This window comes from Pseudooceanicola aquaeponti, assembly GCF_050897975.1.
Classification (GTDB): Bacteria; Pseudomonadota; Alphaproteobacteria; order Rhodobacterales; family Rhodobacteraceae; genus Pseudooceanicola.
This window is the reverse complement of sequence record NZ_JBPAXY010000002.1, coordinates 392,784-446,890: the sequence shown is the minus strand read 5'-3', so window position 1 is coordinate 446,890 and position 54,107 is coordinate 392,784. Positions and strand designations below refer to the sequence as shown.

The following is a 54,107-nucleotide window of genomic DNA, read 5'->3' as shown; positions in this document are numbered from 1 at the left end:
CAGCCATATCCGCATCGGCTATCGCGGTGACAACGGGCATCCCTACGCCTCGATCGGGCAGGAAATGGTGCGGCGCGGCATCTACAAGGCGCATCAGGTCTCGGCCCGGGTGATCGGCAACTGGGTGAAGCGGAACCCGGTGCGCGGGGCCGAGCTGCTGCGCCACAACCCCAGCTATGTCTTCTTCCGCGAGATCCGCGATGTCTCGCCCGAGGCGGGGCCCAAGGGGGCGATGAACCGCTCGCTGACCGCCATGCGTTCCTTGGCGATCGACCCGGCCTATGTGCCGCTCGGCGCGCCGGTCTGGGTCGAAAAGGCGGGCTTTCGCGGGCTGCGGCGGCTGATGGTGGCCCAGGACACCGGATCGGCGATCAAGGGGCCGCAGCGCGCCGATGTCTTCGTCGGCTCTGGCCCCGGCGCGGGCAAGCTGGCGGGGCGGATCAAGGATGACGGGCGGCTGGTGGTGCTGCTGCCGATCCAGCGCGCCTATGCCCTGCTGGTGGAGGACGAGACATGAGCCGCCGCCGCAAGCTGCGCCCCGACGAGAAAGAGCTGTGGGACAAGGTCGCCGGCTCGACCGAGCGGATGCACCCGGAAAAGCGCGTGCTGGCGCGGCCGGAAAAGAAGCTTGCCAAGGCCCCCGTGCCCGAGGCGCAGCCGAAGGGCCGCACCGAGGCCGAGCGGGCCTTGCAGCCCTTCCGCCTGGGCGAGAAAGCGCGCGGCCGGTCCGGCGGCCATGACGTGCTGCCGCCCCTGCACGACCGGCTGCATCAGGCGCCCCTGCGCATGGACAAGAAGACCCACGGCCGCATGACCCGCGGCAAGCTGGCCCCCGAGGCGCGGATCGACCTGCACGGGATGACCGTGGACCGGGCGCATCAGGCGCTGATGGCCTTCATGCTGCGCGCGGTGCAGAACGAACACCGTCTGGTGCTGGTGATCACCGGCAAGGGCCGCCGCCCGGAAGAGGACGGGCCGATCCCGGTCCGCCACGGCATCCTGAAACACCAGCTGCCGCACTGGCTGTCGACCCCGCCCCTGGCGCAGATCGTGCTACAGGTCACCGCCGCGCACCGCAGCCACGGCGGCACCGGCGCCTTCTACGTCTATCTGCGCCGCAACCGCTGAGGCAGGGCGCAGGGGACGAAAAACGGCGGGCCCTTTCGGAACCCGCCGTGTTCTTTGTCGCGTTCAATGCCCGCCATGGGCGCCCGCGCCCGGCTGCATGTCCGGCGGGCGGCGCACGAAGAAGCCCGCGACGATCAGCAGCAGCGAGATGGCGGCGGCCACGGTAAAGGCTGCGTGCAGACCGGCGGCGGTGGCGGTGACCATCTCGGCCCCCGAGGCCAGCTCATCGCCGATGCGCAGCGACATGACCGAGACGAAGATGGCGATCCCCGCCGCGCCTGCCACCTGCTGCACGGTGCCGATCACCGCCGAACCGTGGGAATAGAGATGGGCGGGCAGCGACCCCAGGCTGGAGGTGAACAGAGGGGTGAACAGCAGCGCCAGACCGATGCTGAGCAGCAGGTGCGCCACCAGCACCACCCCCATGGAGGAGGCGGGCGTCAGCAGCGTCATGGCCCAAAGGCCCGCGCTGACCGTCACCCCGCCGGGGATCACCAGCTTGCGCGCGCCGACGCGATCGAACAGCCGCCCGACCCAGGGCGACATCAGCCCCATCATCAGCCCGCCGGGCAGCAGCAGCAGCCCCGAATGCAGCGTGTTCAGCCCCATCACCGCCTGCATGAACAGCGGCAGCAGCACGATCATCCCGAACAGCGCCATCATCGCCAGGCCCATCATGATCACCGAAACGGTGAAGACCCGCACGCCCAGGGTGCGCAGCTCCAGCAGGGCGCGGTCCTTCGGCCCCAGCACCAGCTGGCGCCAGATGAACAGCACCAGGCAGACCCCGCCCACGGCCAGCGGCAGCCACAGCGGGATCGGCCCGCCCTCGCCGTGACCCTCGCCGATGGCCGAGAAGCCATAGACCAGCCCGCCGAAACCAAGTGCCGACAGCGGCACCGACAGCAGGTCCAGAGATTTCTCGCGGGCCTCGTTCACGTTCACCAGCTTCAGATAGCCCAGGCTCAGCGCGCCCAGGGCAATGGGCATCATCAGGATGAACAGCCAGCGCCAGTGGAAGAATTCCAGGATCAGCCCCGACAGGGTCGGCCCGATGGCCGGCGCGACCGAGATCACCACCGAGATATTGCCCATGGTCTTGCCCCGGCTTTCGGCGGGCACCAGGGCCATCACGGTGGTCATCAGCAGCGGCATCATGATTGCCGTGCCGATAGCCTGCACGATGCGCCCGGCGATCAGCGGGCCCAGGCTGGGCGAAATGGCGCAGATCAGCGTGCCGAGGGTGAAAAAGCTCATCGCTAGCAGAAAGACGCTGCGCGTCGGCAGCCGTTGCAGCAGGTAGCCGGTGATCGGGATCACCACCGCCATGGTCAGCAGAAAGGCCGTGGTCAGCCATTGCGCCGCATTGGCGGTGACGTCGAGGTCTGTCATCAGCCGCGGCAGGGCCACCGACATCAGCGTCTCGTTCAGGATCACCGTAAAGGTCGAGATCATCAGCAGGGCGATGACCAGCCGGTTGCGGGCCGGATCCAGGTCTTCCGGGTCGACGACAGCCTGGCTCTCGGGTGGTTGCATTTTGGGAATCCTTATCGGGCCCCCTGGGGAGAGGGGGCGAAACATGCGCGCAACATGCTTTCCGCACCTGCGAAGTCAAGCCATGACATGCTGCGATGACACGGGAATGACCCCGGCGCATGGCTTGGTCGGCCCGAAACCGCCGGAAGGTCCGGGGCCGACTGCGTTGCTCTGGCCTGCCCTGCCCGCCGGGCGCGTTGCGGCAAATGCGGCGCGGGCCGAGTTAGCCCTGTTCAGTGGTGCGGGTTTAGTTTAGAATGACTCTAAATAGTATCGCATCTTCGGAGTTGCCCATGTCCCAGCCCGCGCAGCCGTCCGCCCATGCGGACGATCCGCATTTCATGACCCGGTCCAACTGGCTGCGCGCCGCCGTGCTGGGCGCCAATGACGGCATCGTGTCGGTCAGTTCCATCATCGTTGGCGTCGCCGCCGCCACGCCAGAGCCGCGCGCCATCGCCATTGCCGGTGTGGCGGGCCTGGCCGCCGGGGCCATGTCCATGGCGGCGGGGGAATATGTCTCTGTCTCCTCCCAGGCCGACACCGAACGGGCCGACATGGCGCGCGAGGCCGAGGCCTTGGCGGCCGATCCCCAGGGCGAGATGCAGGAGCTGGCCGAGATCTATGCCGCCCGGGGGCTCAGCCCCGAAACCGCCGCCCAGGTGGCGCGCGAGTTGCACGCCCACGACGCCCTGGCGGCCCATATGCGCGATGAGATCGGCGTGACCGAGGTCAGCGCCGCCAATCCGTTGCAGGCGGCCCTGGCCTCTGGCGTGACCTTCTCGGTCGCGGCGATCTGGCCGGTGCTGGCGGCGATCCTGACCCCCGCGCCGCTGGTCATTCCGGTGGTGCTGGGGGTCACGCTGCTGCTGCTGGCGGTGCTGGGCGCGCTTGGCGCCCAGGCGGGCGGCGCGCCCTGGGGCCGGGCGGCGCTGCGGGTGATGCTGTGGGGGGCCTTTGCCATGGCGGTGACGGCGGCGGTCGGGCGGCTGTTCGGCGTCGCGGTCTAGGGCCGCGGGCCAAGGCAAAGGGGGCCCGGACAGATGTCCCGGCCCCCTTTTTACTGCGCGGCGTCCGGTGCCGGTCGCCTCAGGCTTCCATCGCCTTGATCATGTCCACGCGGGTGGCGTGACGGCCGCCCTCGAACTCGGCGCCCAGGAAGGCCTCGACAATGTCGATGGCCAGCGACTCGCCCACGACCCGGGCGCCGATGGACAGCATGTTGGCGTCGTTATGCTGGCGGATCATCCGGGCGGAGAAGCTTTCGGCGCAGACGCCGCAGCGGATGCCGGGCACCTTGTTGGCGGCCATCATGATCCCCTGCCCGGTGCCGCACAGGATGATGCCGAAACGGCAATCGCCCGAGGCCACCAGCCGCGCCGCCTCGGCCCCGCGTTCGGGATAGGGGGTGCTTTCGGGGGTGGTCGGGCCGACATCCACGGCCTCCCAGCCCTGCGTCGCGATATGGGCGGCGATGGTCTGGCGCAGGGCGATGGCGGCGTGGTCGCTGGACAGGGCGATACGTTTGTTGGCGGTCATGGCGGGATCCCGGGCTGAGCTGACGTTGCGCGGCCCGTATCCCCGCAAGGCGGCCTCAGGTCAACAGATCGCGGGGTCGCAGACCGGCAAACGCCCCCGCAGGGGGCTGCGGGGGCGTCTTTGGCGCGGCTATCGAGGGGGGTCAGAGCACGTAGCGGCTGAGATCGGCGCTGGCGGCCAGCTGGCCCACGTTCTCTTCGACGAAGGCCGCATCCACCGTCACCGCCTCGCCCGCCTTGTCGGGGGCGTGGAAGCTCAGCTCTTCGAAGACCCGTTCGATCACCGTGTAAAGCCGCCGCGCGCCGATATTCTCGACCGAGCGGTTCACCTCGGCCGCGATGCGGGCGATGGCGGCGATGCCGTCTTCGGTAAAGGTTACCTTTACCTCTTCGGTGCCCAGCATCTCGGCATATTGCCGGGTCAGGGCGTTGTCGGTCTCGGTCAGGATGCGGGTGAAATCGCCCTCGGTCAGCGCCTGAAGTTCCACCCGGATGGGCAGGCGGCCCTGTAGCTCGGGCAGCAGGTCCGAGGGCTTGGCGATGTGGAAGGCGCCCGAGGCGATGAACAGGATATGGTCGGTCTTCACCGGGCCATGCTTGGTGCTGACGGTGGTGCCCTCGATCAGCGGCAGCAGGTCGCGCTGCACGCCTTCGCGGGACACATCGCCGCCGCGCGCGTCGGAGCGGGCGCAGACCTTGTCGATCTCGTCCAGAAAGACGATGCCGTTCTCCTCGACCGATTGCAGGGCGCTGCGGGTCACCGTCTCATCGTCCAGCAGCTTGTCGGCCTCTTCGCCGATCAGCAACTCATAGCTTTCGGCGACGGTCAGGCGCTTGGTCACCTTGCGGCCGCCAAAGGCCTTCCCGAAGATGTCGCCCAGGTTCATCATGCCCATCTGGCCCGCCCCCGGCTGGCCGGGAATGTCCATCATGCCCAGGGGGTTGGAATTGTCCGCCACCTCCAGCGTGATGACGGTATCGTCCAGCAGCCCGTCGCGCAGCTTCTTGCGGAACATCTCGCGGGTGCCCTCGCGGGCGTCGCTGCCGGCGATGGCCTCGATCACCCGGTCCTCGGCGGCCTGATGGGCCTTGGCCTTCACCTCGTCGCGCATGTAGTCGCGGGTCTGGGCGATGGCCGCGTCGACCAGATCGCGCACGATCTGCTCCACGTCGCGGCCCACGTAGCCCACTTCGGTGAACTTGGTCGCCTCGACCTTGATGAAGGGCGCGCGGGCCAGCTTGGCCAGGCGGCGGCTGATCTCGGTCTTGCCCACGCCCGTGGGGCCGATCATCAGGATGTTCTTCGGATAGACCTCTTCGCGCAGGTCATCGGGCAGCTGCTTGCGCCGCCAACGGTTGCGCAGCGCCACGGCCACGGCGCGCTTGGCGTCCTTCTGGCCGATGATGAACCGGTCGAGTTCAGAGACGATTTCGCGGGGGGTCAGATCGGTCATGGTGTCTCTCTTCTGGTGTTCGGGCAGACATACGCATTCAGGGGGGCGGTTTGAAGGGGTTGCGGTTTGTATATACGGTTCGTATATTCAATTTGTGTGGTGACCCGGCGCGTGTTGCCCCGAGCAAGGAGGCTGAATGCTGAAACCTACTGTTACGGGGCGGAAAGATGGACTTCGAGTACGACGACACCAAGCGCCAGAAGGTGCTGGAGAAACAAGGAATTGACCTGCTGGACGCTGCACGGATCCTGAACGGCGATTGCCTGGTCGCCGCCTCTGACCGCCGTGGCGAAACCCGCTGGCTGGCCATAGGTCTGCTGGAGGGGCGCGAGATCGCCCTGGCCTTTACCAAGCGCGGCGATGCGGTCCGCCTCATCTCAGCCCGGAGGGCAAGAGAAAATGAAAGAACAGCATATCACGCGCGTTTCCCTGGATGAGCTGCGCAAGGCCAAGGGAAAGACCGACTGGAACCGCCTGGACGAGGAAGACCGGCGTGGGGTCGCGCCTGCCCATGATCCCGACATCGACGATGACGACTGGGATCTGGAGGATGCAACGGCCCTGTCAGGTATCTTCGCGGGCGTCGACCTGCCGGAACCCGAGCCGAAAAAGGCCATCTCGCTGCGTGTCGACAGCGACGTGCTGAGCTTCTTCAAGTCTCAGGGCAAGGGCTATCAGACGCGCATGAACGCCGTGCTTCGGGCCTATATGGACGCGAAAAAGGCCGGCTAAGCGGCCCTTTACGCGGCATAGGGCGGCAGTCGATCCTTGCCGGGGAAGTCCGGCAGGGCGCGCATGATGCGGGTGCGGGCCTCTATCCAGTAGCTGCCCAGAAGGGTCAGGAAGACCCCGGTGCCAAGGAAGACGACGATCCAGCCGCGCCCCTGCCCCGAACGGTCGGTGACATACAGCAGCAGGAAGATCAGATAGCCGATCCCGGCGGTCAGGAAGCTGCGCCGGTCCAGCACCACCGCCAGAAGGGTGATCGGCACCAGCGCCAGGGCCATCAGCACATAGCCCAGCCCCGGGCCCATGGCGATGAAGGTCTGGGCCACGGTGTTGACCAGCGCGGGCGCCGCCACCAGGTGCAGCCAGAAGCCCGACGACGACATCCGGCCCAGCCGGTGCGGGTCGCGCGTGTCGAACCAGATCCCGCCCGCCAGCGCCGCCAGGCCCAGAACCAGCGTGCCCCAGGCCACGGTCGAGCCTTCCAGCAGGTCGAAGGGGTTCTCGGCTCCCGCGATGTCGCCGGTGGCCCCCGCGATGGAGAGCACCGCAAAGGCCCCGGTCAGCCCCAGCAGGAACATGGTGAAGGGCACGCGGAAGACGCGGAACCAGGCGATCAGCCCGGCGGCGGTCACCGCGCAGACGATCAGATGCTGGGCCAGGCTGGTGCGGGCGTCGCCGAACAGGTCGTACATGGACGAGAACGGGCTATCCAAGGACATCAGCGATCCGACGATGGCCGCCAGCGCCGTGGCAAAGGCCGTCACCAGCAGGATCGAGGGCAGCATCATCCGCCGCCGCAGGGTGAAATAGCGCCCGAGGAAATAGAAGGCGACGATCGCGAGGGCCATCACCACCGGCACCGACAGGGCCAGGGCCAGGCCGAAGCCGCCGGTGATCAGGATGCCCAGGCCCACGGTGACGAAGATCTCGGAAAAGCCGCGGAACAGCTCGAAGGGTTCATCCTCCGCCTGGCGCAGCCCGGCGCGGGTCTGGGCCAGCGCCGTCAGCGTCGCCGCCTGCGCCTCGGTCAGGTGACCGGCGGCGATGGCGGCGCGCAGATCCTCGCGGGTGATCTCAGCCGTCAATGCATTCCACCGTCAGGTTGCCATTGGTGTAGACGCAGATGTCGGCGGCAATCGCCATGGCCTTGCGGGCGATCTGCTCGGCGTCGCCCTCGTGGTCGTAAAGGCCGCGCGCCGCCGCCAGGGCAAAGTTGCCGCCCGAGCCGATGGCGGCGATGTCATGTTCAGGCTCCAGCACGTCACCCGCGCCGGTGATCACGAACAGGTCCTTGCCGTCGGTGACGATCAGCATCGCCTCCAGCTTTTGCAGGTACTTGTCGGTGCGCCAGTCCTTGGCCAGGTCGACGCTGGCCCGGGCCAGCTGGCCGGGGGTCGCCTCCAGCTTGGCCTCCAGCCGTTCCAGCAGGGTGAAGGCATCGGCGGTGGACCCGGCAAAGCCCGCCACCACGTCATAGCCACCGGGCGACAGGCGGCGCACCTTGCGGGCGGTGCCCTTGATCACGGTCTGGCCCAGCGAGACCTGCCCGTCGCCCGCGACCACCACGCGCCCGCCCTTGCGGACGCCAATGATGGTGGTGCCGTGCCAGCCGGGGAATTCGCTTTCTGCCATGTCTGCCTCCTTTGGTCTGTCAGGCTATATGAGGGCGCCCGCGCCCCGGGGCAACCCGCAGGCCGCCCTTGCCCGGCCCGCAGGCGCAGCCTAGCCTGCGCCCATGGATCCGTCCCGTGACTTTCGCCTTTACCTGTCCAGACGCCTGCGCGCCGAGGTCGCGGCGGGCGATCATGCCTTTCTGGGCCAGGTGACCCGGGTGCTGGAACGGCATGGCTACCGGGTGCTGCCCTCGGCCAATGATCGCGCGGCCAAGGCGGCGGCGCCGGACCTGCCCGGCTGGGCGATGTTTCACATGGAACATCCCACCCACGACCGCGCCCTGGTCTTTCGCAAGGCCTATCACGGCCCCTTCTGGGCCATCGAACGTCAGGCGCAGCGCTGGCGCTGGCCGGTGGCGCAGGCGCGCTTTCCCCTGCACCGGATCGACCCCGAGACCGCCGCCCGCTTCTACGCCCGCTGGCAGCGCCGCCTGTTCGGGCAGGCACCCCAGGCCGCCCGGCGCGACGGCTTCGTCTATATCCCCCTTCAGGGCCGCTTGCTGGAGCATCGCAATTTCCAGGACTGCGCCCCCATCGAGATGCTGGAACGGGTGCTGGAGGGAGAGCCGAAGCGCCCCCTGCTGGCCACGCTGCACCCCAAGGAACGCTATAGCGAGGCCGAGCGCGCCGCGCTGGACAGCCTGACACAGCGCTTTCCCCGGCTGCAATTGACCACGCGGCCCATGGCCGACCTGCTGGCCCATTGTGATTACGTGGTGACGGAGAACAGCTCTGCCGCCTTCTTTGGTTTCTTCTTCGGCAAGCCCGCGATCACCTTTGCGCGGATCGACTTTCACCACATCTGCCTGGGCGCCGACGGCTTCGACCGGATCGCGGACCATGCCCCCGCGTTTGACCGCTATATCTGGTGGTTCTGGCAAAGGCAGAGCATAAATGCAGGCCGCCCCGATGCGGAACGCCAGATCGCCGACCGGCTGCGCCGCTGCGGTGTGCCGCTGGATGACCCGGCCACTGACACCGGTCCCGACCCGACCCCGCAATGAAAAAGGCGCCCCGAAAGAGGCGCCTTTTCCAGACTGAGATCGCAGGGGCCCGAGGGGACCCCGGGCGCGATCAGATGGTCTCGTCGATCCAGCTTTGCAGCGCGGCCTTGGGCGCGGCGCCGGTGCGGTTCGACACGATCTCGCCGTCCTTGAAGATGAACAGCGCGGGAATGCCGCGCACGCCCATGGACATGACCGAGTTGGGGTTGGCGTCGGCGTCGATCTTCACGACCTTCAGCTTGCCGTCCATCTCGGCCGAGATCTCTTCCAGGGCCGGGGCGATCTGGCGGCAGGGGCCGCACCATTCGGCCCAGATGTCGACCAGGACGGGGGTGTCGGATTTCAGGACTTCGGCTTCGAACGTGTCGTCGGTGGCGTGAACGGTAGCCATGGATTTTGTCTCCTACGAGGGAATGTTGATGCGAACCTAGGTATCCGGGCAGGGCCGGTCAAGAAGGCTCGCTGCGGCGCAGGGCCGCCATGACGAGATCGTGGGGCAGTTCGTGCAACGTGGCGCTGCGGGTCCACAGAAGGGCGGTGCGGATGCGGCGGCCCGGGTAGATCTGGGCCAGGGCGGCGGCATAGGCGCCCATCTGGCGCAACAGGCCCTCGGGGGCGTCCTCGGGGCGGGCGGGGATGGTGACATTGGTCTTGAAGTCCAGCGCCCAGACCTCTTCGGCGCCGACGATCAGCCGGTCGATGATGCCATGGATGCGGCGCCCGTCCAGTTCGGCCAGGGTGGCGGAAATGGGCACCTCGGCCAGGGCGTCGGGGCCGAAGAACCGTGCCGTGGCGGGCCGGTCCAGCACGCGGCGGGCCTCGTCCAGCAACAGGGCGCCCTCGGCGGGTTCGGCGCGGTCGGGGCCGCTGCCCAGCAGGGCCTCGGCCTGGGCGGCCCAGCCCTCGGGCGGATGGTCGGGCAGATGTTCCAGCAGCAGGTGCACCTGCCGCCCGCGACGTTTGGCCGCCTCTTCGTCCAGACCGTCCTCGCCCGGCAGGGCCTTGGCCCCACCCAGGTTCTCCGAGGGGCTGAGCGTCTGTTCCGGCCCCGGCGCGGGGGGCGCGGGCAGGCGCGCCCAGTCGGGCAGCATGGGGCGCGCAGGGGGCGTGGGCGGCGTGTCGTCCAAGCGCAGCCCGGCCCAGTCGCCGTTTTCCAGCCGCAGCCCCTCGCCGCCGGGGAAGCTATGCTCGCCTGCGCCCATCTCGGCCATCTGGTCCTCGATCCGGGCGTACCAGTCGCTGCGATCGCGGGCGATCTTGCCAGCGCCACAGACGATCAGCCATTTCTCGGCCCGGGTCATGGCGACGTACAGCAGCCGGTCGCGCTCCTCTTCGGCGCGGGCGCGCCGCGCTTCGCGGGCCGCGCGCATGGGGCTGGGTTCCTCGGTGGCCTTCACCTTCCACAGGGGCATGTCCAGCGTCGGCAGCACCTGGGCACGGTCCTGTTCGGGCGAGTTCAGGCTGTCGGGCAGGATCACCACCGGGCTTTCCAGACCCTTGGCCCCATGCACCGTCATCACCCGGATCTGGTCGGCGGCGCTGTCGGCCTGCCGCTTGATCTGCAATTCGTCCGCCTCCATCCAGACCAGAAAGCCGGTCAGGCTGGGGATCTCGGTCTGTTCATAGACCAGGGCCTGGCCCAGCAGGGCGTCCAGGCCATCCTCGGCCTCTTCCCCCAGCCGACCGAGCAACTTGCGCCGCCCCTCGTGGCGGGTCAGCAGCCGTTCGATCAGGTCGAAGGGGCGCAGGAAATCCGCCTGGTCGCGCAGGTCGTGCAGCACGGACAATTCGGCGGCGTAGGTTTCGGGGTTCTGCCGCAGCACCTGCCACAGGGTCCGCCGCCCCCGGCCCTGGGCCAGGTCGAAAAGGCGCTGTTCATCCCAGCCGAAAAGGGGCGATTTCAGCACCGCCGCCAGGCTCAGATCGTCCTGCTCCAGGGCAAGGAAGTTCAGCAGCGCGGTGATGTCGCGCACCGCCAGTTCCGCGGCCACCTTCAGCCGGTCGGCGCCGGCCATCGGCAGGCCAAGCGCCTTGCAGGCGGCGATCAGATGCGGAAAGACGCGCGAGCGGCTTCGCACCAGGATCATGATATCGCCGGGCCGGATCGGCCGCGCGACATACTGCCCCGTATGCCCCACCTCTTCCGGCACCGGCACCCGGTCGTGCAACATCCGCTGGATCTCTTCCGCGATCTGCCGGGCCAGCAGGACGTGGTGATTGTTCTGTCCCGGCTTGTCCACCGGATCCCACCAATCCTCCTTGTCCTCGACCTCGGGCTTTTCCACCAGCGGCCACAGATCCACCCGCCCCGGCATGGCCTCTTTGAAGGCCTTGTGCCGCTGATCGGGGGTGAAGCCTGCGGCCTCGCGCCCGTCGAAAACGCGGTCGACAAGGCTCAGGATCGCCCCGGCGGAGCGGAAGGAATATTCCAGCTCCAGCACCTGCAAGGGCTGGCCCGTCTCGGCCAGCTGGGCGCCGAAATCGGCGCGCATCCGGTCGAACCCCGAGGGGTCGGCGCCCTGGAAGGAATAGATCGACTGCTTCTTGTCGCCGACCACGAAGATGGTCCGTTCCACCCCGTCGCGGGCGCCCGCGCCAGAGGTGAACTCGCGCGCCAGGGCCGCGATCACCTGCCATTGCACCGGGCTGGTGTCCTGCGCCTCATCCACCAGGATATGGTCGATGCCGCCGTCCAGGCGCCACAGAACCCATTGAGAGACAACGGTATTCGTCAGCAACTCGCGGGTGCGCAGGATCAGGTCGTCGAAATCCAGCCAGCCGCGCGCCTCTTTGGCGCGGGCGTAGCGGGGCAGGAATTCCCGGGCGAAATCCTGAAGCGCCCGGGCCTTGTCGCGGGCCAGCAGGGCCACCCGCAGCTCGCGCGCCTCGGCCACCCGGGCCTGCCAGTCTTCGATTTCCGGCATCAGGTGAGCGTGGGATTTCTTCACCCCCGCAGAGGGGAAGCGCGAGGAGGGCGAGAAGGGTTCCTTGGCCGTGGCGCCGGTCAGGAAAACATCCTCCAGCACCGACAGGGCCGACAGCGAGGGCGCGGTCAGCACCGACAGCTTGTGCAACGCTGTCTCGTCGCCCTTGGTGGTGCCGCCGCGCAGCGCCTCGACCAGATGGCCCAGCCGTTCCATGTCGGCGCGGGTAAAGGCCTGGTCCAGCAGATCCTCGGGCGTCAGCCCGGGCGGCAGGCCCAGCACCTCGTCCAGGGCGTCGCCATCCGGTGCCGTATCGAAAAGGTCGCGGTGCTGGGCGATCTCGGCGGTCAGGCCGCGAAAGGTCTCATCCGTGGTCAGCAGGGCGGCGCGGTGCAGCACCTGGGCCGCGTCGCTTTCGGCGATCTCTTCGACCACGGCGTCGCGCAGGATCAGGGCGTTGCGGTCGTCGACCTCCTGGAACTGCGGCGACACCCCGGCCTCCAGCGGGAAGCGACGCAGCAGCGCGGCGCAGAAGCTGTGGATCGTCTGGATCTTCAGCCCGCCCGGCGTCTCGATGGCCGAGGCAAAGAGGGTGCGCGCCCGCGCCAGCCGGGCGCCGTCGATCACATCCTCGACGCCCAGGCGCTGCAAGGCGGCGCGCAGCGCCGCATCCTCCAGCATGGCCCATTCGCCCAGGCGCTGGAACAGGCGGTTCTGCATCTCTGACGCGGCGGCCTTGGTATAGGTCAGGCACAGGATGTTCTGCGGCGACACGCCGCCCAGCAACAGCCGCGCCACCCTGTCGGTCAGCACCCGGGTCTTGCCCGAGCCGGCATTGGCCGCCAACCAGGTGGAGCGGCCCGGTTCCGCCGCGCGGATCTGCCGGTCGGAGGCGGGATCGCGTTTCATGGCCTGCCTTCCTTCATCACCAGGGGGCGCCGGTCGGGGTCATCGGTGTCTTCCCATTCGCCAAAGCGTGCCAGCTGGTCGTAATCGCTGCCCGTGCGCATTTCCTGCATGGCGCGCCGCGCGGTATAGCCCTTGGCGGGATCGGCCCAGGCGCGGGCCAGTTCGGTGAACTTCTCCCAGACCAGGGCGGGGCTTTCCTCGTCCAGCGGTGCGGCGACCTCCTTGGGGTTGGTGCCCAGGCCAATGTAGGTGGCGCGGGCCACGTCGCGCGGGCCCAGATCGGCGAAGCCTTCGCGCTCGGCAATGGCGGATTCCAGCAAGAGCTGCTTGTCGAAGGCCTTTTGCTGCGCGGGCGTCGGCGGCTCGCCGGTCTTGTAGTCGAAGAGATGCACCCGCCCCTGGGCGTCGACATCGACGCGGTCGGCCTTGGCGGCAAGGGTGATGTCCAGCTCGGGGATCTTCGCCCTCCCCTCCGCCTCCGTATAGACCCGGGCAGCCTCGGCCTGGCGCGCGGCCTCGCCGGCGATGAACCATTCGGCGTTGCGATCCAGCCGGGCCAGCCACAGGGCGCGGGCCTCGCCCCAGGGAACATCGGCGGTCAGCACATCGGCCACGGTGGACAGAAGGGCGGCGCGGGTCAGCGGGATCTCTCCGCCGTTGACCCCCTGCACGAAGGCCTCGATGGCGCTGTGCGAGACGATGCCGCGCATCATCGCGTCGGGGTCGCGCATCAGCGGCCCAAGGCGGCGCAGGCGAAGGATGCGCTTGGCATAGATCGCGTAGGGGTCGCGGATCAGGTGGCGGATGTCGGTCACCCAATAGGTGCGGGGCCGCGCGGCCAGGGGCGGCGCGGGCGAGGGGCGCGGCGCCTTGGGCGCGGCGATCGGCGTCTCGACCTGGCGCACCAGATCCAGCCAGTGGGCGCCGCGTGCCTCCATCGCGGCCAGGGCGGCGGGGCCCTGCTGCTCGGGCAGGCCGTTCAGCAGGTTGGTCAGCCGGTTCAGCCAGCGCGAGGGCACGGTTTCGGCGTCCTGGTTGCGGGTGGCGCGGGTCAGCCAGACCTCGGGCGCGGCCACGGCCTGTTGGAAATCATGGGCCGAAAGGCCGATCTTCCGCTCCGGCAGCAGCAGGCCCGCCGCCTTGCGCATCTGCCGGTTCAGCCAGGGATCGGGCTGCGTCGCCTCGGGCCAGCTGCCCTCGTTCAGCCCGCCCAGGATCACCAGATCGGCGCCCTGCACGCGGGCCTCCAGGGTGCCCCAGATCAGGATATGGGGGTGCGGCTCATCGGGGTTGCGCACCTCTTCGGTGGACAGGATGGCGCCCGCCAGATCGCCGTAATCGCGGGCCGAAAGGGCCTCGCCATGGGGGGCGTCCTCGGCCAGGCGGTCCATCACGCCGCGCGCCTTCTCGCCCGCGTCGCGCAGCCACAGGGTGCCGCTGCCCGCCGCATCGGTGCCCCGCGCGATGGCCTCGGCCAGGGCGATGTGATCGGCCACCCGGGCCTCCAGCGGCTTGGGTTCGGGATGGGCGGCGGCAAAGGCGGTGGCGCAGATCCAGTCGGCCCAAGGCGCGGCCAGGGCCTCGTCCCGGGGGGCGGCGAAGGCCTGGATGTCGTCGGGCGTGGGATGGGGGCGGGCCTGGTCGCGCAGGTGCAGTTCCAGCGCGCGGGTCAGTTCCAGATGGGCGCCGCGCCCCTCGCCACTATGGGTCAGCGGATGTTTCAGCAAAGCCAGCAGGGCCACCGCCGTGGGCGGGGTGTGCAGCAGATCGGCCACCTGCCGCAGCAGCCGCCCCGGGGCCGTGGTCTGAAGCGGCGTGCCGCCGCTGTCGTCCGGCGTGATCCCCCAGCGGGTCAGCGCCGCCGAGACCTGGCGGGTCAGCCCCCGGTCGGGGGTGATCAGCGCGGCGGTGCGCCCCTCTTCGGCGGCCATACGCAGGCGCAGGGCAATGGCCATGGCCTCGGCCCGGGGGCCGGGCGCCTTGACCAGGGTGATCCCCTCGGTGGGCGGAAGAAGCGGGCCCAGGTCCGGCCCCTCCTCCAGCCACTGGTGGGTCACCGGGGCGGGGCGCAGGGCCAGGGACAGCAGGCGGTTGCGCCCCGGATCGGCGGCGGCCTGGGGCGCGCCCTCCTGCGCCCAGGGGGGCACCTCCTCGGGCTCCAGCCCCAGGCCCAGCATCAGCTTGCGAAAGCGGTATTGCGGGTGATCCTCGCCGGTCAGCGGGTCGTCCAGTTCCGACCAGATCCGGTGCGGCAGGTCGAAGTCATAGCCGGGCAGCACCACGGCGCCCTGGGGCAGCCGCGCCACCGCCTGCATCAGCAGGTGCGTCGCCCCGCGCGACCCGGTCGAGCCCGCCAGGATCACCGGGTGCTGCGGCGGGTTTTCCTGCCATTCGGCGATCAGCGTCTCGACCACCCGGCGTTGGCGTTCCTCGGGGTCGGGCAGATCGTCGGCGCGGGGGATCTGGCCGACGATTTCCAGAAAGCGTTGCGCCCGCGCCCAGTGGCCCGACAGGTCCGACACGTCCAGCGCGGCGATGTCCTCCAGCGTGACGCGTTCGCCCTGCATCTCGTCCAGCAGCCGCGCCAGGCTGTCGGCCAGATCGTAAAGCGCGGCGCGCGGCGCCAGGTCCGGCTCTGCCTCCAACAGGGCCGAGATCAGCCGGATCAGCTCCAGACGTCGGCGGATGGACGAGACGGCGGGCGGGATGGCGGCGCGGCAATCCAGGCTGGTCAGCAACTCGATCCGGGGCAGCAGCCGGGCCGGGCCGCTGTCGTAGAGGCGGCGCAGGCGGCGCGCCATGCGGCGGGTGTTGACCACGATCTGCACCCGGGCGCGGGCCTCGGGCGGGGCGTCGCCCAGCCGGTTCTCCAGCCCGCGCAGCAGCAGGGCGGGGAAATCTGCCCCCGGCGGCAGGCCGAAGAGGCGCGGCCCGGGGGTGTCGAAGAGGCGCGGGTCAGTCATCGGCCAGCATCGCTTCGGCCAGGGGGAGGCAATCGGGGCGGCCCACGTCGCACCACAGGCCCGGATAGGACAGCAGGTAAAGCCGTTCGCGCGCCAGGGCGCGGCGCCACAGCTCCCACATCGAGAAGGCGGGGCCTGGGATGCCGTCCATCAGCCGGGGGTCAACGATCTGCGCGCCGGTATAGATGGCGCCCGGGCCGGGGGTGGCGCGGCCGGTGTCGTCGGCCAGGAAATCGCCCTGGCCCAGATGGCCGCGCGCCTGGTCGCGGGGCACGCAGAGCAGCAGGGCATCCATCCGCGCCGGATCCCAGGCCCGCGCCAGCAGCGGCAGGGCGGCGGGGCCTTTCCACACCGCGTCGGTGTTCAGGGTGAAGACCGGGCCGTCGCCCAGCACCGGCAGGGCCTGGCGCAGCCCGCCGCCGGTGTCGAGGATCTGGGGCGCCTCGGACAGGACGGTGACGTCGGTCCCGGCGAAATGGGCCTGAACCTGGTCGGCCAGGTAGTGGGCATTGGCGACGGTCTTCAGCCGCAGATCGCCCGCCTGGGCGCGGGCATGATCCACCAGCGCCCGGCCCGCCACCGGGATCAGCGGCTTGGGCCGGTCGTCGGTCAGCGGGCGCATCCGCGTCCCCAGACCAGCGGCGAATAGCATCAGGGCTGCGGGACGGTTGCGCATTTGTCTTTCAGGGTTTGCAGGATCTCGGGGGTGGGTTCGGGCAGGTCCGTCAGGATGCGCTCGCGCAGGGCCTCCAGCCCCGGGCGATCCAGGCAGCGGGTCAGCAGGCCCCAGACCCGGGGGATGAAATCGACATAGCGCGGGCGGCCGTAATGCATCGACAGCCGGGCGAAGACGCCCAGGATGCGCAGGTTGCGTTGCACGCCCAGCAGGTCATAGGCCAGGCGGAAGGCGGCCGGATCGCGCCCCGTGGCCTCGGCAAAGCGGGGCACCATCACCTCTTCCAGCGCCGGATCGACGTCGCGCCGGGCGTCTTGCAGCATCGAGACCAGGTCATAGGCCGGGTGGCCCAGCGTGGCATCCTGGAAATCCAGCAGGCCAACGCGGGCGACGCCCGCGCGCTTGGGCAGCCACAGCAGGTTCTCGGCGTGGTAGTCGCGCAGGATCACCACCGGATCCTCGGCGCCCAGACGGGCCAGCATCGGTTGCAGGGTGGTGATGAAGAAGGGCAGGTTGCGCGCCCCCTGCCCCGTGGCGCCCGCCTGATACCAGGTATAGGCCAGCACGCTTTTCTGGGTCATCGCGCCCGCGTCATAGGTTTCCAGCCCGGCGGGCGGCGGGGCGGCCTGTAGGACGCGCAGCGCCTCGGCGGCGGAATCGTACAATTCGGGCGCGCGGGCGGGATCCTCGGCGATGACCCGGGCGTAAAGGGCGTCGCCCAGATCCTCCAGCAGCAGCAGGCCCGCCGTGGCGTCCTCTTTCAGCAGCGCGGGCGCCGACAGGCCCAGGCCCGCGAGGTGCCGCGCCAGGGTGCAGAAGGGGCGGATGTCTTCGCCGCTGCCCGGGGGGGCGTCCATCAGCACGGCGGTGGCGCCATCGGCGCGGTGCAGCCGCTGATAGCTGCGCAGCGAGGCGTCGCCGGCCAGCGGGCGCAGCTCGGCCTCCGCCCAGTCGGTGCCAGACAGGAAGGCGCGTTTCTCGGCGTCGCGGCTCATGGGCGGGTCTCTTTCAGGATCTCGGTCAGAAGGGGCTGCCAGCGGGGGGGCGCGGTGATCTGCATCCGCCGCGCCTCGTCACCCTCGCCGGGCAGCGCGGTCAGCTCGATCGCCAGGGTGTCGTCGGGGGTCAGATCGGCCAGGCGATCGGGCCATTCCACCAGGCAGATGGCGGTCTCGAAGGCCTCGTCGAGGCCCAGTTCCACCACCTCCAGAGGGTCGGACAGGCGGTAGAGGTCGGCGTGCCACAGGGGGCCGCGCGTGGTGTCGTATTCCTGGACCAGGGTGAAGGTGGGCGAGGGCACATCCTCTGGCACGGCCAGGATCGACTGGATCAGGGCGCGGGCGAAATGGGTCTTGCCCGCGCCGATGCCCCCCGACAACAGGATCACGTCGCCCGGCACCAGATGCGCGCCCAGGCGGCGGGCCAGGGCGGCGGTGGCCTCGGCCGAGGTCAGGTGGATCTCTTGGGATAGAAGCTCGCTCATCCCTGCCGACATTACCCGGCAGGCCGCCCCCCGCAAGCGGGTTTCGCCGCAGGCCCGGCGGCGGGGCGCCTAGGCCCGGTTCAGGCGCAGCTCTGCCGGGGCGCGGGGGCCTCCGTCGCCGCGCGGCGTGGCGCTGCCGAAGCTGACCATGCGGGCGCCGCCCGCCAGGGGGATCACGGTGCAGACCGCCGGGCCCGCGCCGCGCAGCATCAGCGGATGGCGCTGCCCGTCGCCGCCGCGCGGGCGCGCCAGCTGCTGGCGGATCGGGGTCAGCGCCTCGGGCGCCTCGGCGCGGTCGGACCACAGGCGCAGCGCGTCGTCGACGCCCAGACCGGCCAGCTCTGCCCCTTCGGGCAGGGCGAAGAGGGCGCGATAGGCGCTGTTGCAATAGGATAGGGTGCCGTCATTGGCGAAGATGACGATGCCGTCGGTAAAGGCGTCCAGCACGCTTTGCGACAGCGACAGCTGCTGCCGGAACCGCCGGGTCATGGCGATCTGATCCGAGATATCCTCGAACAGGAAGGCCACGGCGCCATTGGGGTGGGGCCGCCCGGTGACCCGGTAGGTGGCGCCGCCCGGCAGGCTCCAGGTTTCCTGAAGGCGGCCATCGGTGGCGGCGCTGACCAGCGCGGTCAGGTGATCGCGCCAGGAGGCGTAGCTTTTGGGTTCCGGCATGATCTGGTGGTCGCGCAGGTGGTCGAAGAAATGCGCCAGGGCCGGGCGCGAGGCGAGGAATTCCGGGCTGAGCCGGGTCAGGTCCAGCAGGGCGGGGTTGAACAGGATCAGCTGCCGCGCCCGGTCGAAGATCGCCAGCCCGGTCGAGAGCTGGGCAAAGGTCTTGGTCAGGGTCTGGACGAAGTCGCGCTGCGCCTGTTCGGCGACGACCAGGGCGGTGACATCCTGCGCCGCGCAATCCCAGCCCCCCGCGCCGTTGCGCCGCGCCGAGATGTCCAGCCAGACCTCGGCCCGGCGCCCGGCGGCAGGCAGATGGGCACGGTAGCCCAGGGTCGATTGCCCCTCGGGCGCCTTGGCCCCCTCGGCGGGGCGGCGCAGGGGGGCCAGGCTGTCGGGGTCGGCCAGCAGCCGGTCGGCCAGACGGGCGAAGGCGGGGTTGCCGCCGTCGATCGTGCCGTCATCGGCCAGGGTCCAGGCGGGGATCGGCAGATGGGCCAGCCGCGCGGTCAGCCGGTCCGAGATCCGATCTGAGGGGGGATCGGTCGCCAGGGGGGCGGTTCCCTCGCGGTCCGGGGGGGCGGCCCTTGCCCTGGGGGCCCCCTCGTGAGTTTGGGCGGGTCTGCCCTGCCAGCGGTGCCGCGCCACCAGCATCAGTGCCGCCGCGCTGAGCGCCAGGCTGAGCGAGACCGCCAGTGCCAGATCGGGCAACGCAAGATCGGCTGCGGCAAAGTCGGTCCAGAATGTGACGTTATTCTGCGTCAAGGCGGCCTCCTCCGGCACGCCAAACAGAATGGGGAGGCAGAGGTAAAGAATTGATTAACCATCATCCCGGCACGGCCCGCTGGCCCGGGGGCGTGAGACGGGATTGATGCTGACTGGCGTCAGGTGAAGCGCTGGTTCGGCCCCGGGGTCAGGGCGTTTGTACCCTGTCGGGCGTCGATCAGGGCGCGCGGCCAGGTCACCTCGACAATGGCGCCGCGCGGGCGCGGGGCGGGGCTGTCGGCGCCCTCGGCCATGGGGCCCGCGGCGGCGGGACCATTGGCAAACAGCAGCTCGGCCCCGGTGCGTTCCAGCAGGGTCTTGGCGATGAACAGGCCGAGCCCCATCCCCTCGTAGCCCGGGCGTTCCTGGCTTTCCGAGAAGGACCAGCGGCGGCGCATGAAGGGGTCGCCGATCCGGCTGAGGTCGGTGGCCGAAAAGCCGCGCCCGTCATCCATGATCCGCACCGAGATCGTCTCGTCCGTCCAGTGGCTTTCGACCCGCACGTCGGCGCGGGCGAAATCCACCGCGTTCTGCACCAGGTTGCGCAGCCCGTGGATCAGCTCGGGGCGGCGCAGGATGGCGGGGGGCGGGCTTTCCCCGTCGCCATGGGCAAAGTGAATGGCAATGCCCCGGTCGCGATGCGGCTCCGCCGCCTCTTCGACCACGGTCGACAGCGGCGCCTGGCGCATGTGCAGGTCGTCCTTTCCGGCGCGGCCCATCGAGCGCAGGATGTCGCGGCAGCGGTCGGCCTGATCGCGGATCAGCCGGGCATCCTCGGCCAGCTCGGGCTGATCCTCCAGCTCGTCGGCCAGTTCCGAGGAGGTCAGCTTGATGGTGGCCAGGGGCGTGCCCAACTCATGGGCGGCGGCGGCGACCACGCCGCCCAGGTCCGTCAGCTTCTGCTCGCGGGCCAGGGCCATCTGTGTGGCCTGAAGCGCGTCGGACATGGAATGCATCTCGTTCACGATCCAGCGCGAGTAGATGCCGAGGAAGATCACCGCGATGACGATCGCCAACCAGTTGCCAAACAGGAAGACCTGCGCCACCTCCAGCACGGCGCCATCGGCGGTGCGCAGGGGCAGGTGGAACTCGGCCAGCAGGGTGACCAGCACGATGGCGGTCGAACCGACGAAGAGCGTCATCCGCGCCGACAGGGCCAGGGCCGAAACCGTGGCGGGGCCGACGATCAGGATCGAGAAGGGGTTGTGCAGCCCGCCGGTCAGATACAGCAGCGCCCCCAGTTGCAGCAGGTCGAACAGCACCATGGCCAGGTTCTCGACCTCGTTCAGGCGCTTGCTTTCGGGAAAGACGAAGCCGGTCACCAGGTTGGCGATCACCGACAGGCCGATGACGAAGAGGCAGGCGCCGAATTCCAGCTGTAGACCGTAGACCTTGACCGCCACCAGCAGCGCTGACAGCTGGCCGGTGATCGCCCCCCAGCGAAGCAGGATCAGGGTGCGCAGCCGGATCCAGTTGCCGCGATACTGGCCCTGCGGCAGGGGAAACTCGGTCGCGTCGGGGGATGTGTCGGGGCGGGCCATGGGCAGGCTCCTGTCTGGCGCGGCGGCGGTGCCCGTTGTTGATAGGGCGCGGGGCGGGGCAAGGCAATCGGCCCGGGACGGCGCCCGATCCGCCCGCTGTGCCACCGCCACACAGAGCGCACAGGCCCCCTGCGGCAAAGTGATCCGCGCCTGTTTGACGGCTATGAATCAGCACATTAATACTAATCAAGGCGCGCTTTCGGCCGCCCTTTGACCATTTTCAGGGAACGGGACGACATGACGGACCTGCGCGAGATCGGCGACGACCGATCCCTTCTTCTGCTCGACGATGACGAGCCTTTCCTGAAACGGCTCGCCAAGGCGATGGAGAAGCGCGGCTTCGAGGTGGAAACCGCCGACAGCGTGGCCGCCGGTCGCGCCATCGCCACCGCCCGCCCGCCCGCCTATGCGGTTTGCGATCTGCGGCTGGAAGACGGCAACGGCCTGGACGTGGTCGAGGTGCTGCGCGAGAAGCGTCCCGATGCCCGGATCGTCGTGCTGACCGGCTATGGCGCCATCGCCACCGCCGTGGCCGCGGTGAAGGTGGGCGCCACCGATTACCTGGCCAAGCCCGCCGATGCGACCGACATCGTCAACGCCCTGCTGGCCACCGGAGACGAGCTGCCGCCGCCGCCGGAAAACCCGATGAGCGCCGACCGCGTCCGCTGGGAACATATCCAGCGGGTCTATGAACTTTGCGACCGGAATGTCTCGGAAACGGCCAGACGGTTGAATATGCACCGCCGCACGTTGCAGCGGATTCTTGCCAAACGTTCGCCTCGGTAGGTTATTCGTCCCGTTTCGGACAAATGCTCGCTAATAGCCCCTTTACCTTTTGCATCACCGCCCTCCGCTCAGGGCTCGGGGATGCAATTCCGCCAGGCAAAGGGGAGACGCCAGCCATATGTCAAAGACGACGCCAGAGTCCCGTTCCGACGCCACCGCGCCGGGTGACCGCACCGGGCTGCGTGCCGACGGAAAGGCCACCCGCGACAGGATTCTGGACGCCGCCGAGATGGCCTTTGCCACCGCGCCTTACGATGGCGTCTCGCTGCGCCGCATCACCGGCGATGCCGGGGTCAACCTGGCGCTGGTGAAATACTACTTCGCCTCGAAGGAAAACCTGTTTGCCGCCGTGGTGGCCCGCCGCGCGCCGGATCTGTGCCGCCTGCGGATGCAGCGCCTGGCCGAGATCCAGGCCGAGGGCCCGCCGGATCTGAAGACGGTGATCGGCGCCTATATGCGGCCCCTGTTCGATCAGATGAAATCCGAGGATCCGGGCTGGCCCAACTACGTGCGCATGATCGCCTTCATGGCGCAGGATGCCCGGTTCGACGCGCTGATGTCGGAGCATTTCGACGAGACCGCCCGCGCCTTCTTTGCGGTGATCCGCGCCGCCGTGCCCGAGGCGAAAGAGGCCGACGTGCTGTGCGGGCTGACCTTCCTGCTGACGCTGACCGTGCGCTGCCTCTCGGGCGAGATGCGCTGTGTCACCCTGGCCGATCGGAAGGCGCAGGTGACCGATCTGGAAGAGTTCTACGACCACCTGATGCCCTTCTGTAGCGCGGGGATGATCGCCCTGATGAACCGCTGAGGCCCCCCCGGGGACCTGACGTGAAAAGGGCGGACCCGGCAGGGCCCGCCCTTTGTCTTTGCCTGGTCCGGGACGCGGGCCCCGGGCCCGCTGTCAGGCCTTCAGCCGTTCGGCGTGCCAGTCCAGGTGATCGCCCATGAAGGTGGAGATGAAGTAGTAGGAGTGGTCGTAGCCCTCCTGCATCCGCAGGGTCAGGGGCTGGCCCGTTTCCTTGCAGACCTCCACCAGCAGTTCGGGTTTCAGCTGCCCTTCCAGGAAATTGTCGGCGCCGCCCTGGTCGACCAGCAGGTCGGGCAGACGGGCGCCATCCTCGATCAGGGCGCAGGCGTCATACTGGCGCCAGGCGGTGCGGTCGGCGCCGATATAGCCGGTCAGGGCCTTTTCACCCCAGGGGCAGTTCAGCGGGCTGACGATGGGGGCAAAGGCGCTGACGGCCTTGAAGCGGTCGGCGTTGCGCAGCCCGATGGTCAGCGCGCCATGGCCGCCCATGGAGTGGCCCATGATGCCCTGGCGGGTCATGTCGGCGGGGAACTGGGCGGCGATCAGCGCCGGAAGTTCCTCTTCGACATAGGCCTGCATCCGGTAGTTGGCGGCAAAGGGCTCTTCCGTGGCATTCACGTAGAACCCGGCGCCCAGGCCGAAGTCATAGGCCCCTTCCGCGTCATCCGCGACGCCCTCGCCGCGCGGCGAGGTGTCGGGGGCGACGAAGATCAGCCCGTGACGCGCGCAATGGGCGCGGAACTCGCCCTTTTCGGTGACATTGGCATGGGTGCAGGTCAGCCCCGACAGATACCAGACCACGGGAAGGGTTTCCCCCTCCGCGTGATCGGGCACGAAGACCGAGAAGGTCATCTCGGTTCCGGTCTCGGTCGAGACATGCTTGTAGACACCCTGCGTGCCGCCGAAGGCGCGGTTGGTGCTGACGGTTTCCATCAGAAGACCACCACGGAGCGGATGGACTCGCCGGCGTGCATCAGGTCGAAGCCCTTGTTGATCTCTTCCAGCGTCAGGACGTGGGTGATCATCGGGTCGATCTCGATCTTGCCGTTCATGTACCAGTCGACGATCTTCGGCACCTCGGTGCGGCCCTTCATGCCGCCGAAGGCCGAACCCTGCCAGACGCGGCCGGTGACCAGCTGGAACGGACGGGTGCTGATTTCCTTGCCCGCCTCGGCCACGCCGATCACGGTCGAGACACCCCAGCCCCGGTGGCAGGCTTCCAGCGCCTGGCGCATCACCAGGGTGTTGCCGGTGCAGTCGAAGGTGTAGTCGCCGCCGCCATCGGTCAGCTCGATCAGGTGCTGGACGATGTCGCCGTCGATCTTCGACGGGTTGACGAAATGGGTCATGCCGAACTTGGTGCCCCATTCGGCCTTGGCGTCGTTCAGGTCCACGCCGATGATCTTGTCGGCGCCGACCATGCGGGCGCCCTGGATCACGTTCAGACCGATGCCGCCCAGGCCGAAGACGATGACGTTCGACCCGGGGGTGACCTTGGCGGTGTTGGTCACCGCGCCCACGCCGGTGGTCACGCCGCAACCGCAGTAGCAGGCCTTGTCGAAGGGCGCGTCCTCACGGATCTTCGCCACGGCGATTTCCGGCAGGACGATGAAGTTCGAGAAGGTCGAGCAGCCCATGTAGTGGTAGATCGTCTCGCCCTTGTAGGACATGCGCGAGGTGCCGTCGGGCATCACGCCCTTGCCCTGGGTGGCGCGGATCGCGGTGCACAGGTTGGTCTTGCCCGAGAGGCAGGATTTACACTGGCGGCACTCGGGGGTGTACAGCGGGATGACGTGATCGTCCTGCTTGACCGATTTCACGCCCGGACCCACGGCGCGGATGATGCCCGCGCCCTCGTGGCCCAGCACCGAGGGGAAGATCCCTTCGCTGTCCAGCCCGTCCAGGGTGTAGGCGTCGGTATGGCAGATGCCGGTGGCCATGATCTCGACCAGAACCTCGCCCTCCTTCGGGCCTTCCAGGTCGATCTCGACGATTTCCAGAGGTTTCTTCGCCTCGAAGGCGACGGCTGCACGGGTTTTCATGGTGGCTCGCTCCGTAATGGGGATGTCTTCACAAACCACAGGACGGCAGGTCGGGGAAGGGCAGAAAACGGGCTGTCGGGCGCCGAAACCGACATTTCCGCCCCTTTTCGCGACAGTGCCGCGCTGCGGCGTGACGATGCGTCAGAAACCTGCGTCCCCGTAGGGCGTGTGGCGCAAGTGTTTGATAGATATGGGCTATCGGGCGATAGGTCGGAGCAAGGCAAAGGCGCGTCGCAGGGCCTGTCGCGGGCGCCCGGCGCGGGGGCCTGCTGCACCGCACGAAGGCCGCGCCCTTGGCCCGTTCCCGGCGCGTTTTGCGACTTTCGTATCGGTCCGGCGGCAGCTCCGGCCAAGGGCGTTGACTCGGCCCGGGGGCGGAGGGGAAGCTATTGGCATTTCGCAGATAGACATTTCTTCAGGCTTTTGGGGCGCGGGGACCGCTATGGAAGAGACGGGTTTTGACAAATGGGACAGGCTGTCCTTCGTGGCCCTGGGGGTCCTTCTGCTTGCGGGGATCGCCTGTTTCTTCTGGTTTGTCTCGGACCTTGGCCTGCTGAAGTATGACGTCACCAGCTCGCGCACGGCGATCAAGGAGGGGACCTATCACTATTTCGCCGAGGCCCTGGAATACCGAGAGCGCCGGTTGGCCGTCGCCCTGACCTATCGCACCTTCCTGACCAGCTTCGGCTTCGCGGTTGGGCTGGTCCTGTCGATGATCGGCGGGGTTTTCGTCCTCAGACGCGCCACCGCCGATTTCGATCTGAAGGTCGAGCCCGGTGAGGATGGTCTGACGAAACGGGCCAAGTTTGCCCTGATGACGAATTCGCCGGGGGTGGTCTTCATGCTGGCCGGTGTCCTGGTCATGATCCTGACCCAGTCCCTGGCCATCCCCGTCAGCGTGGCCGAGATCTTCCCCGAGGATGTCAGGCCGGTTTGCGAGAAGAGGGCGGAAGAGAGGGGGATCTGCAATGCCTCTCGGCCCGGTGATCCCTCTGGGCGCGACTACAAGGAAGACCGCCCGATGCTGAATGATCTGTGTCTTGCCGCGGCTGAGGCGGGCACCCTGGATGACCTGTCCGATGAGACGCTGAAGAAGATGCGGCGGCATGTCCTGCTCAGCAGGACCGAGCAAGGAATGACCATTTTTGACCCTGAGATGCCGGCATACGTGCTGATGCTGGAAGCCGCGTCGGCCAACGATCTTTGTACGGCCATTTATCAACTGAGGTAGGGAAGATGCTCTGTTCGAAAACGCCCCTGGGGCTTGCCTTCCTTGCCTGTGCTGCCCCCGCCTGTTTTGCCGAAGGGACCGAGGCGGAAGACACGCCGGTGCAGGCGTTCCTGGCTGGCTATGCCTGTGCAGAGAAAAAGACCTACACGAATCCTTGCCCCTACAAAGACGGCGACGCCCCTTCGACCGACGATGTCATGGAGTATATCGAATGGTACACCAGTGGCGGTTCTTCGTCGGTTCAATATGTTGAAAAGGCTGGCGAGAAGTACTTTGGTCGCGGCCAATCGTATCTTCTTGGGGGGGTTAAATCCGAAGGAATCGACTGTTCGAAATATAGTTTGGGCTGCGAGGTGGGAACGGGCCAGGACTGGACCGTAACCACGCAAAACAACGAGCGTCCTGATCTTGAGTTTTCAGTCGATGTCGAGCAGCAAAGGCCGAGCGATCAGATCGCCATCTCTGAAGGGGGGATCGAGATGTACATGACCCTCCAGAGCGATCTTTTTGACTTGGGCGCCCCGGTATCCGGCCTGCTTGGCTATCGTGGTATCGCCCGGCAGTAGGGCCTGCCAGGGATAGCCGACCGCCGCGCGGCACGGCAGAGGTGCCGCCGAGAGGGAGGGCCAGACCCCAGAGGCTGAGGTCTGGCCGAAGGTATGGGGCGATCAGACCGCTTCCAGCGCCACGGCGATCCCCTGGCCGACGCCAATGCACATGGTCGACAGCGACTTCTCGCCCGACTTCAGCTGCAGTGCCGCGGTGCCGGTGATCCGCGCGCCGGACATGCCCAGGGGGTGGCCCAGGGCGATGGCGCCGCCGTTGGGGTTCACCCGCGCGTCATCGTCGGCAATGCCCAGATCGCGCAGCGTCGCCAGACCCTGGCTGGCGAAGGCCTCGTTCAGCTCGATCACGGCAAAGTCTTCCTGTGTCAGACCCAGGCGCGCCATCAGCTTTTTCGAGGCGGGCGCCGGGCCAAAGCCCATGATCCGCGGCGGCACGCCGGCGGTGGCGCCGCCCAGCACGCGGGCGATCGGGGTCAGGCCGTATTTCTGCGCTGCCTCGGCCGAGGCCAGGATCAGCGCCGCCGCACCGTCGTTGACGCCAGAGGCGTTACCGGCCGTCACCGTGCCGCCCTCGCGGAAGGGGGTCGGCAGCTTGGCCAGCTTTTCCAGGGTCGAGGCGCGGGGGTGTTCGTCGGTGTCGAAGATCAGGTCGTCCTGCTTGCGGCGCTTGATCGACACAGGCACGATTTCCTGCGCCAGGCGGCCCGAGGCGATGGCGGCGGCGGCCTTCTCCTGGCTGTTCAGGGCGAACTTGTCCTGGTCTTCGCGGGAGATGTTGAAGTCTTCGGCGACGTTCTCGCCGGTTTCGGGCATCGACTCGACGCCGTATTGCTTCTTCATCAGCGGATTGACGAAGCGCCAGCCGATGGTGGTGTCATAGACGGCGTTATTGCGCGAAAAGGCGGTTTCGGCCTTGGGCATGACGAAGGGCGCGCGCGACATGCTCTCCACGCCACCGGCGATCATCAGATCGGCCTCACCGGCCTTGATGGCGCGGGCGGCGGTGATGATGGCATCCATGCCCGACCCGCAGAGGCGGTTCATCGTGGTCCCGGTGACGTTCACCGGCAGACCGGCCAGCAGGGCGGACATGCGCGCCACGTTGCGGTTGTCCTCGCCCGCCTGGTTGGCGCAGCCGTAGATCACGTCGTCGACGGCTTCCCAGTCGACAGAGCTGTTGCGCTCCATCAGGGCCTTCAGCGGCAGGGCGCCCAGGTCGTCGGCGCGGACGCTGGCCAGGGTGCCGCCGAAACGGCCGATGGGGGTACGGATGTAGTCGCAGATATAGACTTCGGTCATGTGATCCTCCTCGGGCCGCCATGACCCGTTTTCATTCGTTGGCGCGGGTATCGATGCGCGAACCCGCCCGGAAAGCGTAGGGTGGATGCAATCCACCATGGTGCGGCGGGCCTTGGGGTCTTGGTGTCGCACCGTTCAGATGTCGTGCCCGGCGGCACGCCGGGCAGCTCCCGACCTCTCCCCAGGGAGGGGGCTTTCGCCCCCACCCGAGGTCGGGGGCTGCCCTCCGTGATGGGGTGGAGACGGGGCAGATGTCGTAGGGCGGGGGTTACCCCGCCCCCGGTCTTACAGCTCGGGCACCACCAGGTCGGCCACGTCGCCCTCGGTGTGCAGCGGCGCGCCGGTGACGGCTTGCAGATCGTCCATGGACATCCCCGCCAGCTTCTCGCGCAGCACGAAATGGCCGTCCACGATGTCCACCACCGCAAGCGAGGTATAGACGCGGGTCACGCAGCCCACCCCGGTCAACGGGAAGGTGCAGGCCTCGACCAGCTTCGGCTCGCCCTTCTTGGTGACGTGATCGGTCAGCACGGCCACCCGTTTGGCCCCATGCACCAGGTCCATGGCACCGCCCACGGCCGGCACCCCCTTGTTGCCGACGCGCCAGTTGGCCAGATCGCCGTTCTGCGCCACCTGCAACGCGCCCAGGATGGCTACGTCCAGATGGCCGCCGCGCACCATGCCGAAGCTGTCGGCGTGGTGGAAGAAGGAGGCCCCGGGCTTCAGCGTCACCGCCTTCTTGCCCGCGTTGATCAGATCCCAGTCCTCGCTGCCCGGCTCGGGCGCCGGGCCGAAGCCCAGCACGCCGTTCTCGGTGTGGAAGACCGGTGTGCGGCCCTCGACGGTATATTGCGCCACCATCTCGGGGAAGCCGATGCCGAGGTTGACATAGGCGCCATCCTCGATGTCCTGGGCGGCGCGCCAGGCGATCTGGGCGTTGGACAGCTTAAGCTCGGACATATTCAACTCCTGCGCGGATCAGGGCTTCTTCCTGCTGCGGGTCGGCGACCTCGACGATCTGGTCGACGAAGATGCCGGGGGTGTGCACCTGCTCGGGGTCGATGCCGCCGGGTTCCACCACCTTGGTGGCCTGCACGATGGTCGTTGCCGCCGCCGCCGCCATCAGCGGCGAGAAGTTCCGCGCCGCCATGCGGTAGGTCAGGTTGCCGAAGTGATCGGCCAGTTCGGCCTTGATCAGGGCGAAATCAGCCTTCAGCCAGCGTTCCTGCACGTAGTGCTTGCCGTCGAACTCGGCCACGGGTTTGCCCTCGGCCAGTTCGGTCCCGTAGCTGGACGGGGTGTAGAAGGCGGGAATGCCCGAGCCCCCGGCGCGGATGCGCTCGGCCAGGGTGCCCTGGGGCACCAGCTCCAACTCGATCTCACCGGCCATGTAGCGGTCGGTGAAGGCGCGCGGATCGCTCGACTTGGGGAAAGAGCAGATCATCTTCCGCACCATCCCGGCATCAATCATCGCCGCGATGCCGATCTTGCCGTTGCCGGCGTTGTTGTTGATGACGGTCAGGTCCTTGGGGCCCGCGTCGATCAGCGCGTGGATCAGCTCGATCGGGTTACCCGATCCGCCGAAACCGCCGATCATCACCGTGGCGCCATCCTTGATCCCTGCGACGGCCTCGGTCAGGCCGGGGAGTCTCTTGTCCATTCGGATCCTCCTATGCTGGGGCCATGTCATACGCCCCGGTGGGGATCGACGTCCACGGGGTTTGTGCGCTATGCTAACTTTGTACGGATATCGCACAAATCACCCGGCAGGAGGTCCCATGGCCCTGAACCAACGCGACATGATCTCGGGCCTGGCCAAGGGGCTGCGGGTGATCGAGGGCTTCACCGCCGACCATCCGCGCCAGTCCATTGCCGAGGTGGCCGAGGCCACGGGGCTGGACCGGGCCACGGCGCGGCGCTGTCTGCTGACCCTGACGGAGCTGGGCTATGCGGCCCATGACGGCAAGTATTTCACCCTGACCCCCCGGGTGCTGCGCCTGGGCACCGCCTGTCTGGCCACCCTGCCCCTGGCGCAGATGGTGCAACCCTGGCTGGATCAGCTGTCAGAGGAACTGGGCGAAAGCTCTTCCGTCTCGGTGCTGGACGAGGGCGAGGTGGTCTATGTGGCCCGCGCCGCGCAGCGCAAGGTGATGTCCATCGCCCTGATGCCGGGCTCGCGCCTGCCCGCCTATTGCACTTCGATGGGCCGTGTCCTGCTGGCCGCCCTGCCCGAGCCCGAGGCCCGGGCGCGACTGGCCGCGATGGACCTTGCCCCGCGCACGCCGCTGACCCAGACCGACCCCGAGGCGCTGATGGCGCGGCTGCGCGATGTGCGCGCCCAGGGGTACGAGGTGATCGACCAGGAGGTCGAGATCGGCCTGCGCTCGATCGCCGTGCCCATCGAGGACGCCCACGGCCGCACCGTCGCCGCCCTGAACCTGGGCCTGCCGGTGCGCGACACGCCGGTCGAAGAGATCGCCCCACGGTACCTGCCCGCCCTGCACCGGCTGCAATCCGAGCTGAAGCGCGTGTTGCGCTAGGGGATCGCCCGGGGGGATCGCTCTGCCGGGCGATGCCTGCCTAGCGGGGATATTTTTGGCAATGAGAAGAGGGGGGCGGGGCGCCTAGAGGGCCGGGCTGCTGCCTTCGACCACGGCTTCCATCGACACGAAGGTGGTTGTCGAGGTGACATGGGGCAGGGCGCTGATTTCCTCGCCCATGACGCGGCGATAGTCTGCCATGTCCTGCGAGCGCACCTTCAGCAGGTAGTCGAATCCCCCTGCAATCATGTAGCATTCCTCTATCTCGGGCACCCGGCGGACGGCGGCGTTGAAGGCCTCCAGCGCCTTCTGGCGGGTGTCGTCCAGGCGCACCTCGACGAAGCTGACATGGGTCAGGCCCAGCTTTCGCGGCGACAGGGTGGCGCGGTAGCCGGTGATCACGCCGCTGTCTTCCAGCGCCTTCAGCCGTGCCGCCACGGGGGTTTTCGACAGGCCGACCTTGCGCGCCAGCTCGGCCACCGGCAGGCGGCCATTCTCGGTTAGTTCCCGCAGAATCCTGCGGTCTGTCTGATCCAGGTTTGATGCGCTCATTGCCTGCAAATACCCCGAATAAAAGTGCGAACGACCACAGTCTGGCACATCTTCAGGCGATAAGACCAGATGGAAGAGGATAGATATCGCCCAGGTCCCGGGGCCAGACCCGGGCCGCGCCCACAAGACATCGCAAAACGCCGATCAGACGCCAGAAGGGAGACGACCATGCAGGACCAGACCACCCCGCCCCGCCTCGACACCCTGGAGGGGGTCGCCAAGCACCCCGCCGAGGCGCCGCTGATCGCCCATCTGGCCGAGCAGGCCGGGCTGAGCGCGCAGGCCCGCGCGATGATCTCGCACCGGGCCGCCGATCTGGTGCGCAAGATCCGCACCAGCCAGAAACCCACCCTGATGGAGCATTTCCTGGGGGAATATGGGCTGTCGACCCGCGAGGGCGTGGCCCTGATGTGCCTGGCCGAAGCGATGCTGCGGGTGCCCGACAAGCTGACCATCGATGCGCTGATCGAGGACAAGATCGCCCCCAGCGACTGGTCGGCGCATATGGGCCGGGCCTCTTCGCCGCTGGTCAATGCCTCGACCTGGGCGCTGATGCTGACCGGCAAGGTGCTGGATGACGAGGGCCCGCGCATGGCCGCCACCCTGCGCGGCGCCGTGAAACGTCTGGGCGAGCCGGTGATCCGCACCGCCGTGGGCCGCGCCATGCGCGAGATGGGCCGCCAGTTCGTGCTGGGCCAGACCATCGAAAAGGCCATGGACCGCGCCCAGACCCGCGAGGGCCAGGGGTTCACCTACAGCTATGACATGCTGGGCGAGGCGGCGATGACCTCGGCCGATGCGGCGCGCTATGCCCGCGACTATGCCGATGCGATCGACGCCATCGGCCGCGCCTGTACCCATGGCTCGGTCGAGGACAACCCCGGCATCTCGATCAAGCTGTCGGCGCTGCACCCGCGCTATGAGGTGGCCCAGGAAGAGCGCGTGATGGCCGAGCTGGTGCCGGTGGTGCGCGAACTGGCCCGCAAGGCCCGCGCCGCCGGAATGGGCCTGAACATCGACGCCGAGGAACAGGACCGCCTGGTGCTGTCGCTGAAGGTGATCGAGGCGGTGATCTGTGACGAGGCCCTGGCCGGTTGGGACGGCTTCGGCGTGGTGGTGCAGGCCTATGGCAAACGCGCGCCGCAGACCATCGACTGGCTGTATCAGACCGCCCGGCGCTATGACCGCCGGATCATGGTGCGCCTGGTGAAGGGCGCCTATTGGGACACCGAGATGAAGCTGGCCCAGGTGGAAGGCCTGGCCGATTTCCCGCTGTTCACCTCGAAGGTGGCGACCGATGTCAGCTATATCGCCAATGCCCGGAAACTGCTGGGCTACGCCGACCGGATCTATCCGCAGTTCGCCACCCATAACGCCCATAGCGTCGCTGCGATCCTCGAAATGGCGGGGGATGTGAAATACGAATTCCAGCGCCTGCATGGCATGGGCGAGCGGCTGCATGACATCGTCATGTCCGGCGCCCAGGGCGGGCCGGGCCGTTGCCGGATCTATGCCCCCGTGGGCGCCCACAAGGATCTGCTGGCCTATCTGGTGCGGCGCCTGCTGGAAAACGGCGCCAACAGTTCCTTCGTGAACCAGATCGTCGATGAAGAGGTCTCGCCCGAAGAGATCGCCCGCGATCCCTTCGCCGCGCTGGCAGAGGCCCAGCACCCGGCGGGGCTGGTGAAACCGGCCGAGATTTTCGGCGCCGAGCGGCTGAACAGCCGCGGCTTCGATCTGACCGACGGGCGCAGCCTGGCGATGATCGAGGCGGCCCGCGATGTGGCGATCCCCGATGCCGCGCCGATCACCGCAGGCCCCGTCAGCGGCACCGCCCGCGACGTGGTGAACCCCGCCGATGGCTCGGTGGTGGCCCGGGTGACCGAGGCCGACGAGCCCTGCGTCCGCGCGGCCATCGCCGCCGCCACCCCCTGGGACGCCACCCCCGAGGACCGCGCCCAGGTGCTGCGCCGCGCCGCCGATCTTTACGAGGCCAACTTTGGCCCCTTCTTCGCCGTGCTGGCGCGCGAGGCCGGAAAGACCCTGAACGATACGGTGGGTGAGCTGCGCGAGGCGGTGGATTTCCTGCGCTTCTACGCCGATGAGGGCGCCCGGCGCCCGGATGCCCCGCGTGGGATCTTCACCGCGATCAGCCCCTGGAACTTCCCCCTGGCGATCTTCACCGGCCAGATCGCGGCGGCGCTGGCTGCCGGGAACGGCGTGCTGGCGAAACCGGCGGAACAGACCGGGCTGACCGCCGCCATGGCCGTGCGCCTGCTGCACGAGGCCGGTGTGCCGACCCCGGCGCTGCAACTGCTGCCCGGCGACGGGCGCGTGGGCGCCCTGCTGACCGGATCGGACAAGGTGCAGGGCGTTGCCTTCACCGGCTCGACCGAGACGGCGCAGATCATCCGCCGCGCCATGGCCGAGGTGATGGACCCCGGCGCGCCGCTGATCGCCGAGACCGGCGGGCTGAACGCCATGATCGTCGACAGTACCGCCCTGCCCGAGCAGGCGGTGCGCGACATCGTCGCCTCGGCCTTCCAGTCGGCGGGCCAGCGTTGCTCGGCCCTGCGGTGCCTCTACGTGCAGGAAGACGTGGCGCCGGGCATGATCGAGATGATCCGCGGCGCCATGGACGAGCTGGCCGTTGGCAACCCCTGGGCCCTGTCCACCGATGTGGGTCCGGTGATCGACGAAGAGGCCCGGGCGGGCATTGCCGAGTACATCGACGCCGCCCGCGCCGAGGGCCGCCTGTTGCATGTTCTGGACACCCCCCAGGGCGGCACCTTCATTGCCCCCACCCTGCTGAAGGTTGGCGGCATCGAGGACATGGTGCGCGAGATCTTCGGGCCGGTCCTGCATGTGGCCACCTTCAAGGGCCGCGACCTGCCGAAGGTGATCGCGGCGATCAATGCCACGGGCTATGGGCTGACCTTCGGGCTGCACACCCGCATCGACACCCGCGTGCAAGAGGTGACCGACGCGATCCATGCGGGCAATCTCTACGTCAACCGCAACCAGATCGGCGCCATCGTCGGCTCGCAGCCCTTCGGGGGCGAGGGGCTGTCGGGCACCGGGCCGAAGGCGGGCGGACCGAACTACCTGGACCGCTTCCGCGCTGCCCCCGCGCCCCTGGCCGGGCGCGAGGACGGCCCGGTGGGGGCCGCGACCCTGGCGCAGAAACTGGCGGCCTTCCCCGAGGGGGCGAAGGTCGAGGAAACCCTTCTGCCCGGCCCGACCGGCGAGCTGAACCGGCTGAGCGCCGTGCAGCGCGCGCCGGTCCTCTGCATGGGTCCGGGCCCCGAGGCCGAGGCGGCGCAGGTCGCGGCGGTCGAGGCCCTGGGCGGCCTGGCCCTGGCGGCGGGCGGCGTGCCCGAGGCCCAGGTGCTGACCACGCTGGAGGGCTTCAGCGGCGCGATCTGGTGGGGCGATGCCGCGCAGGCCCGCGCCTTCGCCCGTGACCTGGCGGCGCGCCAGGGGCCGATCCTGCCGCTGATCACCGGCCTGCCGGATCGCGGCCATGCCTGCCATGAACGCCATCTGTGCGTCGACACGACGGCCGCGGGGGGCAATGCCGCCCTGCTGGCCGGGGCGGAAGACTAGGGGCTCCTGTCTTTTCCGCCTGACGTCCGGGCGCGCGCGGGGCACATCCCTTTCCGCGCGCGCGCCTGGGCGTCGTTTATCGCAGGCCTCAGACCAGGGCGATCAGCGCCCCGCCGATGGCCCACAGGCCAAAGCCCAGCAGGATCAGGCCCGACAGCCGCGCCACCCAAAGAGCGAAACCCGGCGGCAGGCGGTGGCGCGCCAGGGCGACCCCGCCCGACAGGCAGACCCACCACAGCATCGAGCCCAGCACCACGCCCCCGGTGACGATCAGCGCCGCGCCCGACCCGGCCCCCGCCGCCGCCTCGCCGGCCAGGCCCAGCCCGGCGAAAAGCGCGGCGAAGGACAGGATGGTGGCCGGGTTGGCCAGGGTCAGCCCGAAGGTGGCCGCCAGGGTGCCCAGCAGATCCCGCGCCCCGATCTTCGCCGCCGGGCGCGGCGGCGCGGGGCGAAAGGCGCGGACCCCCAGCCACAGCATCGCCGCCCCGCCGATCAGCCGCAGCGGCAGGTCGATCGCTGCCAGGGTCGTGGAAAAGGCGGCAAAGCCGAGCGCGGCCAGCGCCGCATAGGTGCCATCGGCCAGCGCCGTGCCCAGCCCGCCGGCGATCCCGGCCCAGATCCCCCGCTCCAACGTGCGCGAGATGCACAGCGCGCCGATCGGTCCCAGGGGCATGGCCACCGCCAGCCCCAGCAGGACCCCCTTCAGCAGCAGGGCAATCATCGCGGCAGCATCGGCGCGGGCACAGGCGAGGACAGCGCCAGGATCGTCTCGCTGCGGGCCAGGAAGCGCTGCGCCTTGATCTGCTCCAGCAGCGGTTCGATGGCGGCCAGGTCGGGCAGGTGCAGTTTCAGCAGGTAGGACCAGGCGCCGGTCACATGGTGGCATTCGGCGATGGCCGGATGGGCGCTGGCAAAGGCGCGAAAGGCGCCCTCGTCCGCATCCTCGCGCAGCGCCACCCACAGGAAGACCGGCACCGGCAGGCCCATGGCGGCGGGGTCCACCTCGACGGTGAAGCGGCGGATGACGCCCCGGGCGGTCATCCGGCGGATGCGTTCGTTCACCGCAGAGGGCGACAGGCCGACCTCGGCCCCGATGTCGGAAAGCGCGCGGCGGGCATCGGCGGCGAGCAGCGAGAGAATTTTGCGGTCTATATCATCCATGGCCGCAGAAATAGCGGTGCTTTTGTGATTCTGAAAGGGAATTTGTTGTTATTTTATGGTTGGGCCGCATATAGGGTGGCTTTCACCCCATATCGCCGCAAGATCCGTGGCGCCCTAATCCAGGTCGTAGCGGGTCAGCACCTTGTCCACCACCTGGCCGTCGCCCAGACGCACCCCCTCGATCCGGCCGTAGTCCTCGAACCCGCGCGAGCGGTAGTAGGTCAGCCCCGAGGTATTGTCGGCGCGGATCTCGGCATTGATCCAGGCGTAGCCCTCGGCCCGGGCGGCCTCTGCCGTGGCCCGGAAAAGCGCCGATCCGATGCCCAACCCGGTCCGCCCGACCCGGGCGAAGGTGGCGATATTGGCCACCTGCGGGCCCAGGTCGGGATGGGGAGAGGCGAACTGAAACCCCAGCACGGCGCCCTGCCCGTCCTCGGCCAGATGCCAGATCGCCCGCGCATCTCCCGCCATCCAGTCGCCGATGTCGTCGCGGCTGACCGGCTCGGTCATGGCGGTGGTGCCGCCCCGGGCGATCACCTCGTTCAGAAGCGCGGCCAGGGGGCCGCAGTCCAACCGCCCGGCGCGGCGGATATGCAGGTCGCTCATCGGTTCCCTCCGGTTCCTCTTCGGCCCTTCAGATCGCCGCCAACAGCTCTGCATGGCGGGCTGTGAATTCGGTGCGGGTCTCGACCGGCGGGCGCAGGACGATGTCCAGGCCGGCGATCACCTCGGGCTTGGGGCGGCCGAAGAACCGGCTGGCCTCGGCCTCGGTGAACCCCGCGATCTGCGTCGCCTCCATCCAGGCCGAGATCTTGTCGGCCTTCTTGATCCGCTGTTTCAGCCGCACCGGCGTTGCCGCGGGCAGGCCGAAGCGGATGTGGATCGCCGCCGTCAGCCGTGCGTCCAGCTGGCCGTAGTCGGGGCCCACGGCGGCCTTCACCGGGCTGATCATGTCGCCGATCACATATTCCGGCGCGTCATGCAGCAGCGCCGTCAGCAGCTCGGCCGGTTTCGCCGAGGGCCACAGGCGCCGGAACAGCGCCTCGACCAGCAGCGAATGCTCGGCCACGGAATAGGCGAAATCCCCCTTGGTCTGGCCGTTCCAGCGGGCCACGAAGGCCAGCCCATGGGCGATGTCCTCGACCTCGATATCCATCGGGGTGGGGTCCAGCAGGTCAAGGCGGCGGCCGGAAAGCATCCGTTGCCAGGCGCGGGGAGGTTTCATGCGAGGGGTTCCTTTCGGCCCCTCCTTAGGCCGCCGCGCAGGGGCTGTAAATTCAGCCCTGCAACAGGGTGTCGAATTCGGAGGTAAAGCGCCGCAGGTAGGGGTCGAAGGGCCGGGCATGGCGCCACTGGTGCAGCGCCCGGCGCAGCACGCCCGGCTGGTTCAGCCGCTGGCGAGGCTGGCCGTAATCGACCGGCTGATCGGGGAAATGGCGCGACAGGAACAGCTCGTATTCCGCCTTCACCCGGGCGGGCAGGTGCCCCTGGGGGTCGTTCCAGGGCTTGGCGTCGCCGAAGAGGTGCAGCACCACGGGATCATAAAGCGGCTCGGCCATCGGATGGTGGCGCATCCATTGCCAGTTCCACGAGGGATGCAGCTGTGCCCAGTCGCGATGCAGCAGGATATTGAGCAGCGACTGGTCGTGATATTGCAGATTGGCCTGATGCTGCGCGGCCAGTTCCAGGCTGCGCGGCAGCAGCCCGGTCCGCTTCCAGCCCTCCAGGTCGATCAGCAGCAGCCCGGCGTTGAAGAAGGGCGCCACCGGCAGGTTCATATAGCGGAAGTCGCGGGCGTTGCGTTTGGGGCGTGACCACATCGGCCGTTCCAGCACCGCCCCCACCGGGTGGGTCCCCAGGTCGACGCCGAACAGCCGGTCGATCCCCTGCCGCTGCACCAGCATGTCGGTATCCATGTAGAGGATCCGGTCATAGCGCCCCTCCAGCCGTTGCGGCACCCAGAGCCGCAGGTAGGTCTCGAAGGGCAGTCGGGTCAGCTTCAGCGCCGAGGCCTCCTCGGGCGGCTGCATCCGGATCAGCTCGACCCCCAGATCGGCCAGCACCGGCGGCAGGGCGATATCCGAGGTGGTGATCAGCAGCAGGTCGAAGTCGCGCTCGGGGTGGAAGCGGGCGATCGAGTGAAAGGTCATCGCCGCGAAGGGCATATGCGCCGTGTTGCAGGTGACGACAACGGCGTTACGGGAGGTACGGGGGAGATCGGACATGGGCTCGGCAGTTGGAAATGGAAGACGTGGCCCAGACCGTAGGGGCAACACGTAAAACAAACTTAATACGTTATCCCGTAAGAACCGGCCCCGAGCCAGTCAACCGCGTTGTGCCCCCAGGCATCCGGTGCTACCCCTTTGCGCGACCGATCGAACCCTTTTGGAGTGACGGATGACCCAAGACTACATTGTCAAAGACATTGCCCTGGCGGACTACGGTCGCAAGGAACTGGATATCGCCGAGACCGAGATGCCGGGCCTGATGGCCTGCCGCACCGAGTTCGGCGAGACCAAGCCGCTGAAGGGTGCGCGCATCGTGGGCTCTCTGCACATGACGATCCAGACCGCCGTGCTGATCGAGACGCTGGTGGCCCTGGGCGCCGATGTCCGCTGGGCGTCCTGCAACGTCTTCTCGACCCAGGATCACGCCGCCGCCGCCATTGCCGCGGGTGGCACCCCGGTCTTCGCGATCAAGGGGCAAAGCCTGGAAGAGCATTGGGATTACCTCGACCGGTCGTTCCAGTTCGCCGATGGCCCGAACCTGATCCTGGACGACGGTGGCGATGCCACCCTCTATGTCCTGCTGGGCGCCCGCGCCGAGGCCGGCGAAGACGTGATCCCGGTGCCGCAGTCCGAGGAAGAGGCGGTGATCAAGGCGCAGATCGCCAAGCGGATGGAACAGTCGCCCGGCTGGTTCACCAAGATCCGCGACCAGATCGTCGGCGTCTCCGAGGAGACCACCACCGGCGTGCATCGCCTCTACGAGCTGCACAAGAAGGGCCAGCTGCCCTTCCCGGCGATCAACGTCAACGACAGCGTCACCAAGTCGAAGTTCGACAACAAGTACGGCTGCAAGGAATCCCTGGTCGACGGCATCCGCCGCGCCACCGACGTGATGATGGCGGGCAAGGTCGCCGTGGTCTGCGGTTACGGCGACGTGGGCAAGGGCTCTGCCGCCTCGCTGGCCGGCGCCGGGGCCCGCGTCAAGGTGACCGAGGCCGACCCGATCTGCGCCCTGCAAGCGGCCATGGACGGCTTCGAAGTGGTGCTGCTGGAAGACGTGATTGCCGATGTCGACATCGTCATCACCACCACCGGCAACAAGGACATCGTCCGGATCGAGCATATGCGCCAGATGAAGGACATGGCGATCCTGGGCAACATCGGTCACTTCGACAATGAGATCCAGGTGGCCGCGCTGCGCAACCACAAGTGGACCAACATCAAGGACCAGGTGGACATGATCGAGATGCCGGGCGGCAATCGTATCATCCTGCTGTCCGAGGGGCGCCTGCTGAACCTCGGCAATGCCACCGGCCACCCGTCCTTCGTGATGTCCGCCAGCTTTACCAACCAGGTGCTGGCCCAGATCGAGCTGTGGACCAAGGGCGACGACTACAAGAACCAGGTCTACATCCTGCCCAAGCATCTGGACGAGAAGGTGGCGGCCCTGCACCTGGCCAAGGTCGGCGCCAAGCTGACCAAGCTGAGCCCCGAACAGGCCGCCTATATCGGCGTCGCCCCGGAAGGCCCGTTCAAGCCCGAGCATTACCGCTACTGATCCGCACCGGATCACCGCGATTGCATCGAACCCCCCCGCCGGTCCCTCGGCGGGGGTTTTCTTATGCGCCGGGCCGCGCTCCGGCCTCCCCTTGAACCGGCGCGGCGCGGGGCCATCTGTCAGGTATGCGCCCCCTGCCCCGCCTGCCCCTGCTGATCTGCCTGGCCGCCGCCGCCCTGCCCGTCGCGCCCCTGCCTGTTCTGGCGCAGGCCCAGGGCTTTGGCGCGACCGCCGCCGATCGGCTGCGGATCCAGCAGCAGACCCGCATCTTGAGCGGCACAAACCCCGCCCTTGGCCGGATCGACCAGCGGCTAGACCTGCACCAGCAACGCAGCCGCGCCCTGACCAGCCCCGACCCCGCCGACCTGGCCGAGGTCGAGCGTCGCCGCCGCCTGCTGCTGCTGGAACGCCAGCGCGCCCTGTCGGCGGTCGAAACCCCCTCTGCCGCGCCCGAGACCGGCGCGCGCCCCTCTGCCTCTGGCGCGCCGGGCGCGCCCTGACCGGCGCCCCGCCCGCTCAGACCGACCCATGTGAAAAGACCCCGATCCTGCGACCGGGGCCTTTCCATTTCTGCCGGGGCCGTCAGGCCCGGGGCGCGTCAGTTGAACTTCTTGATCTCGCCCGACTTCAGCCGCCCCACATAATGGGCCAGCTCGGCCTTCACGATCGGCATCAGCAGGTACAGCGCGATGATGTTCACGATCGCCATCGAGAACAGCATGGCATCCGAGAAGTCGATCACCGGGCCCAGGCTGGCCGCCGCGCCGACGACGATGAAGAGGCAGAAGATCACCTTGAAGGTCACTTCGCTGCCCTTGCTTTCGCCGAAGAGATAGGTCCAGGCCTTCAGCCCGTAGTAGCTCCAGCTGATCATCGTCGAGAAGGCAAACAGCACCACGGCGATGGCCAGCATGTAGGGGAACCACGAGAAGACGCTGGCGAAGGCGGCCGAGGTCAGCTGCACGCCGGAACTGCCATCGGCGGTGGCAATGCGGCCCGCGGCCTCGTCCCAGACGTAAAGGCCGGTGTCGGCATCGACGTTCAGAACCCCGGTGATGACGATGACCAGCGCGGTCATGGTGCAGATCACCACGGTGTCGATGAAGGGCTCCAGCAGGGCGACATAGCCTTCGGTGATCGGCTCCTTGGTCTTCACCGCCGAGTGGGCGATGGCGGCCGAACCGATGCCCGCCTCGTTGGAAAAGGCGGCGCGGCGGAAGCCCTGGATCAGCGCGCCGGTGAAACCGCCCGCGACGCCCAGGCCGGTGAAGGCGCCCTGGAAGATCTGGCCGAAGGCCCAGAGGATCATGTCATAGTTCATGATCAGGATGACCAGCGACACGCCGACATAGAAGATCCCCATGAAGGGCACGACCTTTTCGGTCACCCGGGCGATGGATTTGATCCCGCCGACGATGACCACGAAGGTGATCCCCGCCAGCACCACGCCGGTGATCCAGCCCGGATAGTCGCCGATCACGTTGGACAGCTGCGCATGGGCCTGGTTGGCCTGGAACATGTTGCCGCCGCCCAGGGCGCCCAGGATGGTGAAGATGCAGAACAGCACCGCCAGGATCTTGCCGCCCGGCAGGCCGCGTTCCTTGAACCCCTTGGTGATGTAATACATCGGCCCGCCCGAAACGTGGCCGTCCTCATACTCGTTGCGGTACTTCACCCCCAGGGTACATTCGGTGAATTTCGTCGCCATGCCGAAAAGGCCCGCGATCACCATCCAGAAGGTCGCGCCCGGGCCGCCGATGCCCACGGCCACGGCGACGCCGGCGATATTGCCCAGCCCCACGGTGCCCGACAGGGCGGTGGCCAGGGCCTGGAAGTGACTGACCTCGCCCGCGTCATCGGGGTCGGAATAGTCGCCCTTCACCAGGGCGATGGAATGGCCGAAGCCCTTCAGCTGGATAAAGCCGAAGTAGAAGGTGAAGATCAGCGCCCCCACCACCAGCCACAGCGCGATCCAGCTGAAGTTGGTGCCGGGCAGGTCGGCGAAGATCAGGCCGACATACCAGCCGGTGTAGTCGGCGAAGATGGTGTTGATGGTTTCGTCGATGCCCTGGGCCTTGGCCGGCAGCGCGCCGAATAGGGTGGCCGCCAGCGCGGCGGCAAATGTCGTTACGCGGTTCATGAACGGCTCCTCAGGGGACAATGACGGTGGGAACGGGGGCGATCTGGGCCAGGCCCAGGGGCACCGAGCCGAAGACCCGGGCCGAGATCGAGTTCGACCCCGAGCGCCCGACGAAGATCATCGCCGCCGCCTTCTTGGTGGCGATATCGGCGATCAGCTCGACCACCTGGCCATAGCGGATCTCGCCATCGGCGGTCAGCCCGGCCTCGGCGGCCTTGGCCACCGCCGGGTCGATGATCACCGCCTTGGCGCGCGACAGCTCGTCCTTGCGGCGGGCGTGGCGTTCCTCGACTTCCTGCGGGGTGAGGAAGGAATAGGGCGACCATTCCAGCACATGCACGATATGCAGCGCCGCGTCCTCCTTCTTTGCCCGTGCGATGGCATAATCCAGCAGGCTGCCGGAGTCGTCATCGCCCTCGTAGGCGACCACGAAGATTTCCTGTGACATTCCAATCTCCCTGTTCCCGGCCCTGTCTGTTGCTGCGCAGGGCGTTCGGCGCGACATGGTGCCGCATGGCGTCAGGGTGACCCCTGAGGCGCCCGATGTCATGAAATTTTTGCAAAATCCCGCCTTTGCAGCCGGTTTCAGGGGCAAAAACGCTCCCTCGCATGAAAAATTGGGATTTCTTCTGCCCCGCCTTCATGCGTAACCTCGACATACGGATGCGCGTGGGGCGGGTCCGAAGGATGAGGGATTATTCATGGGCAAGAGAGACGATCTGATCGCGAAATATGCCGAGGACCTGAAGACCAAATGCGGGATGGAGCCGGATATGGACCTTCTGACGAAGGTGACCATCGGCTGCGGTCCCACCATCTATGACGCCGACGCCTCGACCGTGGCCTCCAGCCAGCCGGGCGAGCTGGAAACGGTGAAGGCCAATTTCCTGATCAAGAAATTGGGCCTGGCCGACAGCCCCGCCTTGATGGAGGCGATCGACAGCGTGGTCGAGACCTACGGCAAGTCCGAGCGCAACAAGTACCGCGCGGTGATCTACTACATGCTGGTCAAGCATTTCGGCAAGGAAGCGGTCTACGGCTAAGCCGTTCCATCGCATTCTAATCATTGATCCTTTGTCGTGGCGGGGCAGTTCATGCTAGACCCTCGCCACGGCCAGTACGGCCCGACCTATTCAAAGATCACGTGTGGTGTGTAGGGAGCACGTGGGGTGACGAAGGGGTTGGGCGCTGTCCGGCCCCTTCGTTCTTTCCAGGCCTCCGCCGCTGTCCGACCGTCGGTCGCAGGCTCACAGCGGCCGCGCCGCCCCTTTATCGCCCGTGCCGGGCGATGCCTCCGGCGGGGATATTTCTGGCAATGAGAAAGGCAAGGGGGGCGCACACCAAAGCCCGGGCGGCGCCCCGGCTGCAAAGTCCGCCAACACGGGCGCCGCGCGCGGTTGGCCTACGTCACAGCCGGGGGGTGGTCGGGGCTTTCAGGGGACAGCCTCCTTGTCTTTCTCATTGCCAAAAATATCCCGGGGGGAATTGAGCCCGCGAGGGCTCAAGGGGGGCAGAGCCCCCGCCCCCTCTAGGTGTCGCGCCGCGCGCGACGGGGGCGCGGCCTGTCCTCAGTCCGGGTCGGTCTCGCCCAGGGCGCAGACAAGGCGCCATTCCTCCGCCGTCACCGGCTGCACCGACAGGCGCGAGTTCTTCACCAGAACCATATCGTCCAGCCGTCCGTCGGCCTTGATCTGGTCCAGGGTGACGGGCGTTGCGAAGGGGCGTACCGCCTTGATGTCCACGCACTCCCAGCGGGGATCGTCCGTCTTGCTGTCGGGGTGGGCCGTGGCGATCACCTCGACGATGCCCACCACGCGTTTTTCATTCACCGAATGGTAGAAGAACCCCCGGTCGCCCAGCTCCATCTCGCGCATGAAATTGCGCGCCTGGTAGTTGCGCACGCCGTCCCATTCCTCGCCCGCCGCGCCCTTCGCCACCTGGTCGTCCCACCCCCAGGTGTTCGGTTCGGATTTGAAGAGCCAGTAGCGCATCAGAGGCCCACCACCTGCTTGAAGCCCTTGATCTCGACCGAGGCGAAGAGGCCCGCCTTGGCGTAGGGGTCGCCCGCCGCCCAGGCCTCGGCCGCGGCCAGGTCGGGCAGGTCGAGGATCAGCATCGAGCCGCACATATTGCCATCCGCGTCCAGCATCGGGCCGCCGAAGGTGCCGGCGCCGGTCTCGGCCAGATAGGCCAGATGCGCCTCGCGGTTGGCCTTGCGGATTTCCAGCGCGCCGGGCTTGTCATGGGCGATCAGGATAAAGGTCATGGGGTTTCCTCTTTCAGGGGGCGCGCCAGAAGGTGCGCCATGGCAGTTTTCACATCCAGCTGGCCGTTCACAAGGCCGGTGACGGCGGCGGTGATCGGCAGATCCCAGCCCTCGCGCCGGGCCAGGGCATCGGTGGCCCGGGCCGTGGCGGCACCTTCGACGGTGACGGCGGGATCAAAGGCCTCGCCCCGGCCGATGGCCAGGCCCAGGCGGTAGTTGCGCGACCCCTCCGAGGTACAGGTCAGCGCCAGATCGCCAAAGCCCGACAGCCCCGCCAGGGTCGCGGGCGAGGCGCCGAGTGCCTTGGCCATGCGTGACATTTCCGCGTATCCCCGGGTCATCAGCGCGGCCCGCGCGCTGTCGCCCAGGCCCGCGCCAATGGCCGCGCCGCAGGCGATGGCGATGACGTTCTTCAGCGCCCCGCCCAGTTCCGCCCCGGTCACGTCGGTGGTGCGGTAAAGGCGCAGATGCGGTGCCTGAAGCACCTCTTGCAGCCGCGCCGCGCAGTCCGCATCGGCGCAGGCCAGGGTCAGCGCCGTGGGCAAGCCGCGCGCGATGTCGGCGGCGAAGCTGGGCCCGGTCAGCACGGCCACCTGCGCCTGGGGCAGGGTTTCGGCCAGCACCTGGCTGGCGCGCAGCCCGGTCGACAATTCGATCCCCTTGCAGCACAGCACCAGCGTCCGGTCCGCCAGGGCGGTGGCAAAGCGCGTGGTCACCGCGCGCAGCTGCTGCATCGGCACGGCCAGCAGGACGGGGCCGCTTTCGGGCAGCTGGGCGATGTCTGCCGAACAGGTCAGCCCGGGCGCCAGGGTCACGCCGGGCAGGCGCGGGCAGCGGCGACCCTTTTGCATCTGCGCCATGACCTCGGCGTTGCGCCCCCAAAGCCAGACGGGCCCCTGGGCCGCGAAAGAGGTGGCCAGGGCCGTCCCGAAGGCGCCCGCGCCCAGGACAGAGATCGGCGCCGCGCTCATGCCTTGGCCCCCTTCTTGCCCGTTCCCAGCAGGGCGGGCGCGCGTTGGTCCAGCGGCCAGCGCGGGCGGGCGACCAGGGTCATGTCGTCCACCTCGCCTGCGGCGAAGCGTTCCAGCCCCGCATAGGCGATCATCGCCGCATTGTCGGTGCACAGCGCCAGCGGCGGCGCGGTGAAGGCCACGCCGCGCCCCTCGCACAGTTCGGTCAGGGCGGCGCGGATGGCGCCATTGGCCGCCACGCCCCCTGCCACGGCGATCATCGGCTGGGTGGGCGCCTCGGCCAGGTACAGATCCAGCGCCCGCGCCGTCTTTTCGCGCAGCACGTCCACCACCGCCTGCTGGAACCCGGCGCAAAGGTCCGCCCGGTCGCCCGCGCGCAGCGTGTTGTCCTGCATCAGCGCATCGCGTTCTCGCAGCAGCGCGGTTTTCAGCCCCGAGAAGGACATGTCGCAGCCGGGCCGGTCCAGCAGCGGCCGGGGAAAGCGAAAGCGTTTGGCATCGCCCTCGCGCGCGGTGCGTTCCACCGCCGGGCCGCCGGGCTGCGGCAGGGCCAGCAGGCGAGCGGTCTTGTCGAAGGCCTCGCCCGGGGCATCGTCGATGGTGCCGCCCAGGCGGGTAAAGCGGTCGGCGGCGTGGACCAGCAGGAACTGGCAATGCCCGCCCGAGACCAGCAGCATCAGATAGGGGAAGGGCGCGCCATCGGTCAGCCGCGGGGTCAGGGCATGGCCCGCCAGGTGGTTGACCCCGATCAGCGGCTTGCCCGTCGCCGCCGCCAGCCCCTTGGCGCACATGACGCCGGACAGGACGCCGCCGATCAGCCCCGGCCCGGCGGTGACGGCGATGGCGTCGACCTGGGCCAGATCCATCCCGGCCTCGTCCAGGGCGCGGATCACGCAGGCGTCGATCCGTTCCGCATGGGCGCGGGCCGCGATCTCGGGCACCACGCCGCCGAAGGCCGCGTGCAGCTCGGCCTGGCCCTCGACCACCGAGGACAGGACCCGCGCCGCCCCGGGCTGGCCGGTGACCAGCGCCGCGCCGGTGTCGTCGCAGCTGCTTTCGATGCCAAGAAGGGTCAGGGGGCGGGTCATGGTCTGTCCGTTGCGAAACCTATGCTTGGGGGGTAGCACTGGGCGGGGCCGGGAACAATATCGACGGCCCCAGCACGGAGCCGAGCGAGGACGCGGGCATGGCCCCCATCGTGATGATCACCCGCCCCGAACCAGAGGCCACGGCCCTGGCCGCGCGGCTGCGCGCGCCGGATCTGCGGCTGGTCGTCTCGCCCCTGCAAGAGATCCGGTTGCACGACATCGCCCTGCCCGAGGACCCGTTCGAGGTGATCTTCACCTCGCGCAATGGGGTCCGGGCCTATGCCCGCGCCGGGGGGCGGGCGACCCGCGCCTGGTGCGTGGGCGATGCCACGGCGCAGGCGGCGCGGGCGGCGGGGTTGCAGGCGGTCTCGGCCGGGGGCGATGCCGAGGCGCTGCTGGCCCTGCTGCTGGATCAGGCGCCCGGCGCGCCTTTGCTGCACATTCGCGGCGCCCAGCATCGCGGCGATCTGGTGGCGCGGTTAAGCGCAGCCGGGCTGTCGGCCCGCGCGATCGAGGGCTACGCCCAGGCCCCCCTGCCCGCCACGGCAGAGGCCCGGCAGGCGATGCAGGGCCGCGCGCCGGTGGTGGCGCCGGTCTATTCGCCCGGGGCGGCGCGGCGGCTGATGGCGGAATGGCAGGGGGATGCGCCCCTGCTGGTGGCGGCGATCAGCCCGGCGGCGGCCGAGCCGCTGCGCGCCCTGGCGCCGCGACGCTGCGTCATCGCCGCCTCTCCGGACGGCGAAACCATGCTGAGCCTATTGTCTGGACTTATCGCCGCAGCGCATCAGCTTGAGGCAGAGCAAGGTGGGGTCTAAGCTGCCGGGGACGCGCCGCGACAGGTGCCCAGAATCGAACGCCCGCACCGAAGGGCCAGAAGCGAAGGGGTTGATCATTGGCTCAGACCAGGGACGACGAGACCGAAAATCGCAGCCAGACGGATGCGGAGGCCAGCCAGCACGAGGCCGCGCCAGAGGAAGACGTCACCACCGAGGCGGGGCTGACCGCGCCCGAGCATGATCCCAAGGACGACGGGGCCGATGCGGCACCGGCCTTGAACGCTCCCGAACACGACCCGCGCGAGGGTGCCGAGGGCACGGCCCCCGCCGCCCTGCCCGACGAGGAGCTGGCCGACCTGGACGAGGAAAGCCCCCTGGCCGCCGGTGACGACCGGCTGGAGGCCGAGGACACCCCCGCCGCCGCCCCCGCTGAAGAGACCCCCGAAGAGATCCGCACCGAGGCGGCGCCGACAGGGGCCGAGACGGCCCCCGCCCGGCGTGGCGGCTTTGGCGCTGCCCTTCTGGGTGGCGTGGTGGCCGCCGGCATCGGCTTTGGCGCCGCGATGATCGCCTTCCCCCCGGTCGACACCACCGCCCTGGAGCAGGCACAGCGCGATCAGGCCGCCGCGATCGAGGACATGCAGGCCCAGCTGGACGCGGGCCCCGACCTTTCGGCCCTGTCCGATGTCACCACCGGCCTGTCGGACATGGAAACCAGCTTTGCCGCCCTGCAATCATCCCTCGACAGCGCCCGCGCCGATCTGGACGCGCTGACCGCCCGGGTCGACGCGCTGGAGAAACAGCCCCTGTCCGAAAGCGTCTCGGACGCCGCCATCGCCGCCTACGAGGACGAGCTGGCCCGCCTGCAACAGGCGATGGAGGACCAGCGCGCCGAGATCGAGGGCATGGTCAACGACAGTCAGCAGATGCGCGCCGATGCCGCCGCCACCGCCCGCGATACCCAGATCCGCGCCGCCCTGGTGCGTCTGAACGGGGCGCTGGACCAGGGCGAGCCCTTCGAGGCGCCGCTGAAGACCCTGGCCGAGCTGGGCCTGGAGGTTCCCGCGCCGCTGGAGGCCAGCGCCCCCGCCGGGGTGCCCACCATGGCCCGGCTGCGCGACGATTTCCCCGAGGCCGCCCGCGACGCCCTGGCCGCAACCCGCGACGGCAGCCTGGGTGGGTCGTTCAACGATTTCCTCAAGAACCAGCTGGGCGCCCGCTCGCTGACCCCGCAGGAAGGCAGCGATCCCGACGCCATCCTGTCGCGCGCCGAGGCGGCGCTGAAAGACGGCGATCTGCAAACCGTTCTGGTCGAGCTGGACGGGCTGCCGGAACCGGCCCTGCTGGCCATGGGCAACTGGATGGACCTGGCCCGCACCCGGGCCGAGGCCGAGGCCGCCGCCGAAACCCTGTCTGACGCGACGACGAAGTAAGGAAGACGCAATGCTCTGGTCCCTGGTGAAAATCCTCGTCTTTGTCGTTCTGGTGGCCGCCGCCACCTTCGGCGCCTCCTACCTGCTGGAACTGGACGGCGGGGTGCGCATCGCCTTTGGCGCGATGGAGTTCAACCTGACGCCCATTCGCGCGGTCATCGCCCTGCTGCTGCTGGTGCTGGCGATCTGGCTGCTGCTGAAACTGGCGGGTCTGCTGATCGCCCTGCTGAAGTTCATCAACGGCGATGAAACGGCGCTGAGCCGCTATTTCGACCGCAACCGCGAGCGCAAGGGCTTCAACGCGCTGTCCGACAGCCTGATGGCCCTGGCCTCGGGCGAGGGGCGGCTGGCCATGGCCAAGGCGACGAAGGCCGAAAAATACCTCGACCGGCCCGACCTGACGACGCTGGTCATCGCCCAGGCCGCCGAGGTGGCGGGCGACAAGCGCCGCGCCGAAGAGGCCTACAAGCGGCTGGTGACCGATGAACGCACCCGCTTTGTCGGCGTGCGCGGTCTGATGAAGCAAAAGCTGGAGGCCGGCGATACCGAGAAGGCCATGAAGCTGGCCGAGAAGGCCTTTGCCCTGAAGCCCGCCCATGTCGAGGTGCAGGACACGCTGCTGCGGCTCCAGGCCGCGAAAGAGGACTGGACCGGCGCGCGTGGCACTTTGAAGGCCAAGCTGCGCCATGGCGCCCTGCCCCGCGACGTGCACAAGCGCCGCGATGCGGTTCTGGCCCTCAGCGAGGCCAAGACGGTGCTGGCCGAGGACAGCACCATCGAGATGCGCGAGGCCGCCATCGAGGCCAACCGCCTGTCGCCCGACCTGATCCCCGCCGCCTGTTTCGCCGCCCGCGCCTATGCCGAGCAGGGCAAGCCGAAATATGCCACCCGGGTGCTGAAAAAGGCCTGGGAGGCCTCGCCGCATCCCGACCTGGCTGCCGCCTTTGCTGCCATCGAGCCCGAGGAAGACGCCCAGGCCCGGCTGAAACGGTTCAAGACCCTGACCCGCATCCACCCCGAGCATCGCGAAACCCGCCTGTTGCAGGCCGAACTGCTGATCGCGGCCGAGGATTTCCCCGCCGCCCGCAAGGCCCTGGGCGATCTGGCGACCGAGAAACCCGATGCCCGCGCCCTGACCATCATGGCGGCCATCGAACGTGGCGAAGGGGCGCCGGATGCCATCGTCAAGGGCTGGCTGGCGCGCGCCGTTTCGGCCCCGCGCGGCCCGCAATGGACCTGCGAGAACTGCCACCACATCCACGCCGAATGGGTGCCGGTCTGCGAACATTGCCAGGCCTTCGATACCCTGGCCTGGAAGGACGCCCCCGCCGCCGACTACCAGACCCCCATGGCCAGCGCGATGCTGCCGCTGATCGTCGGCCGGGTGGACGAGGGTGCGCCCGTGCCCGCCGAGGCCCAGGCCGCCACCCCGCCCGAGATGCCCGGCGCCTCTGGCCTGGCCGAGGCCCCGGAGGAGGCGCCCGACACCCCCACCGAGGCCGCGGTGGAAGAGGTGCCCGATGCCGAGGTCCTGCCGCCCGAGCCCACCACGCCCGAGCGCCGCTGACCGGCTCCCCGGGCCCGGGCTTGGGCCCGGACCCGGAGGCGCACTTTGCGCTTTTCCAACCGCCGCCGGGGTGTTATAGCCCCGGCCCACAAGGCCCCGTTCGCGGGTCCTGACAGGAAGCGTGCCGGTGTAGCTCAGCTGGTAGAGCACGTCATTCGTAATGATGGGGTCGGGGGTTCGAGTCCCTTCACCGGCACCACGCTTCCCCCCCCCTCTCTCTCCCCTGCCCGCCCGATCTGCCGCTCTGGTGATCACCTGACCTGCGCGCGGCCGCGACAGCGCCGGGCGCGCTGGCCTTTGGTCCGGGGCTGGGCCTAGGGTGGCTGGCCCCAGTCCCCCAAGAGGAAGGCCCCATGTTTCGCCCGCCCAGGGATTACGTCTATCTCGACGCCGTCGCCACCGCCGGGTCCATCCGCAAGGCGGCGGCCCGGCTGCATGTCGCCTCGACCTCGCTGAACCGCAAGATCCTGGAGATCGAAGAGGAACTGGGGATGCCCCTGTTCGAGCGGCTGCCGCGCGGGGTGCGGCTGACCTCTGCGGGCGAGGTGATCCTGACCGCGATCCGGCGCAATATCTCGGACGTGGAAACCGCCAATGCCCAGATCCGCCAGCTGCGCGGGCTGGTGCGCGGCAATGTCTCTATTGCCGTGGCCCATTCGGTGGCCAACGACTTTATCCAGGACGCGATCACCAGCTTTCAGGACCATCACCCGGGGGTGCATTTCAAGCTGCTGGTGGGCGCCACCAGCGACCTGTTGCGCGCCCTGATGAGCGATGAGACCGATCTGCTGCTGGCCCATGACCCGACCCCCGGCAAGGATCTGGACGAGATCGCGGCGGTGCCGCAGCCGCTGTTCGCGATGATGCGCCCCGACCATCCGCTGGCCGGTCGCAGCAAGTTGCGGCTGAGCGATTGCCAGCCCTATCCCCTGGCCATGGGGCCGCGCTCTTTCGGCGGCCGCGCCCTGCTGGAGGCGGTGATCGCCCGCCACCGCCTGTCGCTGAACGTGGTGCTGGAGGCCAATACGATGCGCGCCCTCAAGGCCTATGCGCAGCGCACCGATGCGATCTGTTTCCAGTTCGAGGTGGGCACCCGCGAGGAAGAGGTGACCGGCGCGCTGAAGGCGGTGCCCCTGGTGGATCCCGAATTGCGCGGCGGGCGCCTGATCTTTGCCGCCCGCAAGGACCGCACCCTGCCCCTGCCGACGCTGAGTTTCATCGAGACGGTGAAACAGGCCATGTCCCAGATCTAGGCGCTGCGGGGCTGAGTGCACACATTTTGCTCTCACCCATGTAGGAAATTGGTTCTATTCGCAGTGCAGCATTCTGCGCCAGTCTGACCCGCATATGATGACAAGCGAGGCAGACGTGCAGGCCAAGGTGTACAGACTTTCGATGGCGCATCCCGGGGATCTTTCGGCCCTGGCCGAGCTGTTGGCCACGGGCGAACTGGCGGCGCAAGAGATCGTCGCGGTGATCGGCAAGACCGAAGGAAACGGCGGTGTGAACGACTTCACCCGCGGCTATTTCACCGACCGTCTGATGCATCTGCTGTCCGGCTACCTGAACGAGACGCCCGAGGCGCTGGCCCGCAAACTGCCCTGCATCCTGTCGGGCGGCACCGAAGGGGTGCTGTCGCCGCATTACACCGTGCTATGCCGCAGCGCCGCAAAGGCCGGCACAAGTGAGAGCAATCCGGCACTGGCCATCGGCGCGGCCTGTTCGGTCGACATGCCCTTTGACCTGGTCGGCACCCGCGATCATGCGGTCATGGTGGCCCAGACCGTGCGCGCCGCCATGGCCGATGCGGGGCTGACCGATCCGGGCGATCTGCACTTCGTCCAGGTGAAGGTGCCCTGCCTGACCTCGGGGCGCATCGCCGATCTGCGCGCCGCGGGCCGGGCGGTGCCCGCCCCCAATGCCGCCGTGTCGATGGCGCGGGCGCGCGCCGCCGGGGCCCTGGGCGTCGCCCTGGCCACCGGAGAGATCACCGAAGCACAGCTGGACGATGCCGCCTTCCTGGCCGATTTCGACCTGTACAGCACCTGCGCCAGCATCTCGTCCGGGGTCGAGGTGCTGTGCAACGAGGTCATCGTGCTGGGCATGAGCGCGGCCTGGTCCGGGCCGCTGCGCATCGCGCATCGGGCCATGGAAGATGCCATCGACCTGCCCTCGGTTCAGGGGGTGTTCCAGGACCTGGGCTTTGGCCCCGGCGCCCAGGTCTGCGCGGCGGAACGGGCGCGGCTGAAGGCCATTTTCGTGAAATGCGAACCGGATCAAAGCGGCCAGATCCACGGCGCGCGGCACACCATGCTGAACGATACCGACATCGACCCGCAGCGCCATATTCGCGGCGCCGTCGGCGGGCTGGTGGCCGGGGTGGCCGGAGAAACACGGATTTTCGTCTCGGGCGGGGCCGAACATCAGGGCCCCTATGGCGGCGGCTTGATCGCCGTCATCGCCGAAGCCGGGGATCCCCAGACAGAAGGAGCGGTGGCATGAAGATCGCGATTATCGGCGCCGGTGTGGGCGGTAGCATCATGGCGCGCGGCCTGGCGGATGTCCCAGGCGTCGAGGTGCATTGCCTGGAACGGATCGCCCCGGGCGACCATGCCGAGGCGGGCACGGGCCTGAACCTTGGCCCGAACGCGGTGCAGGCCCTTCTGGCCACCGACCCCGATCTGGCGCGCCGGATCGAGGCCGCCTCCTTCGCCTGGAGCAGTTGGCGCGTCTCGACCATGGGCGGGCAGGAACTTATGAAACTGGCGCTGAAGGATATCGCCCCCGTCGAGGGCTGGCGCCTGCGTTGGGCCGAGCTCTACCGTGTGCTGCGCGAGGCGGCGGGCGCGCGTATCCGCTACAGCTGTGATATCACGGCGGTGACCCCCAAGACCGACGGCACGGGCCGGGTCGACATCGCCTTTACCGAGGCGGGTGTGGCGCGGACCCTCGACGACGTCGATCTGCTGATCGCGGCGGACGGGCGGTTTTCGCAGCTGCGGGCGCAATTCCACGGCCCGATCAACGCCCGCCAGGTCGGCGTCGGCATCTTCCGCCTGCTGGTGCCCAACACCAGCGGCGGGCTGATCGAGGACTATGAGCAGTGGTTCAACGGCCCCGCCCGCCTGCTGGGCTACCGCGTGCCCGAGGACAGCATCTATATGTCCGGCACCTTCCCCATCCCCGTGGGCGCCGAGATCCCGGAGGAAATGAAGACCCGCGAAGGCCTGCGCCGCATCTTCACCCCCGCCGATGGCATCCTGGGCGAGCAGGGCCGTTGGCTGGTGGATCTGATCACCGATCCGACCGTCGATCTGCACTGGGCCCGGTTGCAGGAAAGCCCGCTGTGCCTGCGCGAGACCGGGGTGAACATCCTGTACCTTGGCGACAGTTCCAACGGCATGGTGCCGACCCTGGGTCAGGGCGCCACCCAGGCCATCGAAAGCAGCTGTGCCGCGCTGGAGGTGATCCGCGCCCTGTCTGCGGCAGGTCAGTACGACACCGAATTGTGGCTGGAAACGATCACCCGTGCCCGCCAGGACCGGCTGCGCTTCGTGATGGATTTCTCGATGGAGGCCAGCGACACCCTGCTGGCGGGCGGCGACCCGATCAGCGGCACCGCCAAGAAGACAGAGCCGCCGTTCCAGGCGAAACTTTCCCAGCTTTACAACGACTTCGGCGTGCCGGACGGGCTTCTGCAAGAGGCCTGAGCGCACCCCCTCTCCCCAAGATCAAGACCTAAGCAAGACAAAAACCAAGAAAAGCCCCCCAACAGGAGTTTCCCCATGAAAGACACCCGTCGCAAAGTTCTCGCTGGCCTCGGTCAGATCGGCCTCGGCCTTGCCCTGTCCACCGCCATGGCCGTCTCGGCCACGGCCGCCGACAAGGTCAAGGTCGGCGTCTTCGTCGCAGGCTCTGCCCTGCCCTATTACATCGCTGCCGAGCGCGGCTATTTCGCCGAGGCCGACCTGGAGGTCGAGCCGGTGTTCATCGGCACCCATCCCCTGATCGTGCAGGCCATGGTCAGCGGTGACATCGACGCCACCTCGAACCTGGTCACCCTGGAAGGCGCCAATATCAACGCCCTGCGCCCCGGCACGATGCAGTTCATCGCCCTTTACGGCCAGAACAGCGAATACGTGATGGAACAGTTCGTGGTGAAGCCCGACAGCACCGCCACCTCGATTGCCGATCTGAAGGGCGCCAACCTGTTCTCGGCCCCCGGCCCCGCCAACCTGGGCGCGGCCAAGGCCAGCCTGATTGCCTCGGGCCTGGGCGAGGACGAGTTCATGATCCAGGAACAGGGCATGGGCAACCATGTCGGCGCCATGCAAAGCGGCAATTTCGACGGCGGCTACACGCTCGAGGCGCTGGCCTCGATCATGGTCGAGAACGGCATCGCCAAGCGTCTGGAAACCGGCGTGATCGCCAAGTACCTGATGAAGGACGAAAGCGCCGAGGCCTATGCCGCCGGGGCCGCCGTCTCTGGCAAGATGC

Annotated in this window: 52 protein-coding genes and 1 tRNA gene (2 of these 53 cut by a window edge); 23 read left to right on the top strand and 30 right to left on the bottom strand. The window is 68.4% G+C overall.

From position 1 onward, the window contains the following. Together mltA and ACRARE_RS05725 are read left to right on the top strand one after the other, a co-directional pair. Positions 1 to 517: the final stretch of a murein transglycosylase A gene (gene mltA / locus ACRARE_RS05730; protein ID WP_432655449.1), read on the top strand. It extends 563 nt beyond the left edge of the window; only the last 517 of its 1,080 coding nucleotides appear in the window; its start codon lies off the left edge, out of view; it ends in the stop codon at positions 515 to 517. Beyond that, on the top strand, positions 514 to 1,128 hold the full coding sequence (locus ACRARE_RS05725; RefSeq protein WP_432655448.1) for a Smr/MutS family protein: 615 nt from the start codon (positions 514 to 516) through the stop codon (positions 1,126 to 1,128). The genes mltA and ACRARE_RS05725 overlap by 4 nt, the downstream gene beginning before the upstream one ends. A 63-nt stretch (positions 1,129 to 1,191) precedes the next feature. On the opposite strand, the gene ACRARE_RS05720 is transcribed toward ACRARE_RS05725, so the two are convergent. Then, positions 1,192 to 2,664, bottom strand: coding sequence for an MDR family MFS transporter (locus ACRARE_RS05720; protein WP_432655447.1), 1,473 nt, complete (start codon positions 2,662 to 2,664; stop codon positions 1,192 to 1,194). 293 nt (positions 2,665 to 2,957) lie between these two features. On the opposite strand from ACRARE_RS05720, the gene ACRARE_RS05715 reads away from it, so the two are divergent. Next, positions 2,958 to 3,671, top strand: a complete 714-nt coding sequence (locus ACRARE_RS05715) for a VIT1/CCC1 transporter family protein (RefSeq protein WP_432655446.1) — start codon at positions 2,958 to 2,960, stop codon at positions 3,669 to 3,671. Positions 3,672 to 3,750: 79 nt separating this feature from the next. Here ACRARE_RS05715 and rpiB read toward each other — a convergent pair whose 3' ends face one another. Together rpiB and hslU are read right to left on the bottom strand one after the other, a co-directional pair. Continuing rightward, positions 3,751 to 4,200: a ribose 5-phosphate isomerase B gene (rpiB, locus tag ACRARE_RS05710; protein ID WP_432655445.1), complete on the bottom strand. Its 450-nt coding sequence runs from the start codon at positions 4,198 to 4,200 to the stop codon at positions 3,751 to 3,753. Positions 4,201 to 4,342: 142 nt separating this feature from the next. Continuing rightward, complete coding sequence (hslU, locus tag ACRARE_RS05705; RefSeq protein WP_432655444.1) at positions 4,343 to 5,653, bottom strand: ATP-dependent protease ATPase subunit HslU; 1,311 nt, start codon at positions 5,651 to 5,653, stop codon at positions 4,343 to 4,345. A gap of 167 nt (positions 5,654 to 5,820) precedes the next feature. Between hslU and ACRARE_RS05700 the strand changes: the two genes are divergently transcribed. Together ACRARE_RS05700 and ACRARE_RS05695 are read left to right on the top strand one after the other, a co-directional pair. Then, a complete protein-coding gene (locus ACRARE_RS05700) occupies positions 5,821 to 6,090 on the top strand; it encodes a BrnT family toxin (RefSeq protein WP_432655443.1) in 270 nt (89 codons plus the stop codon). Next, complete coding sequence (locus tag ACRARE_RS05695; protein WP_432655442.1) at positions 6,053 to 6,385, top strand: BrnA antitoxin family protein; 333 nt, start codon at positions 6,053 to 6,055, stop codon at positions 6,383 to 6,385. The genes ACRARE_RS05700 and ACRARE_RS05695 overlap by 38 nt, the downstream gene beginning before the upstream one ends. Before the next feature lie 8 nt (positions 6,386 to 6,393). Here the strand turns inward: ACRARE_RS05695 and ACRARE_RS05690 are convergent, their stop codons facing one another. Both ACRARE_RS05690 and hslV read right to left on the bottom strand, forming a co-directional pair. Continuing rightward, a complete protein-coding gene (locus ACRARE_RS05690) occupies positions 6,394 to 7,467 on the bottom strand; it encodes a hypothetical protein (protein ID WP_432655441.1) in 1,074 nt (357 codons plus the stop codon). Further along, on the bottom strand, positions 7,457 to 8,014 hold the full coding sequence (gene hslV / locus ACRARE_RS05685) for an ATP-dependent protease subunit HslV (RefSeq protein ID WP_432655440.1): 558 nt from the start codon (positions 8,012 to 8,014) through the stop codon (positions 7,457 to 7,459). The genes ACRARE_RS05690 and hslV overlap by 11 nt, the downstream gene beginning before the upstream one ends. 103 nt (positions 8,015 to 8,117) lie before the next feature. Between hslV and ACRARE_RS05680 the strand changes: the two genes are divergently transcribed. After that, positions 8,118 to 9,059: a hypothetical protein gene (locus tag ACRARE_RS05680; RefSeq protein WP_432655439.1), complete on the top strand. Its 942-nt coding sequence runs from the start codon at positions 8,118 to 8,120 to the stop codon at positions 9,057 to 9,059. A 70-nt stretch (positions 9,060 to 9,129) separates the two neighbouring features. Here ACRARE_RS05680 and trxA read toward each other — a convergent pair whose 3' ends face one another. From trxA to regB, 8 genes are all read right to left on the bottom strand, one after another. Then, on the bottom strand, positions 9,130 to 9,450 hold the full coding sequence (gene trxA, locus ACRARE_RS05675; protein WP_432655438.1) for a thioredoxin: 321 nt from the start codon (positions 9,448 to 9,450) through the stop codon (positions 9,130 to 9,132). A gap of 58 nt (positions 9,451 to 9,508) precedes the next feature. Continuing rightward, positions 9,509 to 12,892, bottom strand: coding sequence for a double-strand break repair helicase AddA (gene addA, locus ACRARE_RS05670; RefSeq protein WP_432655437.1), 3,384 nt, complete (start codon positions 12,890 to 12,892; stop codon positions 9,509 to 9,511). Next, on the bottom strand, positions 12,889 to 15,855 hold the full coding sequence (addB, locus tag ACRARE_RS05665) for a double-strand break repair protein AddB (RefSeq protein WP_432655436.1): 2,967 nt from the start codon (positions 15,853 to 15,855) through the stop codon (positions 12,889 to 12,891). Before addB ends, addA begins: the two co-directional genes overlap by 4 nt. After that, positions 15,848 to 16,507 (bottom strand): nucleotidyltransferase family protein, encoded by a 660-nt coding sequence (locus ACRARE_RS05660; RefSeq protein WP_432655435.1) that lies wholly within the window; start codon positions 16,505 to 16,507, stop codon positions 15,848 to 15,850. The genes addB and ACRARE_RS05660 overlap by 8 nt, the downstream gene beginning before the upstream one ends. Next, a complete protein-coding gene (locus ACRARE_RS05655) occupies positions 16,507 to 17,526 on the bottom strand; it encodes an aminoglycoside phosphotransferase family protein (protein WP_432655434.1) in 1,020 nt (339 codons plus the stop codon). Before ACRARE_RS05655 ends, ACRARE_RS05660 begins: the two co-directional genes overlap by 1 nt. Then, on the bottom strand, positions 17,523 to 18,014 hold the full coding sequence (gene tsaE, locus ACRARE_RS05650) for a tRNA (adenosine(37)-N6)-threonylcarbamoyltransferase complex ATPase subunit type 1 TsaE (RefSeq protein WP_432655433.1): 492 nt from the start codon (positions 18,012 to 18,014) through the stop codon (positions 17,523 to 17,525). The genes ACRARE_RS05655 and tsaE overlap by 4 nt, the downstream gene beginning before the upstream one ends. 69 nt (positions 18,015 to 18,083) lie before the next feature. Further along, complete coding sequence (locus ACRARE_RS05645) at positions 18,084 to 19,451, bottom strand: PAS-domain containing protein (RefSeq protein WP_432655432.1); 1,368 nt, start codon at positions 19,449 to 19,451, stop codon at positions 18,084 to 18,086. Between the two features lie 119 nt (positions 19,452 to 19,570). Beyond that, positions 19,571 to 20,992: a sensor histidine kinase RegB gene (gene regB / locus ACRARE_RS05640; RefSeq protein ID WP_432655431.1), complete on the bottom strand. Its 1,422-nt coding sequence runs from the start codon at positions 20,990 to 20,992 to the stop codon at positions 19,571 to 19,573. Between the two features lie 237 nt (positions 20,993 to 21,229). Here regB and ACRARE_RS05635 point away from each other — a divergent pair, with 237 nt between their 5' ends. Together ACRARE_RS05635 and ACRARE_RS05630 are read left to right on the top strand one after the other, a co-directional pair. After that, the gene (locus ACRARE_RS05635) at positions 21,230 to 21,778 is read left to right on the top strand and encodes an ActR/PrrA/RegA family redox response regulator transcription factor (protein WP_432655430.1); all 549 of its coding nucleotides are present in this window, start codon (positions 21,230 to 21,232) and stop codon (positions 21,776 to 21,778) included. Positions 21,779 to 21,896: 118 nt separating this feature from the next. Further along, positions 21,897 to 22,586, top strand: coding sequence for a TetR/AcrR family transcriptional regulator (locus ACRARE_RS05630; protein WP_432655429.1), 690 nt, complete (start codon positions 21,897 to 21,899; stop codon positions 22,584 to 22,586). A 93-nt stretch (positions 22,587 to 22,679) separates the two neighbouring features. Here the strand turns inward: ACRARE_RS05630 and fghA are convergent, their stop codons facing one another. Together fghA and ACRARE_RS05620 are read right to left on the bottom strand one after the other, a co-directional pair. Continuing rightward, complete coding sequence (gene fghA, locus ACRARE_RS05625; protein WP_432655428.1) at positions 22,680 to 23,519, bottom strand: S-formylglutathione hydrolase; 840 nt, start codon at positions 23,517 to 23,519, stop codon at positions 22,680 to 22,682. Beyond that, positions 23,519 to 24,628 carry an S-(hydroxymethyl)glutathione dehydrogenase/class III alcohol dehydrogenase gene (locus tag ACRARE_RS05620; protein WP_432655427.1) on the bottom strand — a complete coding sequence of 370 codons (1,110 nt, stop codon included), beginning with the start codon at positions 24,626 to 24,628 and terminating at the stop codon, positions 23,519 to 23,521. Before ACRARE_RS05620 ends, fghA begins: the two co-directional genes overlap by 1 nt. A gap of 442 nt (positions 24,629 to 25,070) precedes the next feature. Here ACRARE_RS05620 and ACRARE_RS05615 point away from each other — a divergent pair, with 442 nt between their 5' ends. Continuing rightward, on the top strand, positions 25,071 to 25,859 hold the full coding sequence (locus tag ACRARE_RS05615) for a hypothetical protein (RefSeq protein WP_432655426.1): 789 nt from the start codon (positions 25,071 to 25,073) through the stop codon (positions 25,857 to 25,859). 5 nt (positions 25,860 to 25,864) lie between these two features. Next, entirely contained in the window at positions 25,865 to 26,425 is a 561-nt protein-coding gene (locus ACRARE_RS05610; protein WP_432655425.1) for a hypothetical protein, read from the top strand. 102 nt (positions 26,426 to 26,527) lie between these two features. Here the strand turns inward: ACRARE_RS05610 and pcaF are convergent, their stop codons facing one another. The 3 genes from pcaF to ACRARE_RS05595 all read right to left on the bottom strand — a co-directional run bounded on the left by pcaF (position 26,528) and on the right by ACRARE_RS05595 (position 29,384). Next, positions 26,528 to 27,724 (bottom strand): 3-oxoadipyl-CoA thiolase, encoded by a 1,197-nt coding sequence (pcaF, locus tag ACRARE_RS05605; RefSeq protein ID WP_432655424.1) that lies wholly within the window; start codon positions 27,722 to 27,724, stop codon positions 26,528 to 26,530. 285 nt (positions 27,725 to 28,009) lie between these two features. Continuing rightward, complete coding sequence (locus ACRARE_RS05600; RefSeq protein WP_432655423.1) at positions 28,010 to 28,684, bottom strand: 3-oxoacid CoA-transferase subunit B; 675 nt, start codon at positions 28,682 to 28,684, stop codon at positions 28,010 to 28,012. After that, complete coding sequence (locus ACRARE_RS05595; protein WP_432655422.1) at positions 28,671 to 29,384, bottom strand: 3-oxoacid CoA-transferase subunit A; 714 nt, start codon at positions 29,382 to 29,384, stop codon at positions 28,671 to 28,673. The genes ACRARE_RS05600 and ACRARE_RS05595 overlap by 14 nt, the downstream gene beginning before the upstream one ends. 118 nt (positions 29,385 to 29,502) lie before the next feature. Between ACRARE_RS05595 and ACRARE_RS05590 the strand changes: the two genes are divergently transcribed. Further along, positions 29,503 to 30,264, top strand: a complete 762-nt coding sequence (locus tag ACRARE_RS05590) for an IclR family transcriptional regulator domain-containing protein (RefSeq protein WP_432655421.1) — start codon at positions 29,503 to 29,505, stop codon at positions 30,262 to 30,264. 84 nt (positions 30,265 to 30,348) lie between these two features. Here ACRARE_RS05590 and ACRARE_RS05585 read toward each other — a convergent pair whose 3' ends face one another. After that, positions 30,349 to 30,816: an Lrp/AsnC family transcriptional regulator gene (locus ACRARE_RS05585; protein ID WP_432655420.1), complete on the bottom strand. Its 468-nt coding sequence runs from the start codon at positions 30,814 to 30,816 to the stop codon at positions 30,349 to 30,351. Between the two features lie 168 nt (positions 30,817 to 30,984). On the opposite strand from ACRARE_RS05585, the gene putA reads away from it, so the two are divergent. Further along, positions 30,985 to 34,422 carry a bifunctional proline dehydrogenase/L-glutamate gamma-semialdehyde dehydrogenase PutA gene (putA, locus tag ACRARE_RS05580; RefSeq protein WP_432655419.1) on the top strand — a complete coding sequence of 1,146 codons (3,438 nt, stop codon included), beginning with the start codon at positions 30,985 to 30,987 and terminating at the stop codon, positions 34,420 to 34,422. 88 nt (positions 34,423 to 34,510) lie between these two features. On the opposite strand, the gene ACRARE_RS05575 is transcribed toward putA, so the two are convergent. The 5 genes from ACRARE_RS05575 to ACRARE_RS05555 all read right to left on the bottom strand — a co-directional run bounded on the left by ACRARE_RS05575 (position 34,511) and on the right by ACRARE_RS05555 (position 37,808). After that, positions 34,511 to 35,143 (bottom strand): LysE family translocator, encoded by a 633-nt coding sequence (locus ACRARE_RS05575; protein ID WP_432655418.1) that lies wholly within the window; start codon positions 35,141 to 35,143, stop codon positions 34,511 to 34,513. Then, positions 35,140 to 35,583 (bottom strand): Lrp/AsnC family transcriptional regulator, encoded by a 444-nt coding sequence (locus ACRARE_RS05570; RefSeq protein ID WP_432655417.1) that lies wholly within the window; start codon positions 35,581 to 35,583, stop codon positions 35,140 to 35,142. The genes ACRARE_RS05575 and ACRARE_RS05570 overlap by 4 nt, the downstream gene beginning before the upstream one ends. Positions 35,584 to 35,697: 114 nt before the next feature. Continuing rightward, complete coding sequence (locus ACRARE_RS05565) at positions 35,698 to 36,189, bottom strand: GNAT family N-acetyltransferase (RefSeq protein ID WP_432655416.1); 492 nt, start codon at positions 36,187 to 36,189, stop codon at positions 35,698 to 35,700. A gap of 28 nt (positions 36,190 to 36,217) precedes the next feature. Further along, the gene (locus tag ACRARE_RS05560; RefSeq protein WP_432655415.1) at positions 36,218 to 36,808 is read right to left on the bottom strand and encodes an HD domain-containing protein; all 591 of its coding nucleotides are present in this window, start codon (positions 36,806 to 36,808) and stop codon (positions 36,218 to 36,220) included. A gap of 52 nt (positions 36,809 to 36,860) precedes the next feature. Further along, positions 36,861 to 37,808, bottom strand: coding sequence for a glycosyltransferase family 8 protein (locus ACRARE_RS05555; RefSeq protein ID WP_432655414.1), 948 nt, complete (start codon positions 37,806 to 37,808; stop codon positions 36,861 to 36,863). A gap of 172 nt (positions 37,809 to 37,980) precedes the next feature. Here ACRARE_RS05555 and ahcY point away from each other — a divergent pair, with 172 nt between their 5' ends. Then, on the top strand, positions 37,981 to 39,369 hold the full coding sequence (gene ahcY / locus ACRARE_RS05550; RefSeq protein ID WP_432655413.1) for an adenosylhomocysteinase: 1,389 nt from the start codon (positions 37,981 to 37,983) through the stop codon (positions 39,367 to 39,369). Positions 39,370 to 39,494: 125 nt separating this feature from the next. Then, positions 39,495 to 39,869 carry a hypothetical protein gene (locus tag ACRARE_RS05545; RefSeq protein ID WP_432655412.1) on the top strand — a complete coding sequence of 125 codons (375 nt, stop codon included), beginning with the start codon at positions 39,495 to 39,497 and terminating at the stop codon, positions 39,867 to 39,869. 98 nt (positions 39,870 to 39,967) lie between these two features. Here the strand turns inward: ACRARE_RS05545 and ACRARE_RS05540 are convergent, their stop codons facing one another. Both ACRARE_RS05540 and ACRARE_RS05535 read right to left on the bottom strand, forming a co-directional pair. Continuing rightward, a complete protein-coding gene (locus ACRARE_RS05540; RefSeq protein ID WP_432655411.1) occupies positions 39,968 to 41,509 on the bottom strand; it encodes an alanine/glycine:cation symporter family protein in 1,542 nt (513 codons plus the stop codon). Between the two features lie 10 nt (positions 41,510 to 41,519). Continuing rightward, complete coding sequence (locus tag ACRARE_RS05535) at positions 41,520 to 41,957, bottom strand: universal stress protein (protein ID WP_432655410.1); 438 nt, start codon at positions 41,955 to 41,957, stop codon at positions 41,520 to 41,522. Between the two features lie 253 nt (positions 41,958 to 42,210). Between ACRARE_RS05535 and ACRARE_RS05530 the strand changes: the two genes are divergently transcribed. Beyond that, positions 42,211 to 42,552 carry a DUF2853 family protein gene (locus tag ACRARE_RS05530; RefSeq protein ID WP_432655409.1) on the top strand — a complete coding sequence of 114 codons (342 nt, stop codon included), beginning with the start codon at positions 42,211 to 42,213 and terminating at the stop codon, positions 42,550 to 42,552. A gap of 525 nt (positions 42,553 to 43,077) precedes the next feature. On the opposite strand, the gene ACRARE_RS05525 is transcribed toward ACRARE_RS05530, so the two are convergent. From ACRARE_RS05525 to tsaD, 4 genes are read right to left on the bottom strand one after another with little or no spacing between them, the layout of a single operon-like run. After that, complete coding sequence (locus tag ACRARE_RS05525) at positions 43,078 to 43,500, bottom strand: EVE domain-containing protein (RefSeq protein WP_432655408.1); 423 nt, start codon at positions 43,498 to 43,500, stop codon at positions 43,078 to 43,080. Then, on the bottom strand, positions 43,500 to 43,775 hold the full coding sequence (locus tag ACRARE_RS05520; RefSeq protein ID WP_432655407.1) for a YciI family protein: 276 nt from the start codon (positions 43,773 to 43,775) through the stop codon (positions 43,500 to 43,502). The genes ACRARE_RS05525 and ACRARE_RS05520 overlap by 1 nt, the downstream gene beginning before the upstream one ends. Then, entirely contained in the window at positions 43,772 to 44,746 is a 975-nt protein-coding gene (locus tag ACRARE_RS05515) for an NAD(P)H-dependent glycerol-3-phosphate dehydrogenase (RefSeq protein WP_432655406.1), read from the bottom strand. Before ACRARE_RS05515 ends, ACRARE_RS05520 begins: the two co-directional genes overlap by 4 nt. Continuing rightward, positions 44,743 to 45,834 carry a tRNA (adenosine(37)-N6)-threonylcarbamoyltransferase complex transferase subunit TsaD gene (gene tsaD / locus ACRARE_RS05510; protein WP_432655405.1) on the bottom strand — a complete coding sequence of 364 codons (1,092 nt, stop codon included), beginning with the start codon at positions 45,832 to 45,834 and terminating at the stop codon, positions 44,743 to 44,745. Before tsaD ends, ACRARE_RS05515 begins: the two co-directional genes overlap by 4 nt. 98 nt (positions 45,835 to 45,932) lie before the next feature. On the opposite strand from tsaD, the gene ACRARE_RS05505 reads away from it, so the two are divergent. The 8 genes from ACRARE_RS05505 to ACRARE_RS05470 form a co-directional block, all read left to right on the top strand. Continuing rightward, on the top strand, positions 45,933 to 46,649 hold the full coding sequence (locus ACRARE_RS05505) for a uroporphyrinogen-III synthase (protein WP_432655404.1): 717 nt from the start codon (positions 45,933 to 45,935) through the stop codon (positions 46,647 to 46,649). Positions 46,650 to 46,726: 77 nt separating this feature from the next. Then, positions 46,727 to 48,043, top strand: coding sequence for a COG4223 family protein (locus tag ACRARE_RS05500; RefSeq protein ID WP_432655403.1), 1,317 nt, complete (start codon positions 46,727 to 46,729; stop codon positions 48,041 to 48,043). 10 nt (positions 48,044 to 48,053) lie between these two features. Continuing rightward, a complete protein-coding gene (locus tag ACRARE_RS05495) occupies positions 48,054 to 49,610 on the top strand; it encodes a heme biosynthesis protein HemY (RefSeq protein WP_432655402.1) in 1,557 nt (518 codons plus the stop codon). A 123-nt stretch (positions 49,611 to 49,733) separates the two neighbouring features. Beyond that, positions 49,734 to 49,809 (top strand) — tRNA-Thr (locus ACRARE_RS05490). Positions 49,810 to 49,963: 154 nt separating this feature from the next. Next, a complete protein-coding gene (locus ACRARE_RS05485) occupies positions 49,964 to 50,863 on the top strand; it encodes a LysR family transcriptional regulator (RefSeq protein WP_432655401.1) in 900 nt (299 codons plus the stop codon). A 94-nt stretch (positions 50,864 to 50,957) separates the two neighbouring features. Further along, positions 50,958 to 52,112 (top strand): cyanuric acid amidohydrolase, encoded by a 1,155-nt coding sequence (gene atzD / locus ACRARE_RS05480; protein WP_432655400.1) that lies wholly within the window; start codon positions 50,958 to 50,960, stop codon positions 52,110 to 52,112. Continuing rightward, positions 52,109 to 53,320 (top strand): FAD-dependent oxidoreductase, encoded by a 1,212-nt coding sequence (locus ACRARE_RS05475; protein ID WP_432655399.1) that lies wholly within the window; start codon positions 52,109 to 52,111, stop codon positions 53,318 to 53,320. The genes atzD and ACRARE_RS05475 overlap by 4 nt, the downstream gene beginning before the upstream one ends. Before the next feature lie 75 nt (positions 53,321 to 53,395). Continuing rightward, on the top strand, positions 53,396 to 54,107 hold the 5' portion of the coding sequence (locus ACRARE_RS05470; protein ID WP_432655398.1) for an ABC transporter substrate-binding protein. Its footprint extends 272 nt past the window's final position; the window shows 712 of its 984 coding nt (coding positions 1–712); it begins with the start codon at positions 53,396 to 53,398; the stop codon falls past the right edge of the window.

Excerpts from the sequence above, each read along its gene's own strand:
- ACRARE_RS05610 (WP_432655425.1), top strand. The coding sequence starts at position 25,865 with ATGCTCTGTTCGAAAACGCCCCTGGGGCTTGCCTTCCTTGCCTGTGCT.
- tsaE (WP_432655433.1), bottom strand. The coding sequence starts at position 18,014 with ATGAGCGAGCTTCTATCCCAAGAGATCCACCTGACCTCGGCCGAGGCC.
- rpiB (WP_432655445.1), bottom strand. The coding sequence starts at position 4,200 with ATGACCGCCAACAAACGTATCGCCCTGTCCAGCGACCACGCCGCCATC.
- ACRARE_RS05530 (WP_432655409.1), top strand. The coding sequence starts at position 42,211 with ATGGGCAAGAGAGACGATCTGATCGCGAAATATGCCGAGGACCTGAAG.
- ACRARE_RS05595 (WP_432655422.1), bottom strand. The coding sequence starts at position 29,384 with ATGGACAAGAGACTCCCCGGCCTGACCGAGGCCGTCGCAGGGATCAAG.
- ACRARE_RS05585 (WP_432655420.1), bottom strand. The coding sequence starts at position 30,816 with ATGAGCGCATCAAACCTGGATCAGACAGACCGCAGGATTCTGCGGGAA.
- ACRARE_RS05695 (WP_432655442.1), top strand. The coding sequence starts at position 6,053 with ATGAAAGAACAGCATATCACGCGCGTTTCCCTGGATGAGCTGCGCAAG.
- atzD (WP_432655400.1), top strand. The coding sequence starts at position 50,958 with ATGATGACAAGCGAGGCAGACGTGCAGGCCAAGGTGTACAGACTTTCG.
- ACRARE_RS05700 (WP_432655443.1), top strand. The coding sequence starts at position 5,821 with ATGGACTTCGAGTACGACGACACCAAGCGCCAGAAGGTGCTGGAGAAA.
- ACRARE_RS05655 (WP_432655434.1), bottom strand. The coding sequence starts at position 17,526 with ATGAGCCGCGACGCCGAGAAACGCGCCTTCCTGTCTGGCACCGACTGG.
- fghA (WP_432655428.1), bottom strand. The coding sequence starts at position 23,519 with ATGGAAACCGTCAGCACCAACCGCGCCTTCGGCGGCACGCAGGGTGTC.
- hslV (WP_432655440.1), bottom strand. The coding sequence starts at position 8,014 with ATGGCAGAAAGCGAATTCCCCGGCTGGCACGGCACCACCATCATTGGC.
- ahcY (WP_432655413.1), top strand. The coding sequence starts at position 37,981 with ATGACCCAAGACTACATTGTCAAAGACATTGCCCTGGCGGACTACGGT.
- ACRARE_RS05600 (WP_432655423.1), bottom strand. The coding sequence starts at position 28,684 with ATGTCCGAGCTTAAGCTGTCCAACGCCCAGATCGCCTGGCGCGCCGCC.
- putA (WP_432655419.1), top strand. The coding sequence starts at position 30,985 with ATGCAGGACCAGACCACCCCGCCCCGCCTCGACACCCTGGAGGGGGTC.
- ACRARE_RS05495 (WP_432655402.1), top strand. The coding sequence starts at position 48,054 with ATGCTCTGGTCCCTGGTGAAAATCCTCGTCTTTGTCGTTCTGGTGGCC.
- ACRARE_RS05660 (WP_432655435.1), bottom strand. The coding sequence starts at position 16,507 with ATGCTATTCGCCGCTGGTCTGGGGACGCGGATGCGCCCGCTGACCGAC.
- ACRARE_RS05555 (WP_432655414.1), bottom strand. The coding sequence starts at position 37,808 with ATGTCCGATCTCCCCCGTACCTCCCGTAACGCCGTTGTCGTCACCTGC.
- ACRARE_RS05620 (WP_432655427.1), bottom strand. The coding sequence starts at position 24,628 with ATGAAAACCCGTGCAGCCGTCGCCTTCGAGGCGAAGAAACCTCTGGAA.
- ACRARE_RS05680 (WP_432655439.1), top strand. The coding sequence starts at position 8,118 with ATGGATCCGTCCCGTGACTTTCGCCTTTACCTGTCCAGACGCCTGCGC.
- ACRARE_RS05715 (WP_432655446.1), top strand. The coding sequence starts at position 2,958 with ATGTCCCAGCCCGCGCAGCCGTCCGCCCATGCGGACGATCCGCATTTC.
- ACRARE_RS05725 (WP_432655448.1), top strand. The coding sequence starts at position 514 with ATGAGCCGCCGCCGCAAGCTGCGCCCCGACGAGAAAGAGCTGTGGGAC.
- ACRARE_RS05515 (WP_432655406.1), bottom strand. The coding sequence starts at position 44,746 with ATGAGCGCGGCGCCGATCTCTGTCCTGGGCGCGGGCGCCTTCGGGACG.
- ACRARE_RS05520 (WP_432655407.1), bottom strand. The coding sequence starts at position 43,775 with ATGACCTTTATCCTGATCGCCCATGACAAGCCCGGCGCGCTGGAAATC.
- pcaF (WP_432655424.1), bottom strand. The coding sequence starts at position 27,724 with ATGACCGAAGTCTATATCTGCGACTACATCCGTACCCCCATCGGCCGT.
- ACRARE_RS05485 (WP_432655401.1), top strand. The coding sequence starts at position 49,964 with ATGTTTCGCCCGCCCAGGGATTACGTCTATCTCGACGCCGTCGCCACC.
- ACRARE_RS05475 (WP_432655399.1), top strand. The coding sequence starts at position 52,109 with ATGAAGATCGCGATTATCGGCGCCGGTGTGGGCGGTAGCATCATGGCG.
- ACRARE_RS05535 (WP_432655410.1), bottom strand. The coding sequence starts at position 41,957 with ATGTCACAGGAAATCTTCGTGGTCGCCTACGAGGGCGATGACGACTCC.
- tsaD (WP_432655405.1), bottom strand. The coding sequence starts at position 45,834 with ATGACCCGCCCCCTGACCCTTCTTGGCATCGAAAGCAGCTGCGACGAC.
- ACRARE_RS05570 (WP_432655417.1), bottom strand. The coding sequence starts at position 35,583 with ATGGATGATATAGACCGCAAAATTCTCTCGCTGCTCGCCGCCGATGCC.
- hslU (WP_432655444.1), bottom strand. The coding sequence starts at position 5,653 with ATGACCGATCTGACCCCCCGCGAAATCGTCTCTGAACTCGACCGGTTC.
- ACRARE_RS05630 (WP_432655429.1), top strand. The coding sequence starts at position 21,897 with ATGTCAAAGACGACGCCAGAGTCCCGTTCCGACGCCACCGCGCCGGGT.
- ACRARE_RS05615 (WP_432655426.1), top strand. The coding sequence starts at position 25,071 with ATGGAAGAGACGGGTTTTGACAAATGGGACAGGCTGTCCTTCGTGGCC.
- ACRARE_RS05560 (WP_432655415.1), bottom strand. The coding sequence starts at position 36,808 with ATGAAACCTCCCCGCGCCTGGCAACGGATGCTTTCCGGCCGCCGCCTT.
- ACRARE_RS05540 (WP_432655411.1), bottom strand. The coding sequence starts at position 41,509 with ATGAACCGCGTAACGACATTTGCCGCCGCGCTGGCGGCCACCCTATTC.
- ACRARE_RS05525 (WP_432655408.1), bottom strand. The coding sequence starts at position 43,500 with ATGCGCTACTGGCTCTTCAAATCCGAACCGAACACCTGGGGGTGGGAC.
- addA (WP_432655437.1), bottom strand. The coding sequence starts at position 12,892 with ATGAAACGCGATCCCGCCTCCGACCGGCAGATCCGCGCGGCGGAACCG.
- ACRARE_RS05635 (WP_432655430.1), top strand. The coding sequence starts at position 21,230 with ATGACGGACCTGCGCGAGATCGGCGACGACCGATCCCTTCTTCTGCTC.
- ACRARE_RS05545 (WP_432655412.1), top strand. The coding sequence starts at position 39,495 with ATGCGCCCCCTGCCCCGCCTGCCCCTGCTGATCTGCCTGGCCGCCGCC.
- ACRARE_RS05565 (WP_432655416.1), bottom strand. The coding sequence starts at position 36,189 with ATGAGCGACCTGCATATCCGCCGCGCCGGGCGGTTGGACTGCGGCCCC.
- trxA (WP_432655438.1), bottom strand. The coding sequence starts at position 9,450 with ATGGCTACCGTTCACGCCACCGACGACACGTTCGAAGCCGAAGTCCTG.
- addB (WP_432655436.1), bottom strand. The coding sequence starts at position 15,855 with ATGACTGACCCGCGCCTCTTCGACACCCCCGGGCCGCGCCTCTTCGGC.
- ACRARE_RS05720 (WP_432655447.1), bottom strand. The coding sequence starts at position 2,664 with ATGCAACCACCCGAGAGCCAGGCTGTCGTCGACCCGGAAGACCTGGAT.
- ACRARE_RS05590 (WP_432655421.1), top strand. The coding sequence starts at position 29,503 with ATGGCCCTGAACCAACGCGACATGATCTCGGGCCTGGCCAAGGGGCTG.
- ACRARE_RS05575 (WP_432655418.1), bottom strand. The coding sequence starts at position 35,143 with ATGATTGCCCTGCTGCTGAAGGGGGTCCTGCTGGGGCTGGCGGTGGCC.
- regB (WP_432655431.1), bottom strand. The coding sequence starts at position 20,992 with ATGGCCCGCCCCGACACATCCCCCGACGCGACCGAGTTTCCCCTGCCG.
- ACRARE_RS05505 (WP_432655404.1), top strand. The coding sequence starts at position 45,933 with ATGGCCCCCATCGTGATGATCACCCGCCCCGAACCAGAGGCCACGGCC.